The following is a 53480-nucleotide window of genomic DNA, read 5'->3' as shown; positions in this document are numbered from 1 at the left end:
GCTGTCGACGATTGCGCGAATGGACCGTCTGGTGGTGATGGATCAGGGCCGTATTCTCGAAACCGGAACCCATGCCGAATTGATCGCGCACGGCGGGCTTTACGCCGATTTGTGGGCCCGGCAGTCGGGCGGGTTCATCGGCGTGGATGAAGCCGCGGAATAATCGGTCGAAATTCTCCGCGACATTGTGCCCTTCTACCTTCGTCCGGACTGGACTTTAGGTTCCATCCCGCATAGAAACCGCGCGATTGACAGAATTTCGCCGCATTGTCGGCACCGGCCGAATCTGCTTATAGCGGATAACCCAAATTCGGCTGGGGCAGTGGAGCGGAATGCTGATCCAGACGCAGCTTGAAGAGGACGTTGAGCCGTGAGTGAGCCAATGACACAAAGCGAAGGCGCGGGCGAACCGACCCGCCGCGATTTTCTTTATATCGCCACCGGGATGGCAGGCGTGGTCGGCGCGGGCAGTTTCGCCTGGCCGTTCATCGACCAGATGCGCCCGGATGCTTCGACCCTTGCGGTGTCCTCCATCGAGGTCAACGTCGAAGCCCTCGAGCCGGGCATGTCGCTGACGGTGAAATGGCGCGGCAAGCCGGTCTTCATCCGCAACCGCACCGAAGCCGAGATCGAGGAAGCAAAAGCTGTTGCGCTTTCCGATCTCAAGGATCCGGTCGCGCGCAACGCCAACATTTCCGGAGCAGCCGAAGCAACCGACATCGACCGCTCGGCTGGCGAAGGCAAGGAAAACTGGCTGGTAATGATCGGCGTCTGCACCCATCTGGGCTGCATTCCGCTCGGACAGGCCGGCGATTTCGGCGGATGGTTCTGCCCTTGCCACGGCTCGCACTACGACACCGCCGGCCGTATCCGCAAAGGTCCGGCGCCGCAAAACCTTCCGGTTCCGGTGTTTTCCTTCGTGTCTGACAGCGTCATCAAAATCGGTTAAGGGGGCTTTTGACCATGAGCAGCGATCACTCGACCTATCAGCCCGCTACCGGTTTCGGAAAATGGATGGACGCGCGCCTGCCGCTGATGCGGATGGTGCACGACAGCTTCGTTTCCTACCCGGTGCCGCGCAATCTCAATTACGCCTACACCTTCGGCGGCATCCTGATGGTGATGCTGGTGGTGCAGCTTCTGACCGGCATCGTGCTGGCCATGCACTACGCGGCCGACACCGCGATTGCCTTCCAGTCGGTCGAAAAGATCATGCGTGACGTGAACTCCGGCTGGCTGCTGCGCTACATGCACGCCAACGGCGCATCGTTCTTCTTCGTCGCGGTCTATATCCACATTGCCCGCGGCATGTATTACGGCTCCTACAAGGCGCCGCGCGAAGTGCTTTGGATCCTCGGCGTGGTGATCCTGCTTCTGATGATGGCCACCGCCTTCATGGGCTACGTGCTGCCCTGGGGCCAGATGTCGTTCTGGGGGGCTACGGTGATCACCGGCTTCTTCACGGCGTTCCCGGGCATCGGCGAGCCGATCCAGCAGCTCCTGCTCGGCGGCTTCGCGGTCGACAATCCGACGCTCAACCGCTTCTTCTCGCTGCACTACCTGCTGCCGTTCATGATCACGGGCGTCGTGATCCTGCATGTCTGGGCGCTGCATGTGACCGGTCAGACCAACCCGACCGGCGTGGAAGTGAAGTCGAAGACCGACACCGTGCCGTTCACGCCCTATGCGACCGTCAAGGACGGACTGGCGATGAGCGTCTTCCTGATGGTGTTCGCCTACTTCATCTTCTTCATGCCGAACTTCCTCGGCCATGCGGACAACTACATCCCGGCTGACTCGCTGAAGACACCGGCGCACATCGTTCCGGAATGGTACTTCCTGCCGTTCTACGCGATCCTGCGCGCCATCACCTTCAATATCGGGCCGATCGATTCCAAGCTTGGCGGCGTGCTTGCCATGTTCGGTTCCATCGCGGTGCTGTTCGTGCTGCCGTGGCTCGACACGTCGAAGGTCCGCTCGGCGGTCTACCGTCCGTGGTACAAGCTGTTCTTCTGGATCTTCGTCGCCAACGCGATCTTCCTCGGCTGGCTGGGCGCCAAGCCGGCGGAAGGCGTCTACACGACCATGGCCCAGGTGGCGACGCTGTACTACTTCGCGTTCTTCCTGGTCATCCTGCCGGTGCTTGGGCTGATCGAAACGCCGAAGCGCCTGCCAAACTCCATCACCGAAGCCGTGCTCGCCAAAAAGGGCGGCAATGGCGGGGCTGCGGCATCCGCGGCTGCGTCACCAGAAACCCGCGGCTGAGCGGCGAGACGGAAAGGATCCGAGATATGAAAAAGCTTCTTGCAAGCATCGTTCCGTTCGCTCTGGCCGCCATCATTGGCGCAGGCCCGGCAGTTGCCGCGGAAGGGGAAGGCGGCGGGACCCCCCACTACCCCATCCATCACCTGAAGGAGCAGTCATGGTCATTCGCTGGTCCGTTCGGTACCTATGACAAGGGACAGTTGCAGCGCGGCCTGAAGGTTTACACCGAGGTTTGTGCGGCATGCCATTCGATGAACCTGGTTGCGTTCCGCACGCTTGAGGATCTTGGCTATTCCGAAGAGCAGGTCAAAGCGTTCGCGGCCAATTATGAAGTCCAGGACGGCCCCAATGACGAAGGTGAAATGTTCACCCGCACGGCTATTCCCGCGGATCATTTCCCGTCGCCGTTCCCGAATGCGCAGGCGGCAGCTTACGCCAACAACGGCGCAGTTCCGCCCGACTTCTCGCTTCTGGCCAAGGCACGCTATGTCGAGCGCGGCTTCCCGCAGTTCATCTTCGACATCTTTACCGGCTACAATGAGAGCGGTCCGAACTACATCTACTCGCTGCTGACCGGCTATGAAGAGGCGCCTGCAGGCGTCGAGATCGCCGAAGGCACACATTATAACCCGTACTTCATCAGTTCCGCCGCGTTGGCGATGGCCAAGCCGATTGACGATGGCGCCGTCACTTATGATGATGGTTCGCCCGAGACGCTGGACCAGTATGCGCATGACGTGGCTGCATTCATGATGTGGGCCGCAGAGCCGCACATGGAAGAACGCAAGCGTACGGGCTTCATGGTCATCCTGTTCCTGGCGATCTTCTCGTCGCTGATGTACCTGACCAAGAAGTCAGTGTTCGCCAACAAGGACCACTGATTTTCGCCCTGTCCGGGCCGAGTTCGAATGCGCCGCCTGCGGGCGGCGTTTTCATGTCCGCTTCCCGGTTCCGGCAGCCCGGGTATCCGGGCAGCCCATCGCCGGAACTTGCCGGGATCCTGCATGACCGCCGCTCTCTTGCGGCATTGCCGAACCGGCACGAAAGCGGCTTGCACGGGGATCGGCCCCGACGCACATTGAGACATCCATCGGGGAGCCAACATGTCTGATCTCGAAACCGAACTGCGCGCCTCCATCCGCACCATCAAGGATTATCCGAAGCCGGGTATCCTGTTCCGGGACATCACCACGCTGCTCGGTGCGCCGCGGGCGTTCCGGCGCGCCGTTGACGAGTTGGTGCATCCCTATGCGGGGCTCAGGGTGTCGAAGATCGCCGGCATCGAGGCGCGCGGGTTCATCCTCGGCGGAGCGATGGCGCACCAGTTGTCGGCCGGTTTCGTGCCAATCCGCAAGAAGGGCAAGCTGCCGCACCACACGGTTCGCGTGGCCTACAGCCTCGAATACGGCGTCGACGAGATGGAGATGCACACCGATGCGGTGGCAGAAGGCGAAAGCGTCATCCTGGTCGACGACCTGATCGCCACCGGCGGTACGGCGGAAGGGGCGGTCAAGCTGCTGCGCCAGATGGGCGCCAACATCGTTGCCGCCTGTTTTGTGATCGACCTGCCCGATCTCGGCGGACGCAAGAAGCTTGAGGACCTCGGCGTGCAGGTGCGCACGCTGGTCTCCTACGAAGGCCACTGAGCGGGACTTTTCCTCTGCCTGTCTGGCTGATAGGCGAGTGTCAGGCAGGTGGTTCCATCCGTCGAGGTCCTAGTTTTCGGCGCGGTCGGTCTCCGGGAGCCTGACCAGTGCGGCGGAATCGAAACTCATCACCAGTTCACCGGATGTGTTGCGGGCTTCGGCGGTCAGTTCGAGGATGGACCAGCCGGGCCTTGAGTTGAGCGGCCGTGTGCCCCTGACGGTGCGTGAATAGAAGATCTCCTCGCCAGCGTAGACAGGCTTGAACCATCTGAGATTGCGGATGCCGGGCGAGGGGCCGAATTCGGGAAGCGTCCGGCCTTCCGCCTTGGCGTTTTGTGCTTCGATCGCGCTTGCCGCAATGTTGAGCTTCATCCAGGTTGCGGCGGTCTGCCAGCCCGAAGCGCAGAGACCGCCGAAGACGCTGTCCTTTGCCGCTTCCGCATCGAGATGGAAGCGCTGCGGATCAAACTGCCGGGCAAAGGCGATGATGGATTCGGCGGAGAAGACATAGCCGCCGAGTTCCTGGCGGTCGCCCGGTACAAAATGGGGATGATTGGTCACGAACTGGCACTCCCGGGATTTCTCAGCCGGATCATCACCGGATTTTCCGATTCCAGCACGGTATCGCCCTTCTGGTTGCGCAATTCGTGCTTCAGGCTGACGATGCCTATTCCCGGCCGGGACTGGGATTCACGGCTGTCGAGCACCCGGGTCTCGCCGGACAGGACATCGCCGGCAAGCACCGGTTTCTTCCATTTGACGTAGTCGACCCCGGGCGCACCTTCCGCAGCGGTGCGCAGCAGGTAGGAGTCGGTCATCATCCGCATCATCATGGCGCAGCTGTGCCAGCCGGAGGCTGCCAGACCACCCAGGATGGATTGCCGCCCGGCTTCGGCATCGAGGTGCATGGGCTGGGCGTCATACTCCATCGCAAACGCGATGATCTCGTCTGCCGTGACACGCTTGGGCCCGAGCGGAAACACCGTACCCGGCGGCATGTCCTCAAAATGGAGAAGATTATCGTCTGACATGGAAAAGGATCGCTTCTTCAATGGTGAATGCCGCGCAACCTAGTCGATTTCATTTAGGTGTGAAAGGTTTGCAGTGGCGGCGCGGTCAAAATACCTCCTGATCCCCGAAGGGTGCGTGAGATGCTCTGCAAATCGGGACAGCCGGCGATTGATCGGTGTCAAAGCGGTTTGTAACAAATCTGATAATCACTATGCATTCCGGCATTGCGTCCGGTCATGGGAACTGGAGTTACGGATATGCTCAAGAACAATGTTGGCGGTCTCGACCGCACGGTTCGCGTCATCGCTGGCCTGATATTGCTGGGGCTGTTTTTCCTCTACCCGGATGCTTCCTGGCGATACTACACGCTGATCGGCGTGATCCCGCTGTTTACCGGCCTGTTCGGCACCTGCCCGCTCTATTCGATCCTCGGGCTGTCGACCTGTCCGGTGAAGAAGACCTAGATCACGCAACAGCCGGCTGGCCATCCTGCGGCTGGGGTCGTGATCAGGCCGCGCTCGCGCGTGCGAGTGCGGCAAAGTGGTCAGCGTGCCCGCCAAGCAGCACGAACCAGACATAAGGCATGACCAAGGCACGGGCAGGCAGGCGATGCGCTTGCATGTTAGTTGGCCGAACCGGCGCTCCGTACCGCCATCTCACATGGCGCGCCAAGCGCGCGCATCGGTCCGCACAGATAGACAGGGGGCGCGGATCTCAGCAAATGGCTTGCCCGAGCCCGGGAGATTCAGGCGTCAGGTGTTGAAGCGGAAGTGGATGACGTCGCCGTCCTGGACCACGTATTCCTTGCCCTCGTCACGGGCCTTGCCTGCTTCCTTGGCCGGCACTTCGCCACCGAGCGAGACGTAGTCGTCATAGGCGATGGTGAAGGCGCGGATGAAGCCGCGTTCGAAATCGGTGTGGATAACGCCTGCGGCCGCGGGCGCCTTGGTGCCGCGCTCAATCGTCCAGGCCCGGGTTTCCTTGGGGCCGACGGTGAAATAGGTGATCAGGTCGAGCAGATGGTAGCCGGCGCGGATCAGCCGGTCGAGGCCCGCCTCGTCGAGGCCGAGCGCCGAGAGGAATTCCTTTGCTTCCTCGTCAGGCAGCTGCGCCACTTCGGATTCGATGGCCGCGGAGATGACGATGCTTTCCGCGCCCTGTTCGGCGGCCATTTTCGCCACCGCCTCGGTGTGGGCGTTTCCGGTCGCGGCATCTTCCTCGGCGACATTGCAGACATAAAGTACAGGGTGCGAGGTCAGAAGATTGAGGCCCTTGAGGATCGCGAGATCCTCGGCGGCGAGCGACTTCAGCATGGTGCGGACAGGCTTGCCTTCCTGCAACAGCTTCAGCGCGGCTTCCATCATAGGCAGCACCGTAAGGGACTCTTTGTCTTTGGAAGCGGCGCGCTTGCGGGTCTGGTCGGTCCGGCGCTCGAGGCTTTCGAGGTCGGCGATCATCAGTTCGGTCTCGATGGTCTCGGCGTCGCCAACGGGGTCGATGCGGCCCTCGACATGGGTGATGTCGTCATCCTCGAAACAGCGCAGGACGTGAACGATGGCGTCGACTTCCCGGATATTGGCAAGAAACTTGTTGCCCAGGCCTTCGCCCTTGGAGGCGCCGCGCACGAGGCCCGCGATATCGACGAACGAGATGCGGGTCGGGATGATTTCCTTGGAGCCGGCGACCGACGCAAGCTTCTGCATGCGCGGATCGGGCACGGCGACTTCGCCGGTGTTGGGCTCAATGGTGCAGAACGGATAGTTGGCAGCCTGCGCGGCGGCGGTCCGCGTCAGCGCGTTGAACAGTGTGGACTTGCCGACATTGGGCAGCCCGACGATGCCGCATTTGAAACCCATGGGATTGGTGTCCTTCAAGTAGATACTTGCGGCTTTGTATGGATGTGACGTTCCGCGTCAAGGGGTGATCGGCCGGGCGCGGCCCGCGGGCCGCGGATTGTCTGGCGTAGCGCTAGAATGAGCGACTTTCAGACGCTGCCGCCGCGCGGTAGACATCGTTGCGCGGCGGCGCGCCGAATTTCCGTGAATACTCCCGGCTGAACTGCGTGGTGCTTTCGTAGCCGACCTCGAAGGCGGCCGAGGAGACGGACAGCCCGTCCGCCGACATCAGCCGGCGGGCCTCCATCAGCCTGAGCTCCTTCTGGTACTGCAGCGGCGTGGTTCCGGTGACCTGTTTGAAATACTGGTGAAAGGATGACGGACTCATGCTCGCCTCCTCGGCGAGGGTGGTGACCGCCAAAGGCATGCGATAGTCGCTCCGGATGCGGTCGATGGCGCGCGAGATCCGGCTTGCGTGGCTGTCGCGCTGCATCAATTGGCGGAGCATGCCGCCGTGGCTGGCGGTCAAGAGCCGGAAGTGGATTTCCCTGAGGATGAGCGGCTGCATCACCTTTGCTTCCAGAGGATCGCCGGTGAGGGCGAAATAGCGCGCGATCGCCTCTACGATCTTCTCATCGGTCACGTCGGCGCTCAGCGTGTCCGCCTGCCGCCTCTCAAGTTCCGGTTCGCCGACTTCATCGCGAAGGCTGTGCAGGATGGCGATGTCCAGTGCGACGATGATCGCGAGGTAGGGCTTTTGCGGGCTGGCTTCGGTGACGCGGGCCATCACGGGAACGTCGTGGCTGACGATCAGCGACTGGCCTGCATCGAAGGCGACTGATCGGTCGCCGATGCTCACTTCCTTGCGGCCCTGCAGGTTCAGGCAGATTACCGGATGGTAGACAGTAGCCTCGAACGGGCTCGGCCTGGTCTCGCTATGGATGTAAAGACCGGAGATCCCGGTTTCCCGCCCCTTAACGGTTTCAGCATGTTCGCCAATGAATTCTGCGACGTTCCGGGCCAGATCCTGAAGTGTCATGGGGGTTCCTTTCGGCAGACAGGGATACGCCTTCGCGCGGGCCGCGTCACGGGCTTAATCGTACTTCCGGAGGATCGGGCAGAAGTCACGGAGGATCCGGCAGGCGAGGCGGCGATGCGGTCGATAGTTTGCGGCCATCCCAAACAGATGGAGCAAGACATGACACAATCGATCGCGCTTATCACCGGCGGCAGCCGCGGCCTCGGCCGCAACGCAGCCCTGCACCTCGCCCGTCAGGGGACGGGCATCGTCATCACCTACCTGTCGCGCTCGGACGAAGCCGCCGCCGCCGTCGCGGAGATCGAGAAGGCGGGCGGCAGGGCCGTCGCGCTGCAACTCGATACCGGAGACACGACGCAGTTCGCCTCTTTCGCCGACCGGCTCAAGGATGTGCTGGAGAAGACCTGGGGTCGCAGCAGTTTCGATTTCCTGGTCAACAATGCCGGCATGGGCATCCATGCGGGGTTCACTGACACCACCGAGGAGCAGTTCGACAGGCTGATGAACGTCCATCTCAAGGGCGTGTTCTTCCTGACCCAGAACCTCCTGCCGCTGATCGCCGACGGCGGGCGTATCCTCAACGTGTCGTCGGGCCTGGCCCGTTTCAGCCTGCCAGGATACGCGGCCTACGGCACGATGAAGGGTGCCATCGAGGTGCTGACCCGCTATCTGGCCAAGGAACTCGGTCCGCGCGGCATTTCCGTCAACGTCATCGCTCCGGGAGCCATCGAGACCGATTTCGGCGGCGGTGCGGTGCGTGACAACCCTGATGCGAATGCCTTCGTGGCGAGTGTCACTGCGATGGGACGGGCGGGACTGCCCGACGACATCGGCGGCGCCATCGCCAGTATCCTGCTCGGCGACAACCGTTGGATGACCGCACAGCGGATCGAGGTTTCCGGCGGAATGTATCTCTAGGCCGGAGGCGGCTTCGGCGTCGCAAGCGGGGGCGGGCGGCAACGTCCGCCCCAGTTCCGGCATGACCGGTCAATCTGACTGAAAGGTTTTCATGCGATCCTCACCGTTCCTGAACGTGGAAGAGGTCGAGATGGAAACCGAGCTTGCCACCTGGCATTTTCTCGCCGCGGGCATTGTCTTTGCAGCCATCGGGGTCCTGGCGCATGTTGCAAGGGCCGTCTTCAACGTCTTTCCCGACAAGATCTCGGACAGGCCGGCGGTCAACATCATGGTGTCGAACGACTATGGTTGGGCCGACCATCTGTGGGGCACCGAGTTCGACGATGCCGGCTACTACCGGCTCGACAGCCTGAAGAATCTCAGGCTTTCGGTGGTGTTCACAGTCTTCGGCGGGCTTGCCGCCATGTTGCTGGTCGACGGTGCCGGGGTTGGCATCGCAGCGCTCATCGAGGCGGGACTTGGCGCGTTAGTCGATCTTTTCTGGCAGCGCATCGCGGAACTGTGACGGGCAACAGGCCTATTTCGACGCCCAGTAGGCATCGGCCTTGCCGATGTAGCTTCCGCGGTCGGCGTCCCACCGCTTGCGCACATCGGCATTGTAGTTGAGGTAGAGCTTTCCATCGGCCACCGTGAATTGTTCCGGCTCGACCGGAGCGTTGTAGCCCTGGGCGGCGCCATAGGCGCAATAGCCGCCATATTGCGGCACATACTTGCCGGGGTCGGCCTCGAACAGGGCCCTGTGTTCTGCGGATGCAAAGCGGTAGATGGCGCCATCATGAGTGGCGGTGATTTCCGGGTCGCCCGGAACCGGCTTTGCCTCGGTGAAATAGGCGACAGGGTCATAGCCCTGGATCGCCACCCCGTGGAAGTTCAGGTTGGTCTCGCCGGCGATGGCTGCACCGGAAAGGAACGCCAGAACGAAAAACGGCAGCGCAAAGTGCGTGCGGATGATCCTGGATACGAACATGAATTGCCTCCCTCACCGGTCTCGTAACCCGGTCAGGATAGCGGAAGTGTTGTTCAACCCGGAATGACGATCCTGTGAGCGGCGGCTCAGTCCTTGTTGCCGAACAGCTTCTTCAGCATGTCAGCCATTGGCCCGGATGTCGGCAGCGTTTTCGGCTGCGCGGAATTGCGGGCCTGGCGGATGTGGGATTTGCCCGCCGGTGCGGGCTTGCCGGCGGTCGCCGAGACAGGTTTTCCCGGCTTGTCGGATTTTGGCGTAGCCGTACCGGTCGCCAGCGCAATCTTGTTGAGGAACCCGGCGTCGTCACCTCGCGCCATCAGCTCGGCATTGTCGGCGATGGCATCGAGCAGCGGCTCCAGCCATTGCTGGTCGGCCTTGGCGAAGTCGCCGAGAACATGCGGATTGACCCGGTCCTTGTGACCGGGATGGCCGATGCCGATCCGCAAACGCTTGTAATCCTTGCCGCAATGCGCGTCGATTGATTTGAGGCCGTTGTGGCCGCCATTGCCGCCGCCGACCTTGAGCCTGAGCTTGCCGGGGGCGAGATCGAGTTCGTCATGGATGACGATGATGTCGGCGGGGGAGAGCTTGAAGAACCGCATGGCTTCGCCGACGCTGTCGCCCGACAGGTTCATGAAGGTCATGGGTTTGAGAAGGAGCACCTTGTCGCCGGCGAGCGTACCTTCGGCAATCTCAGCCCGGAACTTTTTCGAAAATCCGGAAAACGAATGGCGGCGGGCAATCTCGTCCACCGCCATGAAGCCGACATTGTGCCGGTTCCTGGCGTATTGAGGGCCGGGATTTCCAAGTCCTGCGATGAGCAACATGGAGCCTGACCCTCAAAAACACGCCAAGCGGCTTATTCTTCGTCTTCTTCTGCCTCAGCGCCGCCGGCAGCGTTGTCATCGCTCTTGAGGCCGGCAGGTGCAGCGATCGTTGCGATGGTGAAGTCGCGATCGGTGATCGTCGGATGCACACCTTCAGGCAGCGTCACATGCGAGATGTGAATGCCGTCGCCGATTTCGAGACCGGTGAGGTCAACGACGAGCGCTTCCGGAATGGCGTTGGCCGGGCAGTGGCACTCGACCGCGTGACGCACGACGTTGAGAACGCCGCCGCGCTTGAGGCCGGGGGACTTCTCTTCGTTTTCGAAGTGAACCGGAACTTCCACAGTCACCAGGGTGTTCTTCGACACGCGCAGGAAATCGACGTGCATCAGGAAGTCGCGGACCGGATCAAGCTGGTAATCCTTCGGCAGGACGTTGTACTTCTTGCCGTCGACTTCGATGGTAACGAGGGTGGTCAGAAAACCGCCGTCGTGGATCTTCTTGGTTACGTCCTTGCGCGAAAGCGCGATGGACACAGGGTCTTGCTTGTCACCGTAGATGACAGCGGGAATCAAACCGTTGCGGCGAAGTTCACGGGCGGACCCCTTACCGACCTGTGCGCGCGCCTCGGCCTTGAGCTCATATGCTGCGTTGCTCATGGCAAATCCTTTCGAGGTTCTAAAAAAGGCTGTCTTCCGGTTCGCGGCATAAGCCGGTCCCAAAAAACATCAAGCGCCGTTTCCGGCGCTTCATCCGCGTTGCCTCCAAGGGTGTCTGCACGGACGGGGCCGCTATAGCCGAGCAAGTGCGCAAATGCAAGCTTTGCGGGCGGTTGCCGGCCTGGCTGATCCCGGACTTTAGAAATCCGGGACCAACGGCAGTCCGGCCAGGGCGCCGGCAAAGCATGCGACGACAATAGCGGCGAAAAGGACGGCACAGCCCCAGACCGCTGCCAAAGCCGCTCTTGGCGGCAGCAATGCGGCTGCAAGCAATCCCGCGACCGGCACTGCATGCATGGCATGGGTGGCCAGGAAATGCGGCGCCCGCAGGTCGCCCACTTCACGCGACCAGCCTATGATCGGTACCGTCGCCCCGGTCACTGGCGTGCCGACCAGGTGACCGGGAAAAGATGCCAGCGTTCCCGCCACGACCAGCGTGAGTATGAAGGTCAGAACCAGCCCAAGCGCGATGGACAGGTGCAGTGCCGGCGGCAATCCGGTCCGCGGATTGCGCCAGATGGCGATGCCGTGCACCAGCGTCGCGGAGGTGAGCAGCACGGCAAGAAGCCCCATTAGCCCGTAGATGCCCTGCATCACCGGGTTGGTGACGTTGAAATGGGAAGCCGTGCCATACATGGCGGCGCCGCTGACCCAGATCAGTTCGGCCACGATGGCGAAGATGACAAGACCGGAATAGACGCGGTAGCTGCGCCTTGCGGTCATGCCGTCCGGCAGCCAGCGGGCGAAAAAGGCCAGCGTCAGCAGGTGGAGCGTGAGCGCGATCTGGAACTTGATCGGCTTGAGCCAGACGTTCTCGCCGAGGAACTGCCGGTGGTCGAGCGCCATGGCCGCCAGCGTTGGCGCAAGCGACAGGCCGATCAGCAGCCCGGACGCGGCGAACAGGGGCTCGGCGTCGAACAGGCCGGGACGCCGGGCCGACTGGAGACGGTGGTTGAAAGCGATATCAGTCATGATGCACCTCCGGCGGGGAAGCTTGCGAACCGGCCATGAACAAGCCGCAGGCCGAGAAATGCCAAGAGACCGATCGGGCCGAAGAGGAAGGTGAGGACAAGGCAGGGCAGCACCAGAAGATGCGGGATGCGCTCGTGCCGCGCAGTGCGGACTTCCCAGGCTCCGACGAACAGGTCGAAGGCCAGGTAGTGCAGCCAGCCGGCAAGGGCGACGGCCGGATTGGTGAAGAGCAGCATCACATCGCTGAGGCTACCGAATCCGCCCTCGGCGCCTGACCAGTTGGCAAGGATGAGCGCGGTGTAGCCCAGCGAGAGGATGAGCGGAATGACGAGACCGGCAACAAGCTGGGTCAGTCGTGGTGCCAGCGGCGTTGCCGCCAGCGCCAGCCAACCTGTCATCGCAAGCGGGCCCGAGAGTTGAAAGAGGGCGTCGGGTTGCATGCAAGATCTCCATCTGGACAGTGACAAGATCAAGAGTGGGGCGTTATCTTGTCGTTGTCAAGATGAATTTGACGCTGTCCAGATGACGCGCTAGTGTCAGCCCATGCTCAAATCGAAAGACAGCTACCATCATGGCGACCTGCGCGCGGCGCTAATCAAGGCGGGCGAAGCCGTGCTGGCGGAGACCGGGGTAACCGGCTTTTCGCTCAGGGCAGTGGCCAAGAGCGTCGGCGTCAGCCATTCGGCGCCAGCGCATCATTTCGGCGATGCAAAGGGACTGCTCGATGCGCTCGCCACCGAAGGCTTCCGGCGGTTTCTCGCCGCGATGGAGGCGCGGCAGGCGGCTGAACCCAGCAAGGATCCGCGTCAGCAACTGCTGGCCTCGGGCCTCGGCTATCTGGATTTCGCCATCAGTTCACCGGCCTTGTTCCGGCTGATGTTCTCGACCGACAAGCCCGAACCCAAGACTTCGGAACTTGCCGGCGCCGCCAAGGCCGCGTTCATGCACCTGGCTGACAGCGTCGCCCGGTTGCGCGGCGTCTCGCCCTTTGAAGCTCCGGCAGCGATGACCGATGTGATGGCGATCTGGAGCATGGTGCACGGCTTTGCAGACCTCTATATCGCCGGAAGACTTGGCCCCCCGGACGGCAAGCCGGTTGCAGACCGCGAAGCCGTTCTCGTCGAGATCCTTGACCGGGCGATGACGTGATCTGACGCGACAATCGGCTGTCAGGCAATTAACGCGTCATTCCGCACCAGCTAGCTCTCGAAGACGGGGTTACGGGTGACTCCGCGTTGCTGGCGAGAGCCCAAGTTCCGCCCTTCGTGATTATGCGAAGGGATCATCACGTCCAAATCCATCTCGACCAATGGCCTGATCAATCTGTCCGGCACCAGCGCCTGGCCGCCTGTCGTTGCCTTGACCCGCTGTTTCAAATTCGAGGAAGAGGGGCGCGCCATTGCCGGCTCGACACATTGCTCGATCTGTTCGGCATCGAAGATCCCGCCCTGCGGCATCTGGCCCGCATCGTCCGTGGCGCTGATCCCGGGGATCTCGACCGTGAGCCGCAGCCGGCCGGCCTGCTGGCGATTTCGCTGGGATTGTCATCTTCGGAAGATAATGATCTGGCACAGCTGGAACAAGGCATGGTGATTTATGATGCACTGTTTGCATGGTGTCGTCATGCCACCGCCGAAAAACATACCTGGACGTCTAGGCCTGCTGCATCATGAGTTCCTTTTCTTCACCTTCCTTTCGCGAAATGCTCCGCGTTTTCGGCCGCATCGGGCTTCTCTCCTTCGGCGGGCCTGCCGGGCAGATCGCGTTGATGCACCGCGAACTGGTCGAACAGCGCGGCTGGCTTGACGAGCCGCGATTCCTGCACGCGCTCAATTTCTGCATGCTGCTTCCGGGTCCGGAAGCCATGCAACTTGCCACCTATTCCGGCTGGCTGCTGCGCGGGGTGAGAGGCGGCCTGCTTGCCGGCCTGTTGTTCATTCTGCCGGGTTTCGCGGTGATCATGGCGCTGTCGGCGGTGTATTTTCACTATGGCGAGATGCCGCTGGTGGCGGGCGTGCTGTTCGGGCTTAAGGCGGCGGTGCTGGCCATCGTTGTCGAGGCGCTGATCAAGGTGTCGAAACGGGCGTTGAAGTCGCGACTGGCCTATGGGCTTGCTCTCGCGGCGTTTGTCGCCATCGCCTTCCTCAAGCTGCCTTTCCCGTTGATCGTCCTGGGGGCAGGCCTGATTGGCATTCTCACGTCACTGGCCAGACGGTTCGGTCAGCGCAGCGAGGCCGACCCAGCCGCAGCGCCGGCGGCTGCGCAGTTGCCGGGACTGGCCGGGCCAACGCTGCGGACCGTGCTGGTCTGGGGCGCGATCTGGCTCGGGCCGCTGGCCGCACTGTTGTTCTTGCGGGGGATCCCTGATGCCTTCAGCGCGATGGCCGTGTTCTTCTCAAAGGCCGCGATCGTCACATTCGGCGGCGCCTACGCGGTGCTTGCCTATGTCGGGCAGCAGGCGGTCGAGGTGCACGGCTGGCTCAGACCCGGCGACATGCTGGCGGGCCTCGGGCTTGCCGAGACGACGCCGGGACCCTTGATCCTGGTGCTGGTGTTCGTCGGCTTTCTCGGAGGGGCGAGGGAAGCAGGGCTGGACCCGCTCGCGGGCGGCCTGTTCGGCGGATCGCTGGCGCTGTTCTTCACCTTCGCGCCGTGCTTTCTGTGGATTTTCGCCGGAGCGCCGCATATCGAGCGGCTGCGCTCGGTCAGATGGCTGTCAGCCGGATTATCGGCGATCACTGCCGCGGTGGTGGGCGTCATCGCCAATCTCGCGGTCTGGTTTGCATTGCACGTGCTGTTTGCGGATGTGGGCGAGGCGGCATTCGGCCCGTTCATCCTGCCGGTGCCCGATCTGGCGAGCCTCAACGCCGCTGCGCTCGCCATCGCGTTTGCCGCCGGCGTGGGGCTGCTGCGGTTTCACGTCAACCTGTTCATGGTACTAGGGGCCGCGACACTGGCTGGCGTCGCGGTGGTGCTGCTGGGCTGATGCGCGATCGGCCGGCGGGCCTCAGTCGAACAGGCTCGAGACGGACTGCTCGGCGGCGGTGCGGTTGATGGCCTCGCCGATCAGGGCGTCCGTTGAAATCACCCGGATATTCGGAGCCGAGAGGATCTCCGGCGTCGGCTGGATCGAGTCGGTGATGACCAGTTCCTTGAGCTTCGAAGACGAAACGCGCGCCACCGCACCTCCCGACAGCACGCCGTGGGTGATGTAGGCAGTCACGGATTTCGCGCCGTTGGCAAGAAGGGCTTCGGCGGCGTTGCACAAGGTGCCCCCGGAATCGACGATGTCGTCGATCAGGATGCAATCCTTGCCGTCGACTTCACCGATGATGTTCATCACTTCGGATTCGCCGGGCCGGTCGCGGCGCTTGTCGACGATGGCGAGCAGGGAGCCCAGGCGCTTGCCGAGCGCACGCGCACGCACCACGCCGCCGACATCAGGCGAGACCACCATGACATTTTCCAGCTGGTAATGAGCCTTGATGTCGCGTGCGATTACCGGAATGGCGAACAGGTTGTCGGTCGGAATGTCGAAGAAGCCCTGGATCTGGCCGGCATGAAGGTCAAGCGTGAGAACCCGGTCGGCGCCGGCCTCGGTGATCAGGTTGGCGACAAGCTTGGCCGAGATCGGGGTGCGGCCGGACGCGCGGCGATCCTGTCGTGCATAGCCGAAATAGGGAAGAACCGCGGTGATGCGCCGGGCCGACGAGCGGCGGAAGGCGTCGATCATGATCAGCAGTTCCATCAGGTGGTCGTTTGTCGGAAAGGACGTGGACTGCAGGATGAAGACATCCTCGCCGCGCACATTCTCCTGGATCTCGACGAAGATCTCCTGGTCGGCGAAACGCCTGACACTGGCCTTGCCCAAAGGCACATTGAGATAATTGCAAATGGACTCTGCCAAACGCCGGTTCGAGTTTCCCGCGAAAACCTTCATTTGGGACCGCCTGTTTTTTTCGGCCGCGTCGCTCCGTGCGCAGGATCACGCAAGGGGACGGGGCGCCAACCCGTTGGCCCGCGTTTAAGCGGCGGTTTTGATGATTGCAAGCGCGCATCGCCAAGCGGCGTAATTTTTCTGTTAAACTTCTCGGGACGTGACGCCGGCAAAGCACAGCCAGCCGGGCCGCGAGTCTGTCAGAGACCGCGCCAGGCGGTGTAATCGGCCATGGTGCGGGAGGCGATTCGCTCCATCACATTGGCAGGGACGGAAGCCCATGGATCGCCGTTGCCGCCAGGAAAGACTTCCTGCCCCTGAATCCGGGTCAACCTGGTTCCGGCCGGATCCAGAATGTCCCAGACATAGAACACGGTTGTCTGGCCACTAAAGTTGTCGGCGGAGAAATAGCCCTTGAGCACATGGTCGCCGCCCGGATCGGAGGCGCTCAGGATTGCAAGTCCGCGAGTGCGCGCCTCCACGGCCAACTGACGCGACAGCGGCGTGACGGCATTCACGGGCGCGCCAATGACCGGCATGAAGCGGATCTGGCCGCGGACCTGGCCCGCGGGCAGGGCGGCCTGGGTCTGGGCTTGTGTCTGGGCCGGGCTTTGCGGCGTTGCAGCCGGCGCCTGGGGGCTTGTCGCGATGCCCGGCGCAGTGCCGGGTGCGGTGGCAAACGGATCGAAGCCGCCAGGGGGGGCGGCGTCCGTGGCTGCCTGCTGCTCGCCCGGGATCGGCTGCAGCGACTGCTCGGTGACGTTGCAGCCGGCCATCATGACGGCCAACGTCCCAACCATGCCGATAATTTTGATGCGCTGCATCATGTTTCCCGCCCGTTTCCCGTCCTGTTATGAAATCCCGGAGGCAGACCTGTCAATCGTTGACGGGTCTGGCGCGTGTGCAGAGTGAGTTTCGGCCGGGGGGCGCCGGGATATCCGTGCCTATGACGCGATGATCAGATCGAGAGACTTGGCGGAGAGCGATTCCGGCGCGTCCTGCGTCGTCAGATAGGTCTGTCCCAATGTCATGGCGGTGCCGGTCTCCGAATCCATTATGATCATGTGCACGAAGAGCGTCATGTCCGGGGCAATCTCGAGCGGGTTTCCGGCGTGGAACATCTGGTGCTCCATCCAGCTGGGAGTAAAGCGCGCGCCGACCGAATAGCCACAGGCGTTGAGCCGGTGCCGGGTCAGCCCGCGCACATCCATCACCTCGGCATGGGCATCGAAGACCTGGCCAAAGGTGGTGCCGGGCCTGAGGATTGCGGTGATGGCGTCGAGCGACAGCCGGCAGGCCTCGTAAAGCTCGACATGGCGGGGTGTCGGTTCTCCGACGATGACGGTGCGCATCATCGGCGCATGGTAGTGGGCGAAGGCGCCCGCCCATTCGAGCGTGAGCTGGTCGTCTGCGGTGAGCTCGCGGCGGCCGGCCTTGTAGCGGCACAGAAGCGCGTCCTCGCCGGAGCCGATGATGAACTCGTTGGCCGGATAGTCGCCGCCGCCGGAAAACACCGCGCCCTGCATGGCGGCCAAGATGTCGGCTTCATCGGCGCCCGGCTTGATGAGCGGCAACGCGGCGTCGAGCGCTGCATCGGACAGCTCGGCGGCGCGCCTGGCATAGGCGATTTCCGCAGGGCTCTTGATCAGCCGCAGCCGGCTGACGACATGGGAGGCATCCACCATTTCGGCAAAGCTCTGCAGCTGGTTGTCGAGCTTGCGGCAATTGGCGCCGGTCAGGCCATGGGTGTCGTATTCCACGCCAATGCGTTCGCCGAGCAGATCGAGATCGGAGAGCAGGTTTTTGAGATCCACCGCCGGATCGGCGTTCGTCCGGTCGGTCCAGACCACGATGCGCTCGATGTTCGAGGTCTGCCGGGCCTGACGCAGATCGGCGGAGCGGGTCAGAAGCGTCATCGAGCCGTCGGCCTTGACCACCAGGCACTGGAAGAAGCAGAAGCCGAATGTGTCGTAGCCGGTGAGCCAGTACATGCTCTCCTGGGCGAACAGCAGCATGGCGTCGAGTTTTTCCTCGCGCATGCTGGCGGTCAGCTTGTCCAGACGGGCGGCGTATTCCTCGCGTTCAAAATGCAGGGCCATATCAGTCCTCCTTGATGGCGATGGCGGAGATTTGTCGTCCGTAATCGGGTTCGTTGCGATGGGTGGAGCGCCGGTAGGAATACCAGGCCTCCTCATCGGCATAGGTGCAGGCAGACAGCATGTCGGCCCTTACCCCGGCGTTGCGCAAGCGGTCGACCGTGTATTGTTTCAGGTCGAACAGCGCGTGCCCAGGCCTCGGCGAAGCTGTGAAATAGGCGTCATTGCCGACGGCTTGCTGCACGAAACGGTCGACGAATTCCGGGCCGACCTCGTAATTGTCCTGGCTGATCGAGGGGCCGAGCACCGCAACAATGCGTTCGGCTTCCGCGCCAAGGCCCAGCATGGCCTCGATGGTGCTTTCGAGAACGCCGTCAAAGGCGCCGCGCCAGCCGGCGTGGGCGGCGCCGATGACGCCGGCCTCTGCATCCGCAAACAGCACCGGGCCGCAATCGGCGGTCAGCACGCCGAGCACCAGCCCGGGTGTGTCGGTGACCAGCGCGTCGGCCTCCGGGCGCTCTGTCCGGTTTTCGCGCGTCGCGACCTGGACGCGGGGCGAATGAACCTGATGCACGGTAACCAGCCGGTCGACATCGAGGTCGAACCAGCGGCTGACCCGGGTGCGGTTTTCGATCACGTCGATCCGGTCGTCCCTTGATCCCAGCCCGACGTTGAGGCCGCGGTAAAGCCCCTTGGAAACGCCGCCGGCACGGTTGAAGAAACCGTGGGCGATCCGTCGGTCCGTCGATACGCCATCCAGAAGTGCGCTCCGCAACGGGTTCGGGGAGCTGCGGTCAACCGTCATGATTTGCTCCTCCCGTCGGCCCTGAGGGCGAGCCGAATCCGCAGATAATGCCTGACTGCGCGCAGATGGTGGCCATCCGGGCTGCTTCTGTCAATTCGCCGGCTTACGCTGCCTGGGGATCAAAGGGCGTGATCCCGACCGGCTTGCCGCTGACTGCCAGCACCTTGAACAGCGCTCCCATGCGACCTTCGCCCTCTCCGGCAAGACGGTTGACCGCATCGCTGATGGTGGCCTGAGTCAAACTGTCACGCCCGGCTCCGAGCGCGCCGGCGCGTTCCAGAATGCCAAGGCGGAGCAGGAAATCGCCCTGGGTCATGGGCCGGTGGACATGGGCGCCGGCCTCCCTGGCGACCTCGGCCAGAACCTGGAAATCGACATGGCTGGTCAGGTCGGCCTCGCCGGGCCGGGCCAGCGGCGGATCGAATTCATGCTGGTGAACCGCCTGCAGCGTGTCGCCAAAGCCGGTGACAAGATGACCGTAGTCGATGGTCAGCGCGGTGCCGCCGTCGCGCAGGATCTGTGCCGCAACGGCCTGCATGACCGCGGACCTGGCGGGCGAGGCCTCGAAAACCTCGCCATTCGGGACGCGTCCCGCCTCGATCGGCAGGAGCGTTGTATCGAAGCCGCCCGGGGCAAGGCCGAACGCCAGGTTTCCCCCGTCATCGAGCCCGACGACACGCTCGCAAAAGCCTTCCGGCGTCTTGACGAACTGGCGGATCGGTAGGGCGTCGAACAGTTCATTGGCGACGATCAGGGTGAAACCGGCCGGGAGGTCTTCAACGGCATGGTGCCAGCTTATCCGCTGCTTGATGCGGACGAGGGTCTGGCGCTGCACGTTGCGCAGCCGCTCGCTGGTCTCGACCATGTGGATGGTGGCGTCCGCATAGAGATCGGGCGCAAGCCGGGCGATGACCCGCAGCGCATCCGACATCAGGGTGCCGCGGCCCGGGCCGATCTCGACGATGCGGGTCTTTTCCGGCGCTCCCTGCGCCTGCCAGGCCTGGACCAGAAACACGCCGATCATCTCGCCGAACAACTGCGAGATTTCCGGTGCGGTGATGAAGTCGCCGGACTGGCCGAAGGGCTCGCGGCGCTGATAATAGCCATGGTCCGGATCGGCCAGGCACAGCGCGAAATAGTCGGATATCTTGAGCGGGCCGGTCTGCTGGATCAGGTTGACGATTTTCTCGGCGAGCGGCGTCATGGCGGGGACCTTTCCGGGCTTGCTCAGGCGCGCGATCGGGCGGTGGCGACGGCCCAGAGGCCGACCGCCAGCATCGGCAGCGACAGAACCATTCCCATGGTCAGCCAGCCGCCGGCGAGATAGCCGATCTGGATGTCGGGCTCCCGGAAGAACTCGACGAAAATCCGGGACAGAGCATAGCCGATGACGAAAAAGCCCGCGACCATGCCGGGCCGTTTCAGGGCCTGGCGGCGGTAGATCAGCCAGGCCAGCACGGACACCAGCAGCAGTCCTTCAAGACCGGCTTCATAGAGTTGCGTGGGATGACGCGGGAACGGGCCTCCGGTGGGGAAGACAACGGCCCAGGGCATGTCGGTCAGCTTGCCCCAGAGCTCGGAATTGATGAAGTTGGCCAGCCGTCCGAAGAACAACCCCACCGGCACGACCGCGCAGACGACGTCGAACAGGTTGAAGACCGGGATGCCGCGGCTGCGGGCAAACAGCAGCATGGCGATCAGCGTTCCGAGCAGGCCGCCATGGAACGACATGCCGCCGTTCCAGATTTCCAGCGCCCGGACGGGATTGGCCGCCACCGCCGTAAAATCGTAGAACAGGATGTAGCCGATGCGTCCGCCGGCCACGATGCCGACGGTCGCCCAGAGCAGGAAATCATCGATGTCCAGCGGCGTCATGCGCGGGCCTGCTGCCGGCCAGAGCCGCTCGTTGCTGACGAGCATCCGGGCGTAGCGCCAGCCCAGCAGGATGCCGGCTACATAGGCAAGCCCGTACCAGCGCACCTGCACCGGGCCGATGGCGAAGATCACCGGATCGATGTCCGGGAAGGCCATCAGCGACAACAGCGTTGCGGTATGCTCCAATGCGGTTCCTTCCTGCTCCCGGGGCTGTCCTACAATCCCGGACCAGCATAATTATGGCCTCAACGCAGGTTTCCGTGCTGTGTTGCCTGAAACCTTGCTCCTGTGACATGGCATGCGGGCTTTGCGCAAGCCTTGCGCCGCATGCTTTGGCTTGCAAGTCCTTGCCGGAGCGCTTACCTCAGGATTGACTGCCTACGCGCAATTGCCGGAATGAACCCGCAAAAGGGATGACGATGATGAACAGCGGATCGAACAGACTTCTCGACGAACTTGCCAAGCTGATGACCGATGCAGCGGGTGCCGCGCAGGGCGTCCGGCGGGAAATGGAAACGGCGATGCGCAGTCAGCTCGAACGGCTTCTCAATTCGATGGATCTGGTCAAGCGCGAGGAATTCGAGGCGGTCCGCGACATGGCGATCAAGGCGCGCGAAGAGAATGATGCGCTTGCCGCCCGGCTCGATGCGCTCGAGAAAAAGCGCTCGTCGAAGGGTTCCGACGCCTGAAACCAGTCCCCCGGCGAGGCGCTCCGGTTCAGGGACGCCTGAGCGGCGATTGTACCCAATTTTTTTTGCACAGGTTATCCACCGGACCGCGAGGCTCAAAAAGCCTTTTGCGTGAGTCGGTTATGAGTCATGGCGGAATCAGTTTGGCAGGTTGGTCCACAGGCTGCGGCTGACAAAATGCTGCCGGGGGACTGGCGCTCGGACTCTGCATTTATACACTGATTCTAAATGATGATTCGGAACGGGCGGCAAATTGCCCCGGCAGGAGTCGCAAGTGCGGACGCCCCGGGTCGTGGGTGAATCATGCGTGGATGAGGTGGCTGTCTGGATGGCGCGAGAGCGGATCACCAGGCGCTGGAAATGAAGCTAGGTGGGGCATGAATCTCAGTAATATCGAATTCGAACGGCACTCCAATCCGGTAGACATGATCGAGTTCGTGGCTGCGTCCAACGACTGGACGTTCGAGCGCTCCGGCGAGCACGAGATCGCGATGACGGTCGAGGGGCACTGGACGGATTATCACGTCTCGTTTTCCTGGATGGAGGACTGCGAGGCGCTGCATATCGCCAGCGCCTTCGACATCAAGGTTCCCGACGTTCGCGTCACCGAGGTGATGAAGCTCCTCTCGCACGTCAACGGCCAGGTGCTGATGGGCCATTTCGACCTGTGGCAGCAGGAGCATGTGATCATCTTCCGCCAGTCGCTGCTTCTGGCCGGCGGCGCCGAGCCGACCAACCGCCAGGTCGAGGTGCTGCTGTCGAACGCTCTCGATTCCTGCGAGGCCTATTTCCAGGCGTTCCAGTTCGTCGTCTGGTCCGGGATGGACGCCAAGTCGGCGATCACGGCGGTGATGTTCGAAACCCGCGGCGAGGCATGAGATGATTTCTCCCGCCAATCCCCTGGTCCTTGTCGGCGCCGGCAACATGGGCGGCGCCATGCTCAACGGCTGGCTGGATGCGGGAACCGATCCTGCCACGATCGTGGTGATCGATCCAAAGCCATCCGAGGCGATGGCGGCGCGACTGGCTGAAGCCGGGGTGCGCTGGGAAAGCTCCGCACCGCAGGGATTGACCGCAGGCATTCTGATGCTGGCGGTGAAGCCGCAGATCATGGATGCCGTGATTGAAGGCCTGACCGGACTGGTCGGTCCCCGGACCGTCAGCCTGTCGGTCGCGGCGGGCAAGACCATCGCCTATTTCGAGGAACGTCTCGGCGGCGCGATCGTCCGCACCATTCCCAACACGCCGGCCATGGTCGGACGGGGCATCACCGGCGCGGTTGCCAATGCAGCGGTCAGCACTGAAGCAAAGGCCGAGATCGACCGGCTGCTGTCGGTCTGCGGTCCTGTCGAATGGGTCGAAGATGAAGCACTGATCGACGTAATCACGGCAGTCTCGGGCAGCGGTCCGGCCTATGTCTTCTATCTCGTCGAGTGCATGGCTGAGGCGGGGCGCAAATGCGGCCTGCCGGCGGACCTCGCCATGCGGCTCGCACGCGCGACCGTCACGGGGGCCGGGGAGCTGATGCACCGGTCCCCTGACGGCGCAGCGCAACTCAGGCAGAACGTCACCTCGCCCAACGGCACCACCGCCGCGGCGCTGGCGGTGCTGATGGCCGAAGACGGCATCCAGCCGGTGTTCGACAAGGCGCTCAAGGCTGCCGCCGACCGGTCGCGCGAACTGGCCGGCTGATCTCCTCCTTTCAAGATACGTGAGCCGATCATGAGTTCGACGATTTCCTGGGATGATTTCGAGAAGGTCGAGATCCGCACCGGCACCATAGTCGCGGCGGAGCCGTTTCCACAGGCGCGAAAGCCTGCCTACAAGCTCAGGATCGATTTCGGGCCGGAGATCGGCGAGAAGAAGTCGTCGGCCCAGATCACCGTGCATTACACGCCTGAAGATCTGGTCGGGCGCCAGGTGATGGCGGTGGTGAATTTCCCGCCGCGCCAGATCGGTCCGTTCATGTCGGAAGTGCTGACGCTGGGGTTTGCCGATGCCAATGGCGATATCGTTCTCGCCGCGGTTGACACGCCGGTTCCGAACGGCGCCCGGCTGATGTGAACTCGACACGGCCACGGCTTGTCACTGGCGCTTGCCGAAATCCCCCTTTGTTTTCAGAGCGATGTGTTTCCGGCGTCGTTTCTCAGACCGGCAGGCGCACCGTGGCGCGCAGGCCGCCCATGGCGCTGTCGGACAGGGTGACATCGCCGCCGTGGCTGCGGGCGATATCCCTCACGATTGCCAGACCCAAGCCGGTGCCGGTCTCATCCTGGTTGCGCGCGGCGTCAAGCCGGTAGAACGGCCTGAACACATCCTCGCGCGCATCGGCGGGAATTCCCGGGCCGTCATCGTCGATGGCGATGGTCAGCCACTTGCCGCGGTTGACCGCTTCGATGGAGACCTCGTCGGCGTGGCGGCAGGCGTTTGACACCAGGTTGGTCAACAGCCGGTCAAAGGCGTTCGGCCGGACATTGATGTCGTCATCGCCCTGCACCGAAACGTTGACGGTGGCGCCGCGCAGGCGTCCGTCGGCGGCGATCTTTTCAACGACGGCCTTCAGGCTGACCGTTCCGACATCCTCCTCGGCCTCGCCGCGTGCGAACGAGAGATAGCTGTCGAGCATCGACTGCATGTCGTCGATGTCCTTGTTCAGTCCATCAAGCTCCGGGCCGTCGCCGACCAGCGCCAGCTGCAGCCTGAAGCGGGTGAGGATAGTGCGAAGATCGTGGCTGACGCCTGAGAGCATGGCGGTGCGCTGCTCGAGCTGGCGTTCGATGCGCTCGCGCATCTTAATGAAGGCGATGCCGGCACGGCGGACCTCGTCGGCGCCGCGGGGGCGGAAGTCATCGGGCATGCGCTGGCCCTTGCCGAAACTCTCCGCCGCCTGGGTGAGATTGAGGATCGGGCGGATCTGGCCGCGCAGGAACAGGATGGCAATCACCAGCAGCACCAGCGAGGTGCCGACCATCCACAACAGGAAGATATGGGTATTGGACGCGTAGGCCTGGCTGCGTTTGGCGAAGACCCTGAGGATCTTGTCCTCGAGCTTGATGCGGATCTCGACGATGTTGGAGTTGCCGACGGTGTCGATCCAGAACGGAAGCCGGATCTGGCGGGTGATCTCTTCGGACAGGATCTGGTCGAGAATAGAGAAAAACGGCTTTGGCCGCGGGGCGGGAAGGTCGCCGGGCGGCTCGATGGCGATGTTGAGTTCCAGCCGCTCGCGGGCGATGCGGGTGATCTGGTCATAGCTCGCATCCTGCGGGAAGGTGGCGAGCACATCGATGATGGCGGCGATGTCGCGGGTAACGGCCATCGAGAGCCGCTGGGTCACGGTCTGCCAGTGCCGCTCCATGAAGACGAAGGCGATGACCGATTGCAGCAGCACCATCGGAATGATGATGATCAGCAGGGCGCGCGCATAAAGCCGCGTCGGAATGCGCTTGGTGAACCAGCGCGTGAACCGGCGAAAGCCATTTGGCGGATAGCGCTCGTATTCCCTGCGGATGGAGTCCATGCTGGTCATGCTGTCGCGCCTTACCCCCGGCTGGTTTGTATTGCGGTGAGACCGACCGCTTTTTTGCTTATAACGTCCATACGGGGCGGAGGGCTAGGCTTTGTACACAAGCGGCGGTGCAAGGCGGCGCATATGATCGGCACTGCTCCATTTATTTCGCACATGAATACGGATTGGCTTGCCATATCGGGCAGAGTGCCCAATATTTAATATGTCAAAGTTTGAATACCAACCAAATGGGAGGATTGGTCTTGCAAAATCAGAACGAAAAGACGGTTTCGCGACGGTCGTTTTTGAAGAAGGGTTCGATGTTGGGCGGCGTGGCTGCAGCGGGAGCACTGTCCGCGCCTGCCGTGCTTGCGCAGGCGCCATTGGTGGTCAAGATGCAGGCCTCCTGGCCTGCTTCGGACATTTGGATGGATTTCGCGCGCGAATATACCACCCGAGTCGAGGAAATGTCTGGCGGGCGTCTCAAGATCGACCTTCTGCCCGCCGGCGCGGTCGTCGGCGCATTCCAGGTCATGGATGCATGCCATGACGGCGTTCTGGACGCGGCCCATACGGTGCCGGTTTACTGGTATGGCAAGTCCAAGGCGGCTTCGTTCTTTGGCACCGGTCCGGTTTTCGGCGGCTCGGCCACCACAATGCTCGGCTGGTTCTATCAGGGCGGCGGCGCGGAGCTTTACCGCGAACTGACGCAGGATGTGCTCGGCCTCAATGTCTATGGCTTCATGGGCATGCCGATGCCCGCGCAGCCTTTCGGCTGGTTCAAAGGCGAAGTGAATACCGTCGCCGATATCCAGGGCTTCAAATACCGCACCGTCGGCCTGGCAGCCGATCTGCTGCAGTCGATGGGCATGTCGGTCGCCCAGCTTCCGGGCGGCGAAATCGTTCCGGCAATGGAACGCGGCGTGATCGATGCTTTCGAGTTCAACAACCCGTCATCAGACCGCCGGTTCGGTGCGCAGGACGTGGCCAAGAACTACTATCTCTCATCTTACCACCAGGCGTCCGAATCCTTCGAGTTCATTTTCAACAAGGACTTCATGGACGATCTCGACCCGGACCTTCAGGCGATTCTGAAATATGGTGTCGAGGCCTCGGCCACGTCGAACCTCGCGCTCGCGATGCGCGAATATTCAAAGGACCTGGCGGAGTTGCAGACCGATGACGGCGTCACGGTGCACCGCACGTCGAAGGAAATCCTTGCCGCGCAGCTGCAGGCCTGGGACACGCTCATCACCGATCTGGAAGGAGATGCCTTCAACAAGAAGGTCATGGACAGCCAGCGTGCATGGGTCGAGAAGGTCGCCTATTACGAGCTGATGAACGCGCCCGACCTCGGCCTGGCCTATGAGCACTATTTCCCGGGCAAGCTGAAGATATAACTTCACCGGTTAATTGCTGACATGATCCGGCGGAAAATGTTCCGCCGGATCATCAGGCGGGGATAAGTGGCTGAACATGATTGGATACATCCGTTTTGCCGACACTTTGTCGGCTGTTTTCGGCAAGGCATTTGCCTGGCTGATCATCCTGATGGCCTTCGGCACGGGCTATGAAGTGGTCTCGCGTTACCTCTTCAATGCACCGACGCCCTGGGCTCTCGACATCTCTTTTATCATGTATGGGTCGCTGTTCATGATGGGCGGCGCCTACACATTGTCGCGCGGCGGTCATGTGCGGGGTGACTTTGTCTATCGCCTGTGGCGCCCGCAGACCCAGGCGAAGGTGGATCTGGTGCTCTACCTGCTGTTCTTCTTCCCCGGCATTACCGCGTTGATCGTGACGGGATGGAAATATGCGTCGCGTTCCTGGGGCTACGGTGAAGTCAGCGTCAACAGTCCCGCCGGCATTCCAATCTATCAATTCAAGACCGTAATCATGGCGGCAGGTATCCTCCTGTTCATCCAAGGCATTGCCCAGGTGTTCCGCTGCATTGTCTGCATCCGCACCGGCGCCTGGATCGAGGCCGATGAAGACGTGCGCGAGACTGAAGACCTGTTGATGAAAAAGGCCGACGAGGCCGAGACTGGCGGACACGTATGAGCGATCCTCAAATTGCCCTGATGATGCTGGGCCTGTTCATCTTTCTGGTGTTCCTGGGCTTTCCGATTGCATTCACGCTGATGGCCATGGGCATCGGCTTCGGCTACTACGCCTATTACGATCCGTCGCGGATGTGGCGCTCCTATTTCCGGCTGGATGAGCTGGCGCCCGCCTGGGACAGCTTCACGCTGTGGATCGAGGGGTTCTTCAACAACCGCATCTTCGATCTGTTCATCAATCAGACCTATACGGTGATGTCGAACGAGGTGCTGACGGCGGTGCCGCTGTTCCTGTTCATGGGTTATATCGTCGAGCGCGCCAATATCGTCGACCGACTGTTTTCCACCCTCAATCTCGCCTCCAAGCGGATTCCGGGGTCGATGGGCGTCGCCGCGCTGATCACTTGCGCACTGTTTGCCACCGCTACCGGGATTGTCGGCGCGGTGGTGACGCTGATGGGGCTGCTGGCGCTGCCGGCGATGCTCAAAGCGCGCTATGATCCATCGTTTGCCTCCGGCATTATCTGTGCCGGCGGTACGCTCGGCATCCTGATCCCGCCCTCGATCATGCTGATCGTCTATGCCGCGTCGTCAGGCGTTTCGATCGTCAAGCTTTATGCCGGCGCGCTTTTGCCCGGCTTCACCCTCGTCGGGCTCTACCTGATCTATATCGTTGGCCGTTCAATCCTGCAGCCGAGCGTTGCGCCGCGTCCGACCGACGAAGAGGTGCCCGATGTGCCGATGGGCCGGTTGGTGTTCCTGATCGCGACATCGTTCTTCCCTCTGGCGTTTCTGATCATATCGGTGTTGGGCTCGATCCTGTTCGGCCTGGCAACGCCGACGGAAGCCGCATCGATCGGTGCAATTGGCGGCATTGTTCTTGCCCTCGCCTATGGGGCCATGACCTGGCAGCGTATGCGCGAGAGCGTCTATCTTACGGTGCGGACCACGGCGATGGTGTGCTGGCTGTTCGTCGGATCCTACGTTTTCTCCTCAGTGTTCTCGTATCTCGGTGGCGAGCAGATCATCTCGGAATTCGTCATGGGCCTGGATCTGACGCCGTTCCAGTTCCTGTTACTCGCGCAGTTGATCATCTTCCTTCTCGGCTGGCCGCTGGAATGGTCGGAGATCATCATCATCTTCGTGCCGATCTTCCTGCCGCTGCTGGCGATCTTCGACATTGACCCGTTGTTCTTCGGCATTCTGGTCGCGCTCAACCTGCAGACCTCGTTCCTGACACCGCCGATGGCGATGTCGGCCTACTACCTCAAGGGGATAGCGCCGCCGGAGGTAAGGCTGACGCAGATCTTCTCCGGAGTCATGCCGTTCCTGTTAATGGTCTTTATCTGCATGGGCCTGATGTATGCATTCCCACAGATCGTCTACTACCTGCCGGATCTGTTCTATGGCCGATAATACCTTGGCGACCGGCTTGAGCGCGGTGGAGGCGCGGGACCGCATGGCCAGTGGCGCGTTGAATGCCACTGACTACGCGAAATCCTGTCTCGACCGGATCGCGGCGCTCGATAGCGACATTCAGGCCTTCGAGTGGCTCGATCCGGCCTTCGTCATGCGTCAAGCTGAAATGACTGACGCGCACCGCAAGTCGGGCCGACCCATCGGGCCGCTGCACGGTGTGCCGGTGGCGCTCAAGGACATCATCGACACGCGGGGCATTCCGACGGCCAACGGCACTGTCATCGACATCGGGCGTGTACCCGACCGGGATGCGACGATCGTGCAGAAGCTCCGGGCGGCGGGCGCCATCATTCTGGGCAAGACGGTGACCACCGAACTGGCGTTCCTGCATCCCGGCAAGACCCGCAATCCGGTCAATCCGGCACATACCCCGGGCGGCTCGTCCTCGGGTTCCGCCGCAGCCGTGGCCGCCGGCATGGCGCCGCTGGCCGTGGGCACCCAAACCGGTGGTTCGGTGATCAGGCCCGCCTCCTTCTGCGGAGTCACCGGCTTTCTTCCGTCCGCGGGCAGCATCGCGCGGACCGGCATCCTTGCGCAGTCGCCGACGCTCGACCGGGTTGGTGTCTTTGCCCGTTCGGTAGAGGATGCGGCGTTGCTGGCGGATGTGCTGTCCGGGTATGACGAATGGGACAAGGCGACCTCGCCCGCTCCGCATCCGCAGCTTCTTGCCGTGGCCAGCACTGATGCACCGGTCACCCCGATGTTCGCCTTTGTCCGTACGCCCTACTGGCACAAGGCGAGCGAAGCCTGCCAACAGGCAATGGAAGAACTTGCGGAGCACCTGGGCGAGGGCTGTTTCGAGGCAGGCTTGCCGGATGCCTTTGGCGAGGCGGCGAGCGTGCGCGAGCGAATCAATCTGGCGGAGATGTCCAAGGCCTATCACCGCTATTCCCGCGATGGCGGCGAGCAGATGTCGCTGCAACTCCGCGAAGCTCTCGATCGGGGCAGCAAGGTGCTGGCGCATGATTACATCGCAGCGCTTGACTGGCCGGATTATCTTTATGCAGCGCTCGGCGAAATCTTCCAGCGTTGCGACGCAATCATCACACCCGCCGCGCCCGGCCCGGCACCGATGGGACTGGAATCCACAGGCGATTCGGTGTTCAATGCGATCTGGACATTGTGCGGCACGCCAGTAATCACACTGCCGCTGTTTTCGGATGAGGACGGGATGCCGATGGGCGTGCAACTGGTTGGCCCGCGCGGCGGTGACGCACGCCTGCTCAGAACCGCGAGATGGCTCGTGAAACACCTTGAAACCGACGATCAGGGAGACTGACGACCATGGAACGGATCCTCACGATCATCGCCTTCATCATCCTTTGCGGCTTTCTCGGCGTGCTGATCTTCAAGTTGCCGAGGCTGGATCTTGGCATCGTTGTCGGAGTCACCGTGCTGATGGCCTTCTACGACCTGTTCATTCACAAGAAACCATCCAGTTAGACCCGCCGGATACGTTTTCCCGGAGCGGGATGGCCGCGCGGGTGGCGCGCGGCCGTTTTGTCAGGCGGCTCTGGACATCCGGCCGCCAACTGATCCGACGTCGAACTGGTCGACCATGCTGGTGAGCTTCTGGGCGCTGCCGGCGAGCTTGTGCATGACGGCGGTGGCTTCCTCGACCATGGCCGCGTTCTGCTGCGTGACCTGGTCCATCTGGTTGACGGCGCCGTTGATCTCGCCAAGGCCGGTGGTCTGTTCCCGCGCAGCGGTGGCGATGGAGGCGATATGGTCGTTGATCGCGGCAACCTGTTCGGAGATGGTTCCAAGCGCTTCGCCGGTCTCGTTGACCAGCTGCACACCGCTTGCAACTTCCTCGCCTGACTTGGTGATCAGTCCCTTGATGTCCTTGGCTGCACTTGCCGAGCGTTGCGCCAGTTCCCGGACCTCCTGGGCGACGACCGCAAATCCCTTTCCGGCTTCACCGGCACGAGCCGCCTCGACGCCGGCATTGAGTGCAAGCAGGTTGGTCTGGAAGGCAATCTCGTCGATCACGCTGATGATCTTGGAGATTTCGCCCGATGCCGCTTCGATGCGCGACATGGCGTCAACGGCATTGGAGACAACGTTGCGGGAATTGACCGTGCTGCTCTGCGCCTTCACCGCCATGTCCCTCGCTTCCTCGGCGCGGGTGGCGGCGCTGCGGACGGTTGCGGTGATTTCGTCAAGCGCAGCCGAAGTTTCCTCGAGGGAGGCCGCCTGCTGTTCGGTGCGGCGGGACAGATCATCGGTGGCCGATTGCATTTCCCCGGCGCCTGCATTGATCTCGTGGGTTTCGCCCCGCAGTTCCGCCATGGTCTGGCTCAACCGGTCGGCGGCGTGATTGAAATCGGTGCGCAGCTTTTCGAATTCGCCCGAGAACGGGTGGTCGAGCCTGACCTGCAGGTTGCCGTTGCTGAGTTCGCTCAGGCCGGCGCCGAGTTCGCGAACCGCAGCTTCAGTTTCCTTGTCGCGGGCTGATTTTTCCGCGTCGCGGCGCTGGCGTTCGGCCTCGGTCTGTTCTCGGTTGCGAACCGAGTCGGATTCCAGCGCGATCTTTTCGCGGGCGCCGTCGCGCAGCACCGTCAGGGAGCGGGCGAGGGAGCCGATTTCGTTGCGCTGGTCCTGGCCGGGAACCTCGATGTCGAGATTGCCGTCGGCAAGCGCGGTGGCGACGTTGGTCAGCCGCGGGATGCCGCCAAGAACCTGCTTGTTGACAATTGCCGCGATGGCCGTTGCAGCCAGCAGAACGAGGACGGCGGTGATGCCGATGGTCCATGCCAGCTGGCCGGCAACGGCATCGATCTCGGCCGAACGCACACCGGCGTAGAGAATGCCAATGGTCTCGCCTGCCGGTGAATAGATCGGCTCGTAGATCGTGTAGTAGGGCGTGCCCAGGATCACCGCTTCACCGCGGAATGTCTTGCCCTTGGTCAGGACCGGGTAGACCGCACCCTTCTGGCCCAGCGGCGTTCCAACCGCGCGGTTGCCGTCCGGCTTGATGATGTTGGTGGTCTTGCGCCAGAAGTCCTTGGTCTCGCTGTCCCAGGCAAAGATCGTCGCGGTCTGGCCGGTCATGCGGCCGATGGTGTCGATCATCTCGTGGCTTTCGAACCCGGCCGGGATCGCTTCCATCTCGATGCGCTTGACGTTGCCATCTTCCGCCCAGCTTATCGTGGTGCCTGGAAGATCGCGCGACACGATGGTCGCCGCCGTACGCAGGCTGGCGTCCTGGCTGTCGATCGCCTGGGCCTGAATACGTTTGCCGATATTGGATGCGACTGCCAACGCGACCAAACCAAGTGCGATGAGAAGAATTGAGACAGTCATCACCGTGACGGTTTTGACCACTCCGAAGCGTGAAAATATAGACATGATTTTCCCCAACCGTTTGGGGCTAAATTAGTTTGCAATGGTTAAGGAAATCAGACTCAATTCCAGTAGATATTGCAGGCACTACCAGAATTGCTTCGGCTCGACTGAGCCTACCGGAGACGGGAGAGCTCTCAGACGGACTCGCAAGAGTGGTTTCGGCAGTATTTCTCCCGAAGTCTTGACGGGAGCCGGCGTGTCCGCTTCATGCTGGCAAGCAAGGTCGCGCGCGGCCGGGCATTTTGCTGGAAAGCCCGGATCTAAACCTTGGTCTCGACGCTCAGCCGGTAGCCGATGCCGCGCACGGTCTGCAGCCAAAGCGGGTTGGCCGGGTCTTCCTCGATCTTGCGGCGCAGGCGGTTGATCTGCACGTCGATGGTGCGTTCGCCGACCTCGATGTCGGCGCCGACCAGTTCATGCCGGGGAACGGTGTCGCCGGCGTTCTCGGCGAAGGTGACCATGATCTCGCGTTCGCGGTCGGTGAGGCGAACCGGTTCGCCCGATTTTTTCAGCTCGCGCCGGGCGATGACGAAAGTGTAGGGGCCGAACACCACCTGTTCGACCTTGGGGGGCGCCGGCTGGCCGCCGCGCTTGAGAATGTTGTTGATCCTGAGCACCAGCTCGCGCGGATTGAACGGCTTTGCCAGGTAATCGTCAGCGCCGGCCTCGAGCCCGTCGATGCGGGCTTCGCCTTCGGCAAGTGCTGTCAACATCAGGATCGGCACGGTCTTGATCTCGCGCAGCGAACGGGTCAGCGACAGGCCGCTTTCGCCGGGCATCATCACGTCGATCACCAGGAGATCGAAATCGATGCCTTCGAGCTTGCGGCGGGCCTCGTTCGCGTCCGCGGCGGTGGTGACCCGGAACCCCTGTTCAGTCAGGTAGCGTGACAGCAGGTCTCGAATGCGGGTGTCGTCGTCGACGACAAGAAGATGGGCCGCGTCATCGTCCGGCAAGGGGTTTGTCATTGCTTGTGTCCCTCTATCGTGTCTTCCCGATCATCTGCCGCTCCGCGGGTGGCCGGATTGATCATGCCAGACAGAAAAGCCTTGACCGCCGTCCGTCCGTCCTCGCCCAGACCTTCCATTGCATTGGCGATGCGGCAAGACTGTGGCCTCGCCAGCGCCAGGGCGAGCTCGCGTCCCCGCTCCGTGGGGAAGAGACGGCGTTGCCTGCGGTCCTCGGGTCCGGCGACCTGGGCAATATAACCTGAATCGATCAATTGTTTGAGCACCCGGGCAAGCGATTGCTTGGTGATCTTGAGCGTGTCGAGCAGGGCTGCAACCGTCAGTCCGGGTTCCCGGTTGACGAAGTGGACGACGCGGTGATGGGCGCGGCCGAAGCCCGAGGTGTCGAGGATCGCATCTGGATCTGAAATGAAATCGCGATAGGCGAAGAACAACAGCTCTATGATCTCGAAATCGATGCCGTCGGTGTCTCCCATCGGTCGGTCGAGAATATGGTCGGATTCGGGCTTGATTGCGCCGGCACGGCTCATGACGACTTTTCCTTTCGAATATGTCAGCTATGTTGACATAAATTGGCGCAATTGCTAGCGTCGATTTGCGCGCGAGGCAAACTGGCCTTGCCCGCCGGCTTGCCATTGCCCGTTTGCCTCACGCCGCGATCCGGCGCTTGCGCCACGGTCACCGACACCGGCTTCAGACAACCACTATCACGGCGGCATACCGCCTGGAGGAAACGCGATGGCGTCCGTACCTTTTGACCAGCTCGAAGGCGAAATCTGGTTCAACGGCGAGTTCGTGCCGTGGAAAGATGCGAAAATTCATGTCCTGACCCATGGGCTGCATTATGCCAGCGCCGTGTTCGAAGGCGAGCGCGCCTATGGCGGCGAGATCTTCAAGCTGACCGAGCACACCGAGCGGCTGCATACGTCGGGCGAGATCCTGGGCTTCAAGATCCCCTACAGCGTCGCCGAGATCGACCAGGCCTGCGTCGAGCTGCTAGCGCGGCAGGGCTTCGAAGACGCCTATGTCCGGCCGATCGCCTGGCGCGGCTCGGAAATGATGGGCGTCTCGGCGCAGAAGAACAGGATCAACCTGGCGATCGCCATCTGGCAGTGGCCGAGCTACTTCAAGCCGGAAGAGCGGATGAAGGGCATTCGCCTCGACATCGCCGAGTACCGCCGTCCGGATCCGCGCACCGCGCCGTCGCGTTCCAAGGCCGCCGGTCTCTACATGATCTGCACGCTGTCGAAGCACCGGGCCGAGGAACGCGGCTATGCCGACGCGCTGATGCTCGACTGGCGCGACCAGGTGGCCGAAGCCACCGGTGCCAACGTGTTTTTCGTCAAGGACGGCAAGATCCACACACCGACGCCCGACTGCTTCCTCGACGGCATCACCCGCCGCACCGTCATCGGGCTCGCCAAGAAGCGCGGCTACGAGGTGATTGAGCGGGCGATCAAGCCGGAAGAGCTCGAGGGTTTCGAGCAGTGCTTCCTGACCGGGACCGCCGCGGAAGTCACCCCGGTGTCGGAAATCGGGCCCTACAGCTTCACGGTCGGCGAGATCGCGCAGAATCTCGTCAATGACTACATGGCCGAGGTCCAGCCGAAGAAGATTGCTGCCGAATAGGCATACCTGAACAGGATCAAGAGGGCGGTGCTCCGAAAGGACTGCCGCCTTTTTTGTTTGTGGACGTTTTCCGGAAAGCGGCTGTGTTCAGCGCGGTATCGTGATGGTATTTGCTCATCTCATGTCAGCGATGGCGATAGGAGATGGGAATCGTGCACCTGGATGAGTTCGACCGCAAGCTGTTGCGGCTGCTGCAGGAAGACGGGCGGCTGACCAACAACGAGCTGTCGCAAAAGGTCAATCTGTCGGCCTCGCAATGTTCCCGGCGGCGGACCCGGCTGGAGCAGGAGGGCTTCATTCGTGGCTACCGGGCGGATCTCGACCGCGAGAAACTCGGAATGGGCATTGTCAACCTGATCACGGTGACGCTGGCGACGCACAATCGCGACAATGCGCAGCGGTTCGCGCGGCTGATCGGCGGGTTGCCGGAGGTTCTCGAAGCCTACTCGCTGACCGGCGAGATGGATTACATCATCAAGGTGGTGACGCCGGACCTGCGCAGCCTGTCGGCTTTCGTCAGCGACGTGCTGTTGCCGCATGAATCGGTGCAGCATGTCAAAACCGCGATCGTGCTCGATACCTTGAAAGAGGGCGGTGGCCTTCCAGTTTGAGAGCGGAAGGCCCGGTGAGAGCGGATTCCACTTGATCGCAGTTTTTTTGGTTCCGGATGGAACCAAATCCCCGTTACGCACGTTCCGGTCTACGGCGAGTTGTCGCGCAACAACCATGAAAAAGGTGATTGAAAAAGTATGGAAGACCTGATGGCGAGTGCATCCGAATCCCAGTTGGGGCAATTGTTTGGCAGCTGGGGCGAGGCGTTCAACGGCCTGCAGGTTCTCATCGTTACCTACGCCTTCTCGGTGATCGGCGCGATCCTCATACTCATCGTCGGCTGGAGCATCTCGCGGCTCCTGGGCCGCTGGGTGCGGAGCCTGCTTTCCAGAACCCACCGCGTCGATCCGACAGTGGTCGGGTTCTTTTCGGTCTTTGTCCGCTATGCGGTTCTGGTGGTGGTCGTCATCATGGTGCTTGGCCAGTTTGGCGTCCAGACAGCCTCGATCATCACCGCGCTGGGTGCCGCGGGCCTGGCGATCGGCCTTGCGCTGCAGGGGACGCTGCAGAACATCGCCGCCGGCATCATGCTGCTGGTACTTCGGCCGTTCCGGGTCGGCGAATACATCGATGCCGACGGTGTTTCGGGCACCATCCGGGAAATCGGTCTTTTCGCAACCGAGCTGAAAACGCTTGATGGCCTGTATCGGATGGCGCCGAACTCGCAGCTGTGGAATGTCCCGGTGACCAATTACTCGCGTCTGCCCGAGCGTCGTCATGACCTCGTCATCGGCATCGGCTACGACGACGATATCGAGAAGGCGCAATCGGTGCTCATGGAACTGGCAAGAGCGGACAGCCGGGTCCTGTCCGATCCCGAACCCTGGGCTTATGTGTCGGAACTTGGCGACAGCGCGGTTGCCGTGACCTTGCGCTACTGGACCAAATCGGCGGACTGGTGGACCACGAGCCGCGAGCTGACCAAGGCCGCCAAGATCGCTTTTGACGAAAACGGCATCTCGATCCCGTTCCCGCAGATCACCTATTCCGGCGCGTTGCCCGGGCAAAAGGAAAGCGAAAACGCCTGAGGGGCGGGCACCTGAACATTTGGGGCGGCATCCGACCGAAGCGCGCGGAATCGAGGGTGACATCCGCTGCCCGTGCGTTCATTTTGCGGCCAGTGAGTCGAACAACAGGAACGTTCACAATGGGCAACTTGCAAGCCGGGATCATCCCCGTCACTCCCTTCCAGCAGAATTGCACGGTGCTGTTTGACCAGGACACCAAGTCCGGCGTGGTGGTCGATCCGGGCGGTGACGTCGACGTGATCCTGCAGACGATCAGCGAGAACGGCCTCACTATCGAGGCGATCTGGCTGACGCACGGGCATATCGATCATGCCGGCGGCGCCGACGAGTTGCGCGAGAAGCTTGGCGTCAAGATCATCGGGCCGCACAAGGCCGATCTGCCGCTGCTGTCGGGGCTGGAAGACCAGGCCAGGATGTTCGGCCTCGACATGCAGGTGCGCAACGTGGCGCCTGACCAGTGGCTTGACGACGGCGACAAGGTGTCTTTCGGCGCGCACGAATTCGAGGTCTCGCACACGCCGGGCCATGCGCCCGGTCACGTGATCTACTACAATCGCGAGAACGGCTTTGCGCATGTGGGCGACGTGCTGTTCGCTGGCTCGATCGGGCGGACCGATCTGCCGGGCGGCGATCACCAGACGCTGCTCAACTCGATCCGCGACAAGGTGTTCCCGCTTGGAGACGAGGTCGGCTTCATCTGCGGCCATGGCCCGGGTGGCAAGATCGGCGACGAACGCCGCACCAACCCGTTTCTGAAGGGTCTGTAGGGCAGGGCTGCTCCCGCCCGGCTAAAGAAAAACCGGCCATCGCCGTGGGCGAGGCCGGTCGGGGTTTCATTCTGCTTTTCAGCGTGCGGCGGTGTTACCGGGCGACGCAGAAATGGTCGCGCCCGTCATAGCCGCGATAGGTGCCTGTCGATGCGTTGAACGAACGGTACTTGTTGGCGCAAAAGCGATACCAGGAACGGCTCCAAGGCTCGTAGTCGCCGCCGCTGATGACGCGGGTGGCAGGCTGGTCGCGGTAGATCACGCGCGGCTGGTTCGCGTTGGCGATTGCGCTACCGATGATCGCAGCAGCGCCCAGACCAATGATGCCGAGTGCGATGGCTTCGTTGTTGCTCTGATGGCGGCGGTGTGTGTTGTGGTGCCTCATGCCGGCGTTCCGGCTGGACCAATCGTGGCGGCCAAAGCCGTCGGAGTGTCTGCGGTGCTCGACGAAACGCATCTCGCCGGCCTGGGCCATGGTCGATGCGAACGGCGCAAATGCGGTCGCTGCGGTAAGCAGGGTAATGCTGAGCTTCCTGGCAAACTTGTTCATCAGATTGTCCTTCCCGGTTTGCATCTCTTGGCGGAGGCCGGTCTTCCGGCTTGAATGAACCCTATCGCGAGCAAGCTGAACGGTAGCTGAACGAATTCTTAATGCCTCCACTCAAGCAACAATCCGGCAATCGAGTAAAAAAAACTGCAATGTGTCAAATCAAACAAAACTAAAAAGCCCGGTGATTGCGGCACCGGGCTTTCGTATTCTTGCGGTGTCGATGTCAATCAGGCGAGGCGCAGATTAACGGCCTTCGGTCCCTTGCCGCGGCGATCGGGCTCGGTGTCGAAGGAAACCTTCTGGTTTTCCTCCAGGCCGGTCATTCCGGAAGCCTGTACTGCGGAGATGTGAACAAAGATGTCCGCACCGCCATTGTCAGGCTTGATGAAGCCGAAGCCCTTGTCGACGTTGAAAAATTTTACGGTACCAGTTTCGCCCATGCTGTCAGGTCCTTTGGTTGCCTTCCGGTCTCCACTCGGTTTTTCCGGTCGGCGAGCATCATGTCATATCCCGCATTTGCGCGAGGGTTATGGCAGGCAGTTCTTGAAGTGTTTGGAAAGGTCCTGATTTTAACGGCTTCGCCCCTTCACGCGGTTTGGCGTGTGGGCTCTTGTTGAAGTCGTCCGAAGTTTTTTGTGCGGCTTCGGCGCGCATGATTCTGGTCTTCCCGTGTTCGCAAATTGCCCGAACGCATCAAAGATGATTGTTTTGTTGGAAATTGGCAAGCAAAAGTTTGGTGACGCTTGCCAGTCCAGGTTGCCGTCCCTGGCCGGACCACCCGATGTGATCCGGCCAGGCAGGTTCGATTACTCGACGATCGCGATTTCGGTGGCGTCCGTGGTGCCATCGGTGAACATGATCATCACGGTCTTGCCGGCTTCGATGCCTTCAACCGCAACACCCTGGGCGATGGTGTAGACTTCACCGGTTTCGAGTTCGACGGTGTTGGCAGCCGCGTCAAATGTCTTGACGACGCCTTCGATTTCGCCGGCGAAGGCGGTCGAGAGCATGGCTACGGATGCGAAAGCGATTGCAACGATCTTTTTCATTTCAGTTTTCCATAAGTTACCCGATCCGCGACCGGCTGGCAGATGTGCCAGACTGGTGTCGGTAGCGGCGGGACGGCGCTGATATGCGCCGGAAGATTGCGCCGCACAAGCGGCAAAAAGATATATTTTTCAAGGCTGAAAGTGGCTTAATTTCGCCATGATCCGATCAGATCGAGTTGGCTTTTTGTCCATCTTCCAGCCCCGAATCCGGCAGGCCCGGCCAGGCTGGTTCAGCCTTGGCCAGGCCGCCGGAATTCATTCCACCACGCTTACTGCCGTGGCATCGGTGGTGCCGTCATCGTAGGTGATGACAACCTTGCCGCCGGGCTGCAGATTGTCGAGTTGGACGCCATCGGCGACGCGGAACGCCTCGCCGCTTTCCAGGACGATCATCTTGGTGGCCGGATCGTAATTGGTGACCACGCCCTCGATTTCCGCGGCATAGGCGGCTCCCGCCAGACCAAGCAGCGAAACGGTGGTGATGATGATTTTCTTCATGATGATGTCTCCCTTGTTTTGCGTGCACCGGTATTGGTGCTTGCAGGACCAAATCTGAGGGTGACGAGCTCGATATGCAAATCACTTGGCGTAAATAAAATCAACAATATCAATGACATAATCTTGCCACAATGGGGCAGGGAACGCAGCTTGAAAACAGCCGGAAAAGGCAGCCGGGATTAAAACTCTTGAACGAGAAGCGTTTGCCGCGCCTCGTTTCCGCCCGGAATATGGCCGGTCTGGGACGGGGCGCGTGATGGCGCGATCACGAACCGTGGCGCGGCCGATCGCAAAAGGCGTTCAGGAGACGGTCCTGGGTCTCATCATCGGGCCGAGTTCTGCCAGAAGGATCGCCATGAAGATTAGCAGGCCGCCGGCATAACCCAGGAGCGGGATCTGTTCCCCGAGGATCAGGGCGCCGAAAAGGGCGGCGAAAAGCGATTCCGTTGACAGGAAAATCGCGGCTTGCGGGGCGGTGGTGTAGCGCTGGCCGATGACCTGCAGCGTAAAGGCCAGACCGGTGGCGATCACGCCGGCAAACAGGATCTCGGGCAGGGTGGCGATCACCGCGTCCAGGACGAAGCTCTCCGTGGTCAGGCCGGCGGCGAGGCCGAGCGCGCCGGCAAGCGAGAACTGCACGAAGGACAGGGTCAGCGGGCGTCCGCTCGGGCCGACAAAACGGCCGACCAGAATGACCTGCAAGGCCCACATCGCGGCGCAGCCGATGGTCAGCAGGTCGCCCTTGTTGAGATCGGCGAGACTGCCGCCGGCCAGCATCCAGATCCCGGCAAAGGTCATCATCACCGCCGGCCAGATCACCGGATGCGGCGGCTGACGCAGCACCAGGAGGGTGATGAAGGGAACGAAGACAACATACAGGCCGGTCAGGAAGCCCGAATTGGTCACCGTGGTAATGGTCAGGCCGACCTGCTGCAGCGCCATGCCGAGAAACAGCGCCAGTCCGATCAGGGCGAAGCCGCGCAGATGGGCGGGTGAGACGGGACGGTCGGCCTTGCGGGCCTCCATCCAGGCGAAGGGCGCCAGCACGACCGAAGCGACGAGGAAGCGCAGGCCGATGAACAGGAAGGGACCGATATTGTCCATTGCCGTCGACTGCGCGACAAAGCCCGCGCCCCAGATGGCGCCAGCCGAAAGCAGCAGCAGATTTGCAAGATGACGCGGCATGGAACTGTCCGGGCAGGAGGAGTGATCCCGGACGGCTAGCAGGTGCGTTTCGGGGCGGCAAGAGGGAGACGGGGTGAAATTCCCTTGCCCACCCCATGGGCCACCCCATTGTTGCCGCCGCCGTGCATGCCCGGCTTCAGCGGATGTTGAACAGGGCCTCGAGGCGGAGCCGGTTCTTGCCCATGTCGCTTTTTCCCAGTTGCGCGGCGGCATAGGCCATGATGCCGGTGCGGCCGTCAGGCATGACCCTGGCTTCCAGGTGGATCACGTCGGGAAACCGCATCAGCGGCGAGTAGGTGACAAAGCGCGCCCTGGCCGGATCCTTGCGGTCGTCGATCCTGCGGGCGAGTGGATCTGAACTGATGAGCCGTTGCGACAGCCGCTCGATGGCGATCGCCGGCGCATCGTCAACGGGCGCAATCTCGAAATCCGGCTCAACGCAAAGACCGGGGCTGCAGGCCAGCGCATCGTTCGGGGTCGGGCTGCGCCGGTTGGTGCTGAAGTCGCGCGCACCGCGATCGGGCGATCCGGCGAACAGTTCCCAGGTGCGTTCACGGCCGATCAGGATGAAGGCTGCCAATGCTGCGCCGACTAGTATGACGAGAGCCAGCAGTATTGTTTTCAGCATCGTCTCACTCGTTTCCAAAAAGCGCCGGCCATTGCTGCGTTTCGGGGCGCTGCACGTGCTGGCTGGTCAGGCAAACCCTGAATGCCGAACACTAATTGCCGGATCCGGGTGCCCGCGTCAAACGCAGGATCGACCCGTTGTCCTCGTCGGTAACCATCAGCACAGCGCCGTCGGGGGCGACGCGGACATCGCGAATTCGCCCGTAGCTGCCCTTGAGCAATCGTTCTTCGGACAGCACTTCGCCGGATTCCTCGTCGAGATCAAGCCGGACCAGCAGCTGGAACTTCAGGGCCGCGACCAGGAGGTCGCCATCCCATTCCGGAAACATCTCGCCGCGATAGACTGCCATGCCGCCGGGTGCGATGGAGGGATCCCAGTAATGGAGCGGCTGTTCATAACCTTCGGCCGTGGTGCCCACACCGATTTCCGCCCCGGAGTAATGACGCCCGTAGGAGATCGTCGGCCAGCCGTAATTCAGTCCGGGCTGGGGCCGGTTGACTTCGTCGCCGCCGCGGGCGCCATGCTCGACCGAATACAACTCACCGGTTTTCGGATCGATGTCGAGGCCTTGCGGGTTGCGGTGGCCTTTCGACCAGAGTTCGGCTGCTACGTCACTCGTGGCATTGGGGCTACCGGGTGCAAACGGATTGTCGGCCGGAACCGAACCATCGGCGGCGATCCTCAATACGGCGCCGGCATGATCTCTGAAGTTCTGCGCCCGTTTGCTCTCGCCACGGTCGCCGATGCTGAAAAACAGCGTCCCGTCCGGTGCCACGGCGATGCGGGATCCGAAATGCTGCCCCGCTCCGGTAAACTTGTTCATCCGGAAAATCTCGGTCACATCCGAAAGCGCCATTCCGTCTTCGGACAGGCGGGCGCGGGCAATCGCGGTGCCCAGGCCGCTGTCGTTTCGGGTCGAGTAGCTCAGGAAAATCGTCCGGCTGGCAGCAAAGTCATTGGCCAGCGCGACGTCTAGCAGACCGCCCTGGCCAGCCGCAGCCATTTCCGGCAGGCCTGAAACCGGCGCAGAGACCACGCCGTCGCGCACCAGGCGCAGGGCGCCGCTGCGTTCGGTGACGAGAATGGACCCGTCGGGCAGCGGCTCAACGGCCCATGGATGATCGAGGCCGGAGGCGAGCAGCTCGACTTCGACGCTCACCTCGCTTGTCGGGACGATTTCGCCCGCCGGGACGCTTGCGGCCGATGCCAGCCATAGCGCCGCCGACAGGCCGATGAATGTGTTTGCGGCTCGCTGCCTTGCCGGGATCGGATCTCTTGCCATCGTCGCCTCGCTTGCGGTCACTGTTTGCACTCCTGAACAGATATGGTGCGTCAAAGACGCGGGAAAACCCCTGCAAGTGAAACCGTGCCGGTGACGGTGGTTGAAATCCGGCTACACTCTCTCGCCATGGACAGCGCTGATTCGCCCATCAAGCCCTCACTCCCTGCTGCCGAGGCGGGGCGACAGCGCGCTGTCTGGCGGGGGAGTGTGCTCGCCCTTCTGCTTCCCGGTCTGGTGATTGCGGCAGGCTATGGCGCGCTGTGGATCTGGCTTTTTGTGAACGGCCGGGGAGAGGGTGCGCTGGCGCGCGTCTGCCTGATGGTCCTGATTCTTGTCGTTCCGTCGCTGCTTGCCTATGCCGGGCTGCGCCTGTCGACCATGCGGCTGACGCTTCGCGGCGCTCATCTGGAAGCGCATCCCGGGTTCCCGGCCCGCGACCCGGTGATCATGGCCTATGCGGCGGTAACAGGTTTGTCGCTGCGCCGCGGCCTCTCGGGCTGGATCACCGGCGCCGGATCGCTGGTGATCGAACGGGTCAACGGCGCGCCGGTGGTCATTTCAGGGCTGAAGAATCCGGATGCGGCGCTGGCCGATCTTGCGGCGCGGTGCGAAGCGTTCAGCAAGCAGAATGCCGCAGACAGGTTTGCAACCGACCGGTAAACCCGGCGTCCGCCTGCGGATGTTCGGCCTGATGCGTTTGGCTGAGCTGACGGTCGAGCATTGCATGGGGCTCGGCGCGGGCCTGGAACACCAGCACCGACAGCAGGATCAGGCATCCCATCGCCGCCATCAGCGCTATTCTCAACGCTGTGACAGCTTCCTGGCGGGCGGGTTTGACAAGCAGAAAGTCATCTTCCGGAATCATCGTCTTTCCCCGTTCTTCGCTGTTCGGGGATCATCTAACAGCCGGAACGCGTCGCCAATCGGACCGGATTGTGGCGGTGCCTGAGTTTTGTGGTGTCAAGAATGTGTTTCGGGTTAACGCCTGCGCTTGCCGAAGGCCGCGGCGCGTCTCGGAGCGACGGCCTGCGGGATGAATTCGCTGGCAGTTGCCGCGGCCGGAACTTCGTGCCGGACGGTGGAGGTGTGGGCGGGGCGGACAAGGTCGCCGGCCTGGGAGAGTTCGGGTTCGGGGAAGCGGTCGTCGAACGTTCTGGGCACGATTTCCGGGCGCGCAAGCGCGTATCCCTGCATCAGCTGAACGCCGATTTTCTGGCAGAACTCGACCTGATGTTCTTCCTCAAGCCCCTCGAACAGCACCGTGATGCCGCGTGCCTTGAACTGTTCGACCATCAGCTTGAGCAGACCCATGCCGGCGGAGGTTTCGGTGAAGCGGCGCACCCAGGCCGCATCGAACTTCAACACATCGGGTTTGAGGTCGTCTACCCGCTGGGAGTCCGAATCGTCGGCGCCGTAGTCATCAACCGCGATCTTGAAAAGCCGCGAGCGCAAGCCGCTGACCAGCCGGCCGAGCACCTTCTCATCGCCGCTGCCCTGTTCGGTGATTTCGCAGACAATGCGGCCGGGCCTCAGGCCCGCGCGCACGGTCACCTCGACCATGCGATCGACTTCGGCATCGATGTCGCCGAGGACATCAAACAGGCCGGGATTGAAGTTGATGAACAGCTTGGCCTTGCGGCGGCCGAGTTTGCCCATGTTGAGAATGTGCAATTCCCGGCACAAGGTGTCGACCATAACCGCGTCGGCTTTCTCGACCATCGAGAAGAAATGAGGGGGCGACACCGGCTTGCCATCCTGCTGGGCGCGGATGAGGGCTTCGAACGCCTCGATCGTCAGGTGGCCCTGCTCGTTCTGGCTGAAAATCGGCTGGAAGGCCGAACGCAGGATAAAGGGGCCGTAGGAGGTTGTGTAAAATCCCCGGTCGTCCTGCAGAAAATGCGGTTCACGATGCCCGGCCATCATGTCCTGGACTCCGATTTCCGTTTCGTGTCGATTCGGAATCCTAGACGCCAATTCTTTCCGCAAGGTTAAATCAACCGTTACAAGCTTACCTGGCGGCTTGCATCACAGGGCGCGTTGCGACATAGAAGGCAACGGGCGCGGGCGCCGCGTCCCTTTGCATTACGTCCCAGCACCGGAGCGCATTTCATGGCCTTTCTCGCCAACGCCCTTTCCCGGGTGAAACCGTCCGCCACCATCGCCGTCAGCCAGAAGGCGCGGGATCTCAAAGCCAAGGGCCGCGACGTCATCGGGCTTGGTGCCGGCGAGCCGGATTTCGACACCCCGGACAACATCAAGGCTGCGGCGATCGACGCGATCAACCGCGGAGAAACAAAGTACACCGCGGTCTCGGGCATTCCCGAACTGCGCAAGGCGATTGCCGCGAAGTTCAAGCGCGAGAACAATCTCGACTACGGCTGGCAGCAGACCATCGTCGGCACCGGCGGCAAGCAGATCCTGTTTAATGCCTTCATGGCGACGCTGAACCCCGGCGACGAAGTCATCATTCCGGCGCCCTACTGGGTCAGCTATCCGGAGATGGTGGCGATCTGCGGCGGCACCTCGGTGTTCGTGCCGACCACGATCGAGAACGGCTTCAAGCTGGCCGCCGCCGATCTGGAAGCGGCGATCACGCCGAAGACCAAGTGGCTGATGTTCAATTCGCCGTCCAACCCTTCGGGCGCGGCCTATACCGAGGCCGAACTCAAGGCTTTGACCGAGGTGCTGATGCGCCATCCGCATGTCTGGATCCTGTCCGACGACATGTACGAGCACCTGACTTACGGCGATTTCGTCTTCACCACGCCTGTCCAGGTCGAACCGGCGCTGAAAGACCGGACGCTGACCATGAACGGCGTGTCGAAAGCCTATGCCATGACCGGCTGGCGCATCGGCTATGCGGCCGGTCCGCTGGAGCTGATCAAGGCCATGGACATGATCCAGGGCCAGCAGACCTCGGGCGCCTGCTCGATTGCGCAGTGGGCCGCGGTCGAGGCGCTCAACGGCACGCAGGACTTCATTGCGAAGAACAAGGAAATCTTCCGTGGCCGCCGCGACCTCGTGGTGTCGATGCTCAACCAGGCCAAGGGCATCCAGTGCCCGGTCCCGGAAGGCGCGTTCTACGTCTATCCGTCCTGCGCCGATCTGATCGGCAAGACCGCGCCCTCGGGCAAGGTGATCGAAACCGACGAGGATTTCGTCACCGAACTGCTTGAGACCGAAGGTGTCGCCGTGGTTCACGGATCGGCCTTCGGCCAGGGGCCGAACTTCCGCATTTCCTACGCCACGTCGGAAGAGCTCCTGGAAGAGGCCTGCAACCGGATCCAGCGGTTCTGCGCGTCCCTGCGCTGAGCGGGACTGCCGTTTCTGCCGGGCTGTTCAAACGGTCCGGCCTGACGAGATCGACCGCCCCCGGGCGGTCGTTTTCGTTTCAGACCCAGCGCAGCATCCAGTAGCCTGCCGCCGACGCTGCTGCCGTCAGCGCGGTTCCCCATGCCATGTCGACGAGGCTCATGACCACCGGCCAGTCCTTCAGCGTCGCCATGTTGGTGATGTCGTAGGTGCCGTAGGCGGCAAAGCCCAGTATGGCGCCGAGCAGCAGGGCATCCTGCAGCGAGCCCGAGCGGAAAGCCGGTGCGGAAGCGAGCAGCACGACGACCGCCGAATACATCACGTAGAACAGGGCGGCGATTGATAGCTTCGGTTGATCGAGCATCAGCTCGCCGAGCTGGCGGGCGTAAAAGCCTCTGGCGACAAGGCCCAGCCAGACGGCATCGATGATCAGGATGAAGGCGGCGGTTCCGGCCCAGGCCTTGAGAAAGCCCGCGGGGATCATCGTTCAACCCCGCCAGCGGTCCCGCAGGGGTGGAACGCCGTGCCGGTGATGTGTGTCTGTGGGGTCATGGAAAGCCTTTCCGGGATGACGGGATGCATTGTCATGCCGACGCCAGTCTCCGGTCGGGAGCATCGGCATCGGCGAGGGCTGCTGTGGTCTTGGGGACAAGCGTGCGCAGTGCGCCGGGATGGCACACGCATTCGACTTCGCGTTCCAGCGGAATGATCTCGCCGTCGATCGCGGCCTTCGAACTCTTGCGTGCGGTCGGGAACTTCAGCGTGACCCTGTCTGCCGTCTCGACGCTGACATCGGGATCCTCGCTGAGCCTGCCGACGGCGGCGCGAAGGGCCATGCGGAACACGGTGCCAGGCTCGAGCGCGCGCGAGCAGTAGACGCCGAGAACGCCCTCGTCGAGCTGTGCGGCGTAGGCAAGCGGCGTATCGCCGAACAGGTTGTTGGAAATCGAGACTGCCGAGACGAGCCGGCGAGAGCGACCGGAACCGGTGTCGATCTCGACCCCGAGCTGCGGTGGCTTGAGGATCACGCGTCCCAGTGTCTTGATCGTCGAGGTGATCTTGCGGAACCGGGTCGAGGTGTCTAGGCTTGCGCGCTGGTGCACCATGCTGGCGTGCAGGCCGACGGAGAATTGATGGACATAGGGGCGGCCATTGGCGGTGGCGATGTCGAGCGGCCGCTCGTCGGCCTGCGCCAGCGCATCAAGGGCTTCCTCGGGATCGAGCGGAAGTCCGAGGCTGCGAGCAAACATGTTCATCGTGCCCAGCGGGATCACGCCGAGGGTCTTGCCTGACCTGAAACAAGCACCCGCCGCGGCCGATATGGTACCGTCGCCGCCGCCGGCGACGATGATGTCGGTCTGACTGTCGTCCGCGGCCTGGTTGAGGGTCCTGACCAGGTCCTTGCCCGAGACCAGGCGGGGAATGCATTCGCCGCCGCGCTTTGACAGCTTGGCGCAGGCCATGTCCGCGAATTCCCGGGCGTCGAGACCCCTGATGGTGCCGCCGTCCTGGTTGAGTATCATGGTGATGCGCATGTGAGACCCCGTGAGCGTGGAACGACGCAAGACAACAGTCCTGCCGGGAGAAAGTTCCATCCACCTGTCAACCCGCGAGGTATACGGTGGCGGCGCGGCAGTGGATCACTCTGACGGATAAGCATAAATAAATATGCATATCGGTCAGGTTGCCGTCTTGGCTGCCGAGCCGCGGTAGGCGATGAGGGCTTCGGCCAGCGCATCGAAGACAACGCGGCAGCGGGGAACCATCCTGAGGTTCTCGTGCATGACCAGGTAGGTCATCAGGTGCGGCTCGATCTGATCTGCCATCAACCGCACGAGGTCAGGATCGCGGGCGGCGAGGGGGATCTGGCACATGCCGATGCCGCCGCCGGCCCGGATCATCGCCAGCTGGGCGACATTGCTGTCGGACCGGAAATCGAAGCGCAGCTGTGCAAACACCGGATAGGCCTTGAACACGTCGCGGACATAGGGGAGCTGCCGGTCGAAGCCGATCAGCCGGTGTGCGGACAGATCCGCGAGAGTGGTGGGCGTGCCATGCCGCTCGAGATAGCGGCGATGGGCGAACGCGCCGGTCGGAATGCCGCCGATCCTGCGGCTGACCAGGGCGCCCTGGGTCGGCTCCACCATGCGCACGGCGATGTCGGCCTGCTGCTTGAGCAGATCCTCGACCGCATCGGAGGGCGAGAGCTCGATCGCCAGCCCCGGATAACGCTCCTGCAGTTCGCTGAGGATTGGCGGCAGAACTTCCAGCCCGATGACCTCGCTGGCGCTGATGCGCACCGTGCCCTCGGGGCTTTCGCTGTCCCCGGAGGCAGCCCGCGCCAGGGCCGCGGCGCTAGCAGCCATGGTCTCGGCATAGGAGCGCATGCTCAGCGCCGTTTCGGTGGGTAGCAGGCCCTGATGCGAACGCAGGAACAGCGGTTTGCCCGCAGCCGCTTCGAGCGCATCGAGATGCCGGGCGATGGTGGGCTGCGTGAGCCCCAGGGAACGCGCGGCGCCCGACTGCGATCCTTCCTCGAGGATGGCGAGCAAGGTGCGGTAGTGATCCCAGTCAAGCACAGATTTAGTCATACAAAAATGTATATCAGTTCCAGATATTATCGCAATTCCGTTTAGCAAGGCTCTCGACCATATTGGCCTCATCGAAACTGATGGAGAGCAAGATGACTGAGAACGAACAGCATGCAGCGCATTCCGGACACAAGCCGTTGGCGCTGATCCTCGGGGCAACCGGCGGGGTTGGCGGCGCGGTTGCCACGAAACTTCTGGCCAATGGCTACAGCGTGCGGGCGATGCACCGGAATGCGGCTGCCAACGCCGTCAAGTCGCCGGAATACGACTGGGTCGATGGCGATGCGATGAACCGGGACGATGTGATCAAGGCCGCCGCCGGCGTCGGCCTGATCGTGCACGCGGTCAATCCGCCCGGATACCGCAACTGGGGCAAGCTGGTGCTGCCGATGATCGACAACACCATCGCCGCGGCGGAAGCGAGCGGCGCCCGCATCCTGATGCCGGGAAATGTTTACAATTTCGGACCGGAGACCTTCGGGTCGATTGCCGAGGACAGTCAGCAGAACCCGTCAACGGTCAAGGGCAAGATCCGCGTTGCACTGGAGGAGCGGCTGGAGGCTGCGGCCCGGCGCGGGACCCAGGTGATCCTTGTCAGGGCAGGGGACTTCTTCGGTCCCGGCGCGGGCGGCAGCTGGTTTGCCCAGGGGGTGGTCAAGCCGGGCGCGCCAGTCAAGACGATCACCAACCCCTCCGATCCTGGCGTCGGGCATCAATGGGCCTATCTGCCCGATGTCGCCGAGACCATGGTGCGGCTGGTCGCCCGGGCGGATGAACTGCCATCCTTTGCCCGGTTTCACATGGAAGGGTTCTGGGATCATGACGGCCGGCAGCTGGCCAATGCCATCCGCCGCGTCACCGGCCGGACCGAACTGCCGATCAAGCGCTTTCCCTGGTGGGCGCTGCGTCTGGCCCAACCCTTCGTTCCCGTATTCCGGGAGCTGCTGGAAATGCGCTATCTCTGGCAGAGAGAGTTGCATATGCGGAATGACAGGCTGGTGGCGTTCCTTGGCGCGGAGCCTCACACACCCATCGACCAGGCCGTGCGCGAGACGCTGATCAGCCTGGATTGCCTGGATGGCCATGCGAACCCGGGATCGGCCAGGAATCTTTCGCTTTCGGCCGGATGAGCATGAGAGGCTGCGCGGGCCGGGTCCGATCCCGAACGGGAGCAGGATCCGGCACCGGCTGGCGCAAGCCAAAAAAAATGGGCCGCGAGATTGCTCTCGGGCCCAATAGGTATGAAGGTCAAAAAACCTCCAGAGGGGAACAGCTCATGCGGCGGCACTGGGAGGAGTAGGCCGCCAAAGGTGCATCAGCTGTAGTCGATATGGTGCTTATTTATGCAATGCGCAAGGCAATGATGTGCATGTCAGCTATGCGGATAGCGCATGGCAACCGGATTGATTAAAAAGCAGGCAAAAAAATATATGCAAAATCATTGATCAGATGAAGGTCGCCTGCTCCGATCCGGCGCTAAGGCGTGTTCGATCAGAAACTCCAGTTGCGCGCCTTCGAGATCAGGAAATCACGGAAGGCTTTGAGTTTAGCCGCGTTTTTCATTTCCTCCGCATAGCAGAAATAGGTGTCGAATGAGGGAATGTCGGCGGTAAGATTGAGCTGCACCAGCGCCAGGTCGCGGTTGATCATGTAATCGGGCAGCAGCGAAATGCCGGCGCCGTTGAGCGTGGCCCGCCGGACCGACGGCAAATTGTTGATCTGCAGTTGCGCCTGACGCCGGTTTTCCGGGCTGCGGCCGGCGGTTTCAAGCCAGTTCACATCAGTCAGATAAGCCGGAGCGGGTTCGCCGAAGGTGATGATTCGGTGGTTGTCGAGATCCTCGATGGTCTTGGGTTCTCCATGACGCGCCAGGTAGGTGGGCGAGGCGTAGATGTGCATGTGCACCGTGAACAGGCGGCGCTGGATCAGGTCGGGTTGCTGCGGCTGGCGCAGGCGGATGGCGCAATCGGCCTGGCGCATGTTGACGTCGAGTTCCTCGTTGTCGAGCAGCAGTTGCACCTGGACGTCGGGATAGAGCGTCTGGAATTCCTGCACCTTCTCGGTGAGCCAGCCCTGGCCGAAGCCAACCGTGGTGGTGACGCGCAATTTGCCCGATGGCCGCTCGCGGGTTTCGGTCAGCTGGTTGCGCACCGATTCCAGCTTCATCAGCACTTCGTGCGCGGTCTGGTAGAGGATCTCGCCCTGTTCGGACAGGATCAGGCCGCGGGCGTGGCGGTGAAACAGCTTGGCGCCGATATCCATTTCCAGCGCGGAGACCTGCCTTGATATGGCGGATTGCGACAGATGCAGCTTCTCGGCGGCATGGGTGAAGGAGCCGGCTTCCGCGGCGGCATGGAAAATGCGCAGTTTGTCCCAGTCGAGTGGCATCGCGCTCTCGTCCCCCTTGGCCCGTTGGTCGGGCCTCTATCCGGCGCTTATGCGCCTATTCGGCGGCTTCGGCGTGCCTGACGTGACCTGCCAGATAGCGCTCGGCCTCCAAGGCCGCCATGCATCCCATACCGGCTGCGGTGACCGCCTGACGGTAGATGTCGTCGGTGACATCGCCGGCGGCAAAGACGCCGGGAACATCCGTGGCAGTCGAATCCGCCGCTGTCCACAGATAACCGTTCGCCTTGTGCTTGAGCTTGTCCTTGAACAGGCTGACGGCGGGCGCGTGCCCGATGGCGACGAAGACGCCGTCGATTGGCATGTCGGTGGTGAGCCCGGTCTTGCGGTTCTTCAGCCGCACGCCGGTGACGGAGGCGGGCATCGGCGGCTTTGCCGGCGTGCCCAGGTATTCGACCACCTCGGTGTCCCAGATCACGTCGATATTGTCTTTCTCGAACAGCCGCTGCTGCAGGATCTTTTCCGAGCGGAAGGAATCGCGGCGGTGAACCACGGTGACATGCGCTGCAAGGTTGGAAAGGTACAGCGCCTCTTCGACCGCGGAGTTGCCGCCGCCGACCACGATGACTTTCTTGCCGCGGTAGAAGAACCCGTCGCAGGTGGCGCAAGCCGAGACGCCAAAGCCCATGAAGTCCTTCTCGGTCGGGATGCCGAGCCACTTGGCTTGGGCGCCGGTCGCAATGATCAGCGCGTCGCAGGTCCACACCGCGCCGGAATCCGTCGTCACCGTGAACGGCCGGTTGGTCAGTTCGACCTCGGTGACAAGGTCGTTGACGATTTCGGCGCCGACATGTTCGGCCTGCTTGAGCATCTGCTCCATCATCCAGGGACCCTGCACCGGATCGGCGTAGCCGGGATAGTTCTCGACATCCGTGGTGATCATCAACTGTCCGCCCTGTTCCATGCCGGCGATCAGCACCGGTTTGAGCATGGCGCGCGCGGCATAGATCGCGGCGGTGTAGCCGGCGGGGCCTGAGCCGATGATGAGGACGGGGACGTGGCGAGTGGACATGGAACGATCCTGAAACAATGGTTGCGAATGCCAGTTTGGGGCATCCCCGGTGACGCATCAATGACGAAAGCCAAGTTTTTGGCAGGATGCGCCACAATGGTCTGCGACTTACCACCATTTAGGTGCGGGTGAGCCAGTGTTTCAAGCTTGCCCGCACAGTTACGCACAGAACTTCGCGTCAGGAAAGCCGCGGAGGCTTTACAGATGCTGCGCGCTGACGCAATTAAGTTTCGTTGGCCTGCGGTTTTCCTGCGGGACGGCGGTGCTGAAGACAGGGAAAATTTCATGGCGATCAAGGCCGAACTCGATGCAATCGACCTCAAGATCCTGCGTGAGCTGCAGAAGGACGGGCGCATGACGAATGTCGACCTGTCGGAGCGGGTCGGCATCTCCGCGCCGCCGTGTCTGAGGCGCGTGCGCAAGCTCGAGCAGGCAGGAATCATCCGCGGCTACCGGGCGCAGCTGAATGCGCCGAGCCTCGGCTTCGACCTCGTGGCGTTCTGCATGGTCGGGCTCAAGCACCAGACCGATGCCAACCTGAAGGCGTTTGCCGCCAGGACCAATGAATGGCCGATCGTGCGGGAAACCTGGATGGTGTCGGGCGAAAGCGATTTCCTGCTGCATTGCGTGGCGCGCAATCTCAGCCATTTCCAGGATTTCGTCATCGAGGAACTGACGGCCGCCGAGAACGTCGACACGGTCAGAACCATGCTGACCATCCGTCAGGTCAAGGACGAGGGACTGGTGGCGCTGTAGGCGGTTTTCCAGGATGATGGAGGCAGATGAATGAAGCCGACGATCAGCGCCGTCATCATCACCCGCAACGAGGCAGAGATGCTGCCTGGATTGCTGGAGAGCCTGCACTTCTGTGACGAGATCGTGGTTGTCGACAGCCACAGCGATGATGTGACGCGGGATATCGCAGACTCCTTCAAGGCAAGGGTCATCGTCCGCGACTTCAACGGGTTCGGCGACCAGAAGGAGTTTGCCCGGACCCAGGCGGGGTGCGACTGGGTGTTGTCGCTCGATGCCGATGAGCGGGTTCCCGCGGTTCTCGCCGACGAAATCCTCTCCACTGTCGCGGCCGCGAAGCACGACGCCTACCGGATCCCGCGGCTGTCCTATTTTCTCGGCAAGCCGTTCCGGCATTCCGGCTGGTGGCCGGATGCGCCGCTCAGGCTGTTCCTCAAGGATGCCGCCCATTTCAACCTGAAAAAGGTGCATGAATTCGCCGAGACCGACCGCCCGACGGGGACGCTCATCCATCATCTCGACCATTTCACCGTGCGTTCGCTCGGCCAGGCGCTGGCGAAGGGACAGCACTATTCGGTGCTTGGCGCCGAACAGTTGAAGCAGGCGGGCCGCAAGGTTTCGCTGCCAAGCCCGTTCGCGCACGCGTTGGGGGCGTTTTTCAAGACCTACGTCCTCAAGCGCGGCTTCCTTGGCGGCGTCGAGGGGTTCGTCAATGCCTGGATCCACGGGCAGACGGTGTTCTGGAAATACATGATCGTCTATGTCGACCGCCGCAGCGGGCAGCGACGGCAGCGCTAGCGGCCGGGCCGGGCTATCCGTCGCGGCCCTCAGGCGCCGGCGAGACGGCTGTAGATCTCGATGTGCCGGGCAAGAAAGCTCTCGAGCGAGAACATCTGACGGGCGCGTCTGGCGGCGGCCTCGCCATAGTCCCTGCGCATTGCGGCATCTTCGGACAGGGCAATCAGGTTATTCGCCAACGCTTCGGCATCGCCCGGCGGGCTCAACAGCCCTGTCGCCTTGTCGGCGACGGCTTCGACAATGCCGCCGGCTGCGGTGGCTGCCACCGGCCTGCCGGCCCATTGTGCCGCGCACAGGCTCGAGCCAAGCCCTTCCTCGCGGGACGCCAGCGTTACGATGTCGGCGCCCTTGATCAGCGCGGCCACGTCATCGCGCCAGCCCAGGAAGGTCACCCTCGGCAGACCGGCGGCCTGGCG

At 62.3% G+C, this 53480-nt stretch carries 64 protein-coding genes (2 of these 64 only partly in view); 30 read left to right on the top strand and 34 right to left on the bottom strand.

From position 1 onward, the window contains the following. From O4H62_RS14950 to O4H62_RS14930, 5 genes are all read left to right on the top strand, one after another. Positions 1-163, top strand: the 3' portion of a protein-coding gene (locus O4H62_RS14950) for an ABC transporter ATP-binding protein (protein ID WP_269389015.1). 1706 nt of this gene lie to the left of the window's left edge; the window shows 163 of its 1869 coding nt (coding positions 1707-1869); its start codon lies off the left edge, out of view; its stop codon occupies positions 161-163. Between the two features lie 207 nt (positions 164-370). Next, positions 371-949 (top strand): ubiquinol-cytochrome c reductase iron-sulfur subunit, encoded by a 579-nt coding sequence (petA, locus tag O4H62_RS14945; protein ID WP_269389014.1) that lies wholly within the window; start codon positions 371-373, stop codon positions 947-949. Between the two features lie 14 nt (positions 950-963). Next, positions 964-2265, top strand: a complete 1302-nt coding sequence (locus tag O4H62_RS14940; protein ID WP_269389013.1) for a cytochrome b — start codon at positions 964-966, stop codon at positions 2263-2265. A 26-nt stretch (positions 2266-2291) separates the two neighbouring features. Further along, positions 2292-3146, top strand: coding sequence for a cytochrome c1 (locus O4H62_RS14935; protein ID WP_269389012.1), 855 nt, complete (start codon positions 2292-2294; stop codon positions 3144-3146). Between the two features lie 222 nt (positions 3147-3368). Next, positions 3369-3911 carry an adenine phosphoribosyltransferase gene (locus O4H62_RS14930; protein WP_269389010.1) on the top strand — a complete coding sequence of 181 codons (543 nt, stop codon included), beginning with the start codon at positions 3369-3371 and terminating at the stop codon, positions 3909-3911. 69 nt (positions 3912-3980) lie between these two features. Here the strand turns inward: O4H62_RS14930 and O4H62_RS14925 are convergent, their stop codons facing one another. Both O4H62_RS14925 and O4H62_RS14920 read right to left on the bottom strand, forming a co-directional pair. Further along, positions 3981-4472 (bottom strand): MaoC family dehydratase, encoded by a 492-nt coding sequence (locus O4H62_RS14925; RefSeq protein ID WP_269389007.1) that lies wholly within the window; start codon positions 4470-4472, stop codon positions 3981-3983. Next, a complete protein-coding gene (locus O4H62_RS14920; RefSeq protein WP_269389006.1) occupies positions 4469-4942 on the bottom strand; it encodes a MaoC family dehydratase in 474 nt (157 codons plus the stop codon). Before O4H62_RS14920 ends, O4H62_RS14925 begins: the two co-directional genes overlap by 4 nt. Positions 4943-5179: 237 nt before the next feature. Here O4H62_RS14920 and O4H62_RS14915 point away from each other — a divergent pair, with 237 nt between their 5' ends. Continuing rightward, positions 5180-5386 (top strand): YgaP family membrane protein, encoded by a 207-nt coding sequence (locus O4H62_RS14915; protein ID WP_269389004.1) that lies wholly within the window; start codon positions 5180-5182, stop codon positions 5384-5386. 288 nt (positions 5387-5674) lie between these two features. On the opposite strand, the gene ychF is transcribed toward O4H62_RS14915, so the two are convergent. Both ychF and O4H62_RS14905 read right to left on the bottom strand, forming a co-directional pair. Continuing rightward, positions 5675-6778, bottom strand: a complete 1104-nt coding sequence (gene ychF / locus O4H62_RS14910; RefSeq protein ID WP_269389002.1) for a redox-regulated ATPase YchF — start codon at positions 6776-6778, stop codon at positions 5675-5677. A gap of 112 nt (positions 6779-6890) precedes the next feature. After that, the gene (locus tag O4H62_RS14905) at positions 6891-7796 is read right to left on the bottom strand and encodes an AraC family transcriptional regulator (protein WP_269389000.1); all 906 of its coding nucleotides are present in this window, start codon (positions 7794-7796) and stop codon (positions 6891-6893) included. A gap of 159 nt (positions 7797-7955) precedes the next feature. Here O4H62_RS14905 and O4H62_RS14900 point away from each other — a divergent pair, with 159 nt between their 5' ends. Next, the gene (locus tag O4H62_RS14900) at positions 7956-8714 is read left to right on the top strand and encodes an SDR family NAD(P)-dependent oxidoreductase (protein ID WP_269388998.1); all 759 of its coding nucleotides are present in this window, start codon (positions 7956-7958) and stop codon (positions 8712-8714) included. Positions 8715-8805: 91 nt separating this feature from the next. Further along, positions 8806-9219 carry a hypothetical protein gene (locus O4H62_RS14895; protein WP_269388996.1) on the top strand — a complete coding sequence of 138 codons (414 nt, stop codon included), beginning with the start codon at positions 8806-8808 and terminating at the stop codon, positions 9217-9219. A 12-nt stretch (positions 9220-9231) separates the two neighbouring features. Here the strand turns inward: O4H62_RS14895 and O4H62_RS14890 are convergent, their stop codons facing one another. From O4H62_RS14890 to O4H62_RS14870, 5 genes are all read right to left on the bottom strand, one after another. Beyond that, on the bottom strand, positions 9232-9681 hold the full coding sequence (locus tag O4H62_RS14890; protein WP_269388994.1) for a YHS domain-containing (seleno)protein: 450 nt from the start codon (positions 9679-9681) through the stop codon (positions 9232-9234). 86 nt (positions 9682-9767) lie between these two features. After that, positions 9768-10508: an aminoacyl-tRNA hydrolase gene (gene pth, locus O4H62_RS14885; RefSeq protein WP_269388992.1), complete on the bottom strand. Its 741-nt coding sequence runs from the start codon at positions 10506-10508 to the stop codon at positions 9768-9770. 32 nt (positions 10509-10540) lie between these two features. Continuing rightward, positions 10541-11167: a 50S ribosomal protein L25/general stress protein Ctc gene (locus O4H62_RS14880; RefSeq protein ID WP_269388989.1), complete on the bottom strand. Its 627-nt coding sequence runs from the start codon at positions 11165-11167 to the stop codon at positions 10541-10543. 198 nt (positions 11168-11365) lie between these two features. Continuing rightward, a complete protein-coding gene (locus O4H62_RS14875; protein ID WP_269388988.1) occupies positions 11366-12199 on the bottom strand; it encodes a hypothetical protein in 834 nt (277 codons plus the stop codon). Next, on the bottom strand, positions 12196-12639 hold the full coding sequence (locus tag O4H62_RS14870) for an ABA4-like family protein (protein WP_269388987.1): 444 nt from the start codon (positions 12637-12639) through the stop codon (positions 12196-12198). The genes O4H62_RS14875 and O4H62_RS14870 overlap by 4 nt, the downstream gene beginning before the upstream one ends. A 103-nt stretch (positions 12640-12742) precedes the next feature. On the opposite strand from O4H62_RS14870, the gene O4H62_RS14865 reads away from it, so the two are divergent. The 3 genes from O4H62_RS14865 to chrA all read left to right on the top strand — a co-directional run bounded on the left by O4H62_RS14865 (position 12743) and on the right by chrA (position 15185). Further along, positions 12743-13348 carry a TetR/AcrR family transcriptional regulator gene (locus O4H62_RS14865; protein WP_269388986.1) on the top strand — a complete coding sequence of 202 codons (606 nt, stop codon included), beginning with the start codon at positions 12743-12745 and terminating at the stop codon, positions 13346-13348. 122 nt (positions 13349-13470) lie between these two features. After that, positions 13471-13872, top strand: a complete 402-nt coding sequence (locus tag O4H62_RS14860; RefSeq protein WP_269389475.1) for a chromate resistance protein ChrB domain-containing protein — start codon at positions 13471-13473, stop codon at positions 13870-13872. Next, positions 13869-15185 (top strand): chromate efflux transporter, encoded by a 1317-nt coding sequence (gene chrA, locus O4H62_RS14855; RefSeq protein ID WP_269388984.1) that lies wholly within the window; start codon positions 13869-13871, stop codon positions 15183-15185. The genes O4H62_RS14860 and chrA overlap by 4 nt, the downstream gene beginning before the upstream one ends. 21 nt (positions 15186-15206) lie before the next feature. Here the strand turns inward: chrA and O4H62_RS14850 are convergent, their stop codons facing one another. From O4H62_RS14850 to lgt, 6 genes are all read right to left on the bottom strand, one after another. Next, on the bottom strand, positions 15207-16139 hold the full coding sequence (locus tag O4H62_RS14850) for a ribose-phosphate pyrophosphokinase (RefSeq protein ID WP_269388982.1): 933 nt from the start codon (positions 16137-16139) through the stop codon (positions 15207-15209). A gap of 197 nt (positions 16140-16336) precedes the next feature. Beyond that, positions 16337-16960 (bottom strand): hypothetical protein, encoded by a 624-nt coding sequence (locus O4H62_RS14845; protein WP_269388980.1) that lies wholly within the window; start codon positions 16958-16960, stop codon positions 16337-16339. A gap of 120 nt (positions 16961-17080) precedes the next feature. Further along, on the bottom strand, positions 17081-18235 hold the full coding sequence (locus tag O4H62_RS14840; RefSeq protein WP_269388978.1) for a M24 family metallopeptidase: 1155 nt from the start codon (positions 18233-18235) through the stop codon (positions 17081-17083). 1 nt (position 18236) lies between these two features. Next, positions 18237-19037, bottom strand: a complete 801-nt coding sequence (gene pgeF / locus O4H62_RS14835) for a peptidoglycan editing factor PgeF (protein WP_269388976.1) — start codon at positions 19035-19037, stop codon at positions 18237-18239. 103 nt (positions 19038-19140) lie between these two features. Then, entirely contained in the window at positions 19141-20241 is a 1101-nt protein-coding gene (locus O4H62_RS14830; RefSeq protein WP_269388975.1) for a class I SAM-dependent methyltransferase, read from the bottom strand. A 23-nt stretch (positions 20242-20264) separates the two neighbouring features. After that, positions 20265-21098 carry a prolipoprotein diacylglyceryl transferase gene (gene lgt / locus O4H62_RS14825; protein WP_269388974.1) on the bottom strand — a complete coding sequence of 278 codons (834 nt, stop codon included), beginning with the start codon at positions 21096-21098 and terminating at the stop codon, positions 20265-20267. A 236-nt stretch (positions 21099-21334) separates the two neighbouring features. On the opposite strand from lgt, the gene O4H62_RS14820 reads away from it, so the two are divergent. From O4H62_RS14820 to O4H62_RS14805, 4 genes are all read left to right on the top strand, one after another. Next, positions 21335-21601, top strand: a complete 267-nt coding sequence (locus O4H62_RS14820) for an accessory factor UbiK family protein (RefSeq protein ID WP_269388972.1) — start codon at positions 21335-21337, stop codon at positions 21599-21601. A 377-nt stretch (positions 21602-21978) separates the two neighbouring features. Further along, a complete protein-coding gene (locus O4H62_RS14815; RefSeq protein ID WP_269388970.1) occupies positions 21979-22479 on the top strand; it encodes a YbjN domain-containing protein in 501 nt (166 codons plus the stop codon). Between the two features lies 1 nt (position 22480). Beyond that, the gene (proC, locus tag O4H62_RS14810) at positions 22481-23293 is read left to right on the top strand and encodes a pyrroline-5-carboxylate reductase (protein ID WP_269388968.1); all 813 of its coding nucleotides are present in this window, start codon (positions 22481-22483) and stop codon (positions 23291-23293) included. 30 nt (positions 23294-23323) lie between these two features. Further along, positions 23324-23665 (top strand): tRNA-binding protein, encoded by a 342-nt coding sequence (locus O4H62_RS14805; protein ID WP_269388966.1) that lies wholly within the window; start codon positions 23324-23326, stop codon positions 23663-23665. Between the two features lie 82 nt (positions 23666-23747). Here O4H62_RS14805 and O4H62_RS14800 read toward each other — a convergent pair whose 3' ends face one another. Continuing rightward, the gene (locus O4H62_RS14800; protein ID WP_269388964.1) at positions 23748-25130 is read right to left on the bottom strand and encodes an ATP-binding protein; all 1383 of its coding nucleotides are present in this window, start codon (positions 25128-25130) and stop codon (positions 23748-23750) included. 227 nt (positions 25131-25357) lie between these two features. Here O4H62_RS14800 and O4H62_RS14795 point away from each other — a divergent pair, with 227 nt between their 5' ends. The 5 genes from O4H62_RS14795 (at position 25358) to O4H62_RS14775 (ending at position 30091) form a co-directional block, all read left to right on the top strand. Then, positions 25358-26509, top strand: coding sequence for a TRAP transporter substrate-binding protein (locus O4H62_RS14795; protein WP_269389473.1), 1152 nt, complete (start codon positions 25358-25360; stop codon positions 26507-26509). A gap of 76 nt (positions 26510-26585) precedes the next feature. Next, a complete protein-coding gene (locus O4H62_RS14790) occupies positions 26586-27170 on the top strand; it encodes a TRAP transporter small permease subunit (RefSeq protein ID WP_269388962.1) in 585 nt (194 codons plus the stop codon). Beyond that, the gene (locus O4H62_RS14785; RefSeq protein ID WP_269388961.1) at positions 27167-28585 is read left to right on the top strand and encodes a TRAP transporter large permease; all 1419 of its coding nucleotides are present in this window, start codon (positions 27167-27169) and stop codon (positions 28583-28585) included. Before O4H62_RS14790 ends, O4H62_RS14785 begins: the two co-directional genes overlap by 4 nt. Continuing rightward, positions 28575-29927 (top strand): amidase, encoded by a 1353-nt coding sequence (locus tag O4H62_RS14780; protein ID WP_269388960.1) that lies wholly within the window; start codon positions 28575-28577, stop codon positions 29925-29927. Before O4H62_RS14785 ends, O4H62_RS14780 begins: the two co-directional genes overlap by 11 nt. A 5-nt stretch (positions 29928-29932) precedes the next feature. Beyond that, positions 29933-30091 (top strand): hypothetical protein, encoded by a 159-nt coding sequence (locus O4H62_RS14775; protein ID WP_269388958.1) that lies wholly within the window; start codon positions 29933-29935, stop codon positions 30089-30091. Between the two features lie 60 nt (positions 30092-30151). Here O4H62_RS14775 and O4H62_RS14770 read toward each other — a convergent pair whose 3' ends face one another. From O4H62_RS14770 to O4H62_RS14760, 3 genes are all read right to left on the bottom strand, one after another. Then, complete coding sequence (locus O4H62_RS14770; protein WP_269388957.1) at positions 30152-31999, bottom strand: methyl-accepting chemotaxis protein; 1848 nt, start codon at positions 31997-31999, stop codon at positions 30152-30154. Between the two features lie 257 nt (positions 32000-32256). Continuing rightward, positions 32257-32964: a response regulator gene (locus tag O4H62_RS14765; protein WP_269388955.1), complete on the bottom strand. Its 708-nt coding sequence runs from the start codon at positions 32962-32964 to the stop codon at positions 32257-32259. After that, on the bottom strand, positions 32961-33494 hold the full coding sequence (locus tag O4H62_RS14760; RefSeq protein WP_269388953.1) for a MarR family winged helix-turn-helix transcriptional regulator: 534 nt from the start codon (positions 33492-33494) through the stop codon (positions 32961-32963). Before O4H62_RS14760 ends, O4H62_RS14765 begins: the two co-directional genes overlap by 4 nt. A gap of 208 nt (positions 33495-33702) precedes the next feature. Here O4H62_RS14760 and O4H62_RS14755 point away from each other — a divergent pair, with 208 nt between their 5' ends. From O4H62_RS14755 to O4H62_RS14740, 4 genes are all read left to right on the top strand, one after another. Beyond that, positions 33703-34593: a branched-chain amino acid aminotransferase gene (locus O4H62_RS14755; RefSeq protein ID WP_269388950.1), complete on the top strand. Its 891-nt coding sequence runs from the start codon at positions 33703-33705 to the stop codon at positions 34591-34593. A gap of 152 nt (positions 34594-34745) precedes the next feature. Continuing rightward, on the top strand, positions 34746-35204 hold the full coding sequence (locus O4H62_RS14750) for an Lrp/AsnC family transcriptional regulator (protein WP_430538441.1): 459 nt from the start codon (positions 34746-34748) through the stop codon (positions 35202-35204). 150 nt (positions 35205-35354) lie between these two features. Beyond that, entirely contained in the window at positions 35355-36233 is an 879-nt protein-coding gene (locus tag O4H62_RS14745) for a mechanosensitive ion channel family protein (protein WP_269388947.1), read from the top strand. Between the two features lie 119 nt (positions 36234-36352). Then, entirely contained in the window at positions 36353-37000 is a 648-nt protein-coding gene (locus tag O4H62_RS14740) for an MBL fold metallo-hydrolase (protein WP_269388945.1), read from the top strand. A 94-nt stretch (positions 37001-37094) separates the two neighbouring features. Here the strand turns inward: O4H62_RS14740 and O4H62_RS14735 are convergent, their stop codons facing one another. The 8 genes from O4H62_RS14735 to O4H62_RS14700 all read right to left on the bottom strand — a co-directional run bounded on the left by O4H62_RS14735 (position 37095) and on the right by O4H62_RS14700 (position 42192). Then, on the bottom strand, positions 37095-37550 hold the full coding sequence (locus tag O4H62_RS14735; RefSeq protein WP_269388943.1) for a BA14K family protein: 456 nt from the start codon (positions 37548-37550) through the stop codon (positions 37095-37097). A 227-nt stretch (positions 37551-37777) separates the two neighbouring features. Then, complete coding sequence (locus O4H62_RS14730) at positions 37778-37990, bottom strand: cold-shock protein (RefSeq protein WP_269388942.1); 213 nt, start codon at positions 37988-37990, stop codon at positions 37778-37780. Positions 37991-38048: 58 nt separating this feature from the next. Further along, positions 38049-38204, bottom strand: a complete 156-nt coding sequence (locus O4H62_RS14725) for a hypothetical protein (protein ID WP_269388940.1) — start codon at positions 38202-38204, stop codon at positions 38049-38051. A 152-nt stretch (positions 38205-38356) separates the two neighbouring features. After that, positions 38357-38599 carry a DUF1344 domain-containing protein gene (locus O4H62_RS14720; RefSeq protein ID WP_269388938.1) on the bottom strand — a complete coding sequence of 81 codons (243 nt, stop codon included), beginning with the start codon at positions 38597-38599 and terminating at the stop codon, positions 38357-38359. Between the two features lie 255 nt (positions 38600-38854). Then, positions 38855-39097 carry a DUF1344 domain-containing protein gene (locus O4H62_RS14715; protein WP_269388937.1) on the bottom strand — a complete coding sequence of 81 codons (243 nt, stop codon included), beginning with the start codon at positions 39095-39097 and terminating at the stop codon, positions 38855-38857. A gap of 300 nt (positions 39098-39397) precedes the next feature. Further along, positions 39398-40282 carry a DMT family transporter gene (locus O4H62_RS14710; RefSeq protein ID WP_269388935.1) on the bottom strand — a complete coding sequence of 295 codons (885 nt, stop codon included), beginning with the start codon at positions 40280-40282 and terminating at the stop codon, positions 39398-39400. A gap of 136 nt (positions 40283-40418) precedes the next feature. Further along, entirely contained in the window at positions 40419-40910 is a 492-nt protein-coding gene (locus O4H62_RS14705; RefSeq protein ID WP_269388934.1) for a DUF1499 domain-containing protein, read from the bottom strand. Positions 40911-41001: 91 nt separating this feature from the next. Beyond that, a complete protein-coding gene (locus O4H62_RS14700) occupies positions 41002-42192 on the bottom strand; it encodes a PQQ-dependent sugar dehydrogenase (RefSeq protein WP_269389471.1) in 1191 nt (396 codons plus the stop codon). 42 nt (positions 42193-42234) lie between these two features. On the opposite strand from O4H62_RS14700, the gene O4H62_RS14695 reads away from it, so the two are divergent. Both O4H62_RS14695 and O4H62_RS14690 read left to right on the top strand, forming a co-directional pair. Continuing rightward, on the top strand, positions 42235-42852 hold the full coding sequence (locus tag O4H62_RS14695) for a hypothetical protein (RefSeq protein WP_269388932.1): 618 nt from the start codon (positions 42235-42237) through the stop codon (positions 42850-42852). Then, positions 42821-43141 (top strand): hypothetical protein, encoded by a 321-nt coding sequence (locus tag O4H62_RS14690; RefSeq protein ID WP_269388929.1) that lies wholly within the window; start codon positions 42821-42823, stop codon positions 43139-43141. Before O4H62_RS14695 ends, O4H62_RS14690 begins: the two co-directional genes overlap by 32 nt. Before the next feature lie 29 nt (positions 43142-43170). On the opposite strand, the gene O4H62_RS14685 is transcribed toward O4H62_RS14690, so the two are convergent. Beyond that, on the bottom strand, positions 43171-44115 hold the full coding sequence (locus O4H62_RS14685; RefSeq protein WP_269388927.1) for an EAL domain-containing protein: 945 nt from the start codon (positions 44113-44115) through the stop codon (positions 43171-43173). Positions 44116-44301: 186 nt separating this feature from the next. Between O4H62_RS14685 and O4H62_RS14680 the strand changes: the two genes are divergently transcribed. Continuing rightward, positions 44302-45504: a pyridoxal phosphate-dependent aminotransferase gene (locus O4H62_RS14680; protein ID WP_269388925.1), complete on the top strand. Its 1203-nt coding sequence runs from the start codon at positions 44302-44304 to the stop codon at positions 45502-45504. A 79-nt stretch (positions 45505-45583) separates the two neighbouring features. Here O4H62_RS14680 and O4H62_RS14675 read toward each other — a convergent pair whose 3' ends face one another. From O4H62_RS14675 to O4H62_RS14665, 3 genes are all read right to left on the bottom strand, one after another. Next, entirely contained in the window at positions 45584-45988 is a 405-nt protein-coding gene (locus O4H62_RS14675; RefSeq protein WP_269388923.1) for a DUF2177 family protein, read from the bottom strand. A 100-nt stretch (positions 45989-46088) separates the two neighbouring features. After that, positions 46089-47039, bottom strand: a complete 951-nt coding sequence (locus O4H62_RS14670; protein WP_269388922.1) for a diacylglycerol/lipid kinase family protein — start codon at positions 47037-47039, stop codon at positions 46089-46091. 144 nt (positions 47040-47183) lie between these two features. After that, positions 47184-48095 (bottom strand): LysR family transcriptional regulator, encoded by a 912-nt coding sequence (locus tag O4H62_RS14665; protein WP_269388920.1) that lies wholly within the window; start codon positions 48093-48095, stop codon positions 47184-47186. Between the two features lie 92 nt (positions 48096-48187). Between O4H62_RS14665 and O4H62_RS14660 the strand changes: the two genes are divergently transcribed. Continuing rightward, on the top strand, positions 48188-49225 hold the full coding sequence (locus tag O4H62_RS14660) for an NAD(P)H-binding protein (protein WP_269388918.1): 1038 nt from the start codon (positions 48188-48190) through the stop codon (positions 49223-49225). Positions 49226-49586: 361 nt separating this feature from the next. Here O4H62_RS14660 and O4H62_RS14655 read toward each other — a convergent pair whose 3' ends face one another. After that, positions 49587-50483, bottom strand: coding sequence for a LysR family transcriptional regulator (locus O4H62_RS14655; protein ID WP_269388916.1), 897 nt, complete (start codon positions 50481-50483; stop codon positions 49587-49589). A 55-nt stretch (positions 50484-50538) separates the two neighbouring features. Then, entirely contained in the window at positions 50539-51513 is a 975-nt protein-coding gene (gene trxB / locus O4H62_RS14650; protein WP_269388914.1) for a thioredoxin-disulfide reductase, read from the bottom strand. Positions 51514-51798: 285 nt separating this feature from the next. Here trxB and O4H62_RS14645 point away from each other — a divergent pair, with 285 nt between their 5' ends. Beyond that, complete coding sequence (locus O4H62_RS14645; RefSeq protein WP_269388912.1) at positions 51799-52269, top strand: Lrp/AsnC family transcriptional regulator; 471 nt, start codon at positions 51799-51801, stop codon at positions 52267-52269. A gap of 30 nt (positions 52270-52299) precedes the next feature. Further along, positions 52300-53064 carry a glycosyltransferase family 2 protein gene (locus O4H62_RS14640; RefSeq protein WP_269388910.1) on the top strand — a complete coding sequence of 255 codons (765 nt, stop codon included), beginning with the start codon at positions 52300-52302 and terminating at the stop codon, positions 53062-53064. A gap of 29 nt (positions 53065-53093) precedes the next feature. On the opposite strand, the gene O4H62_RS14635 is transcribed toward O4H62_RS14640, so the two are convergent. Continuing rightward, positions 53094-53480 carry the 3' portion of a glycosyltransferase family 4 protein gene (locus O4H62_RS14635; RefSeq protein WP_269388908.1) on the bottom strand. 657 nt of this gene lie beyond the right edge of the window, so 387 of the gene's 1044 nt are visible here — the last part of the coding sequence; the start codon falls outside the window, past its right edge; its stop codon occupies positions 53094-53096.

Source organism: Parahoeflea alexandrii (genome assembly GCF_027214025.1).
In the GTDB taxonomy this organism is placed as follows: Bacteria; Pseudomonadota; Alphaproteobacteria; order Rhizobiales; family Rhizobiaceae; genus Hoeflea; species Hoeflea alexandrii_A.
Note: the sequence above shows the minus strand (reverse complement) of the source record. Positions and strands in the feature narration are given on the sequence as shown.

Coding starts and splice junctions, on each gene's coding strand:
- O4H62_RS14760 (WP_269388953.1), bottom strand. CDS start 33,494: ATGAGCCGTGCCGGCGCAATCAAGCCCGAATCCGACCATATTCTCGAC.
- O4H62_RS14680 (WP_269388925.1), top strand. CDS start 44,302: ATGGCCTTTCTCGCCAACGCCCTTTCCCGGGTGAAACCGTCCGCCACC.
- O4H62_RS14870 (WP_269388987.1), bottom strand. CDS start 12,639: ATGCAACCCGACGCCCTCTTTCAACTCTCGGGCCCGCTTGCGATGACA.
- O4H62_RS14745 (WP_269388947.1), top strand. CDS start 35,355: ATGGCGAGTGCATCCGAATCCCAGTTGGGGCAATTGTTTGGCAGCTGG.
- O4H62_RS14895 (WP_269388996.1), top strand. CDS start 8,806: ATGCGATCCTCACCGTTCCTGAACGTGGAAGAGGTCGAGATGGAAACC.
- ychF (WP_269389002.1), bottom strand. CDS start 6,778: ATGGGTTTCAAATGCGGCATCGTCGGGCTGCCCAATGTCGGCAAGTCC.
- O4H62_RS14640 (WP_269388910.1), top strand. CDS start 52,300: ATGAAGCCGACGATCAGCGCCGTCATCATCACCCGCAACGAGGCAGAG.
- O4H62_RS14685 (WP_269388927.1), bottom strand. CDS start 44,115: ATGATGGCCGGGCATCGTGAACCGCATTTTCTGCAGGACGACCGGGGA.
- O4H62_RS14740 (WP_269388945.1), top strand. CDS start 36,353: ATGGGCAACTTGCAAGCCGGGATCATCCCCGTCACTCCCTTCCAGCAG.
- O4H62_RS14940 (WP_269389013.1), top strand. CDS start 964: ATGAGCAGCGATCACTCGACCTATCAGCCCGCTACCGGTTTCGGAAAA.
- O4H62_RS14705 (WP_269388934.1), bottom strand. CDS start 40,910: ATGCTGAAAACAATACTGCTGGCTCTCGTCATACTAGTCGGCGCAGCA.
- O4H62_RS14830 (WP_269388975.1), bottom strand. CDS start 20,241: ATGACGCCGCTCGCCGAGAAAATCGTCAACCTGATCCAGCAGACCGGC.
- O4H62_RS14715 (WP_269388937.1), bottom strand. CDS start 39,097: ATGAAGAAAATCATCATCACCACCGTTTCGCTGCTTGGTCTGGCGGGA.
- O4H62_RS14875 (WP_269388988.1), bottom strand. CDS start 12,199: ATGACTGATATCGCTTTCAACCACCGTCTCCAGTCGGCCCGGCGTCCC.
- O4H62_RS14690 (WP_269388929.1), top strand. CDS start 42,821: ATGCCGCAGACAGGTTTGCAACCGACCGGTAAACCCGGCGTCCGCCTG.
- O4H62_RS14800 (WP_269388964.1), bottom strand. CDS start 25,130: ATGACCAGCATGGACTCCATCCGCAGGGAATACGAGCGCTATCCGCCA.
- O4H62_RS14845 (WP_269388980.1), bottom strand. CDS start 16,960: ATGCAGCGCATCAAAATTATCGGCATGGTTGGGACGTTGGCCGTCATG.
- O4H62_RS14890 (WP_269388994.1), bottom strand. CDS start 9,681: ATGTTCGTATCCAGGATCATCCGCACGCACTTTGCGCTGCCGTTTTTC.
- O4H62_RS14730 (WP_269388942.1), bottom strand. CDS start 37,990: ATGGGCGAAACTGGTACCGTAAAATTTTTCAACGTCGACAAGGGCTTC.
- O4H62_RS14805 (WP_269388966.1), top strand. CDS start 23,324: ATGAGTTCGACGATTTCCTGGGATGATTTCGAGAAGGTCGAGATCCGC.
- O4H62_RS14665 (WP_269388920.1), bottom strand. CDS start 48,095: ATGACTAAATCTGTGCTTGACTGGGATCACTACCGCACCTTGCTCGCC.
- O4H62_RS14820 (WP_269388972.1), top strand. CDS start 21,335: ATGAACAGCGGATCGAACAGACTTCTCGACGAACTTGCCAAGCTGATG.
- O4H62_RS14900 (WP_269388998.1), top strand. CDS start 7,956: ATGACACAATCGATCGCGCTTATCACCGGCGGCAGCCGCGGCCTCGGC.
- O4H62_RS14735 (WP_269388943.1), bottom strand. CDS start 37,550: ATGAACAAGTTTGCCAGGAAGCTCAGCATTACCCTGCTTACCGCAGCG.
- O4H62_RS14915 (WP_269389004.1), top strand. CDS start 5,180: ATGCTCAAGAACAATGTTGGCGGTCTCGACCGCACGGTTCGCGTCATC.
- O4H62_RS14785 (WP_269388961.1), top strand. CDS start 27,167: ATGAGCGATCCTCAAATTGCCCTGATGATGCTGGGCCTGTTCATCTTT.
- O4H62_RS14720 (WP_269388938.1), bottom strand. CDS start 38,599: ATGAAAAAGATCGTTGCAATCGCTTTCGCATCCGTAGCCATGCTCTCG.
- O4H62_RS14755 (WP_269388950.1), top strand. CDS start 33,703: ATGGCGTCCGTACCTTTTGACCAGCTCGAAGGCGAAATCTGGTTCAAC.
- O4H62_RS14695 (WP_269388932.1), top strand. CDS start 42,235: ATGGTGCGTCAAAGACGCGGGAAAACCCCTGCAAGTGAAACCGTGCCG.
- O4H62_RS14815 (WP_269388970.1), top strand. CDS start 21,979: ATGAATCTCAGTAATATCGAATTCGAACGGCACTCCAATCCGGTAGAC.
- O4H62_RS14645 (WP_269388912.1), top strand. CDS start 51,799: ATGGCGATCAAGGCCGAACTCGATGCAATCGACCTCAAGATCCTGCGT.
- O4H62_RS14775 (WP_269388958.1), top strand. CDS start 29,933: ATGGAACGGATCCTCACGATCATCGCCTTCATCATCCTTTGCGGCTTT.
- O4H62_RS14850 (WP_269388982.1), bottom strand. CDS start 16,139: ATGAAGGTTTTCGCGGGAAACTCGAACCGGCGTTTGGCAGAGTCCATT.
- O4H62_RS14905 (WP_269389000.1), bottom strand. CDS start 7,796: ATGACACTTCAGGATCTGGCCCGGAACGTCGCAGAATTCATTGGCGAA.
- O4H62_RS14700 (WP_269389471.1), bottom strand. CDS start 42,192: ATGGCAAGAGATCCGATCCCGGCAAGGCAGCGAGCCGCAAACACATTC.
- O4H62_RS14660 (WP_269388918.1), top strand. CDS start 48,188: ATGACTGAGAACGAACAGCATGCAGCGCATTCCGGACACAAGCCGTTG.
- chrA (WP_269388984.1), top strand. CDS start 13,869: ATGAGTTCCTTTTCTTCACCTTCCTTTCGCGAAATGCTCCGCGTTTTC.
- pgeF (WP_269388976.1), bottom strand. CDS start 19,037: ATGACGGTTGACCGCAGCTCCCCGAACCCGTTGCGGAGCGCACTTCTG.
- O4H62_RS14780 (WP_269388960.1), top strand. CDS start 28,575: ATGGCCGATAATACCTTGGCGACCGGCTTGAGCGCGGTGGAGGCGCGG.
- O4H62_RS14865 (WP_269388986.1), top strand. CDS start 12,743: ATGCTCAAATCGAAAGACAGCTACCATCATGGCGACCTGCGCGCGGCG.
- O4H62_RS14860 (WP_269389475.1), top strand. CDS start 13,471: ATGCGAAGGGATCATCACGTCCAAATCCATCTCGACCAATGGCCTGAT.
- O4H62_RS14765 (WP_269388955.1), bottom strand. CDS start 32,964: ATGACAAACCCCTTGCCGGACGATGACGCGGCCCATCTTCTTGTCGTC.
- O4H62_RS14880 (WP_269388989.1), bottom strand. CDS start 11,167: ATGAGCAACGCAGCATATGAGCTCAAGGCCGAGGCGCGCGCACAGGTC.
- trxB (WP_269388914.1), bottom strand. CDS start 51,513: ATGTCCACTCGCCACGTCCCCGTCCTCATCATCGGCTCAGGCCCCGCC.
- O4H62_RS14795 (WP_269389473.1), top strand. CDS start 25,358: ATGGGAGGATTGGTCTTGCAAAATCAGAACGAAAAGACGGTTTCGCGA.
- O4H62_RS14655 (WP_269388916.1), bottom strand. CDS start 50,483: ATGCCACTCGACTGGGACAAACTGCGCATTTTCCATGCCGCCGCGGAA.
- O4H62_RS14670 (WP_269388922.1), bottom strand. CDS start 47,039: ATGCGCATCACCATGATACTCAACCAGGACGGCGGCACCATCAGGGGT.
- pth (WP_269388992.1), bottom strand. CDS start 10,508: ATGTTGCTCATCGCAGGACTTGGAAATCCCGGCCCTCAATACGCCAGG.
- proC (WP_269388968.1), top strand. CDS start 22,481: ATGATTTCTCCCGCCAATCCCCTGGTCCTTGTCGGCGCCGGCAACATG.
- O4H62_RS14935 (WP_269389012.1), top strand. CDS start 2,292: ATGAAAAAGCTTCTTGCAAGCATCGTTCCGTTCGCTCTGGCCGCCATC.
- O4H62_RS14790 (WP_269388962.1), top strand. CDS start 26,586: ATGATTGGATACATCCGTTTTGCCGACACTTTGTCGGCTGTTTTCGGC.
- O4H62_RS14770 (WP_269388957.1), bottom strand. CDS start 31,999: ATGTCTATATTTTCACGCTTCGGAGTGGTCAAAACCGTCACGGTGATG.
- O4H62_RS14920 (WP_269389006.1), bottom strand. CDS start 4,942: ATGTCAGACGATAATCTTCTCCATTTTGAGGACATGCCGCCGGGTACG.
- O4H62_RS14840 (WP_269388978.1), bottom strand. CDS start 18,235: ATGGCCCTGCATTTTGAACGCGAGGAATACGCCGCCCGTCTGGACAAG.
- O4H62_RS14710 (WP_269388935.1), bottom strand. CDS start 40,282: ATGCCGCGTCATCTTGCAAATCTGCTGCTGCTTTCGGCTGGCGCCATC.
- O4H62_RS14930 (WP_269389010.1), top strand. CDS start 3,369: ATGTCTGATCTCGAAACCGAACTGCGCGCCTCCATCCGCACCATCAAG.
- O4H62_RS14675 (WP_269388923.1), bottom strand. CDS start 45,988: ATGATCCCCGCGGGCTTTCTCAAGGCCTGGGCCGGAACCGCCGCCTTC.
- O4H62_RS14725 (WP_269388940.1), bottom strand. CDS start 38,204: ATGCGCGCCGAAGCCGCACAAAAAACTTCGGACGACTTCAACAAGAGC.